At 61.8% G+C, this 57671-nt stretch carries 50 protein-coding genes (1 of these 50 running past the window's edge); 18 read left to right on the top strand and 32 right to left on the bottom strand.

Going from position 1 to position 57671, the window contains the following annotated elements:
- The 5 genes from pnp to BTW07_RS15505 all read right to left on the bottom strand — a co-directional run.
- Positions 1-1910, bottom strand: the 5' portion of a protein-coding gene (gene pnp, locus BTW07_RS15525; protein ID WP_075571087.1) for a polyribonucleotide nucleotidyltransferase. Its footprint begins 220 nt before the window's first position; only the first 1910 of its 2130 coding nucleotides appear in the window; the start codon lies at positions 1908-1910; the stop codon falls past the left edge of the window.
- A gap of 273 nt (positions 1911-2183) precedes the next feature.
- Entirely contained in the window at positions 2184-3761 is a 1578-nt protein-coding gene (locus tag BTW07_RS15520) for an aldehyde dehydrogenase (NADP(+)) (protein WP_075571086.1), read from the bottom strand.
- 160 nt (positions 3762-3921) lie between these two features.
- On the bottom strand, positions 3922-5196 hold the full coding sequence (locus BTW07_RS15515) for an enolase C-terminal domain-like protein (RefSeq protein ID WP_244158400.1): 1275 nt from the start codon (positions 5194-5196) through the stop codon (positions 3922-3924).
- Positions 5197-5421: 225 nt separating this feature from the next.
- Positions 5422-6339 (bottom strand): 5-dehydro-4-deoxyglucarate dehydratase, encoded by a 918-nt coding sequence (gene kdgD / locus BTW07_RS15510; RefSeq protein ID WP_075571110.1) that lies wholly within the window; start codon positions 6337-6339, stop codon positions 5422-5424.
- A 174-nt stretch (positions 6340-6513) separates the two neighbouring features.
- The gene (locus BTW07_RS15505) at positions 6514-7005 is read right to left on the bottom strand and encodes an Lrp/AsnC family transcriptional regulator (protein ID WP_075571084.1); all 492 of its coding nucleotides are present in this window, start codon (positions 7003-7005) and stop codon (positions 6514-6516) included.
- Positions 7006-7186: 181 nt separating this feature from the next.
- Between BTW07_RS15505 and BTW07_RS15500 the strand changes: the two genes are divergently transcribed.
- Together BTW07_RS15500 and BTW07_RS15495 are read left to right on the top strand one after the other, a co-directional pair.
- Positions 7187-8203, top strand: a complete 1017-nt coding sequence (locus tag BTW07_RS15500; RefSeq protein WP_075571083.1) for a 1-aminocyclopropane-1-carboxylate deaminase — start codon at positions 7187-7189, stop codon at positions 8201-8203.
- Positions 8204-8309: 106 nt separating this feature from the next.
- On the top strand, positions 8310-9794 hold the full coding sequence (locus tag BTW07_RS15495) for an amidase (protein ID WP_075571082.1): 1485 nt from the start codon (positions 8310-8312) through the stop codon (positions 9792-9794).
- Positions 9795-9811: 17 nt separating this feature from the next.
- Here BTW07_RS15495 and BTW07_RS15490 read toward each other — a convergent pair whose 3' ends face one another.
- The 3 genes from BTW07_RS15490 to BTW07_RS15480 form a co-directional block, all read right to left on the bottom strand.
- Entirely contained in the window at positions 9812-11569 is a 1758-nt protein-coding gene (locus BTW07_RS15490) for a M14 family metallopeptidase (protein WP_075571081.1), read from the bottom strand.
- 131 nt (positions 11570-11700) lie between these two features.
- Entirely contained in the window at positions 11701-13002 is a 1302-nt protein-coding gene (locus tag BTW07_RS15485) for an SLC13 family permease (RefSeq protein ID WP_075571080.1), read from the bottom strand.
- Between the two features lie 67 nt (positions 13003-13069).
- On the bottom strand, positions 13070-13903 hold the full coding sequence (locus BTW07_RS15480; RefSeq protein WP_075571079.1) for an amidohydrolase family protein: 834 nt from the start codon (positions 13901-13903) through the stop codon (positions 13070-13072).
- A 208-nt stretch (positions 13904-14111) separates the two neighbouring features.
- On the opposite strand from BTW07_RS15480, the gene BTW07_RS15475 reads away from it, so the two are divergent.
- Positions 14112-14831 carry a GntR family transcriptional regulator gene (locus BTW07_RS15475; protein WP_110642990.1) on the top strand — a complete coding sequence of 240 codons (720 nt, stop codon included), beginning with the start codon at positions 14112-14114 and terminating at the stop codon, positions 14829-14831.
- 204 nt (positions 14832-15035) lie between these two features.
- Positions 15036-16289, top strand: coding sequence for a peptide antibiotic transporter SbmA (gene sbmA, locus BTW07_RS15470; protein WP_075571077.1), 1254 nt, complete (start codon positions 15036-15038; stop codon positions 16287-16289).
- Positions 16290-16352: 63 nt separating this feature from the next.
- Here sbmA and BTW07_RS15465 read toward each other — a convergent pair whose 3' ends face one another.
- Positions 16353-16799, bottom strand: a complete 447-nt coding sequence (locus BTW07_RS15465; protein ID WP_075571076.1) for a universal stress protein — start codon at positions 16797-16799, stop codon at positions 16353-16355.
- A 295-nt stretch (positions 16800-17094) separates the two neighbouring features.
- Between BTW07_RS15465 and ugpB the strand changes: the two genes are divergently transcribed.
- The 4 genes from ugpB to BTW07_RS15445 all read left to right on the top strand — a co-directional run bounded on the left by ugpB (position 17095) and on the right by BTW07_RS15445 (position 21334).
- Positions 17095-18417: a sn-glycerol-3-phosphate ABC transporter substrate-binding protein UgpB gene (ugpB, locus tag BTW07_RS15460; protein WP_244158393.1), complete on the top strand. Its 1323-nt coding sequence runs from the start codon at positions 17095-17097 to the stop codon at positions 18415-18417.
- 67 nt (positions 18418-18484) lie between these two features.
- Positions 18485-19360 (top strand): sn-glycerol-3-phosphate ABC transporter permease UgpA, encoded by an 876-nt coding sequence (gene ugpA, locus BTW07_RS15455; RefSeq protein ID WP_075571075.1) that lies wholly within the window; start codon positions 18485-18487, stop codon positions 19358-19360.
- Positions 19360-20205, top strand: a complete 846-nt coding sequence (gene ugpE, locus BTW07_RS15450; protein ID WP_075571074.1) for a sn-glycerol-3-phosphate ABC transporter permease UgpE — start codon at positions 19360-19362, stop codon at positions 20203-20205. The genes ugpA and ugpE overlap by 1 nt, the downstream gene beginning before the upstream one ends.
- Before the next feature lie 22 nt (positions 20206-20227).
- Positions 20228-21334, top strand: coding sequence for an ABC transporter ATP-binding protein (locus tag BTW07_RS15445; protein WP_075571073.1), 1107 nt, complete (start codon positions 20228-20230; stop codon positions 21332-21334).
- A gap of 52 nt (positions 21335-21386) precedes the next feature.
- Here the strand turns inward: BTW07_RS15445 and BTW07_RS15440 are convergent, their stop codons facing one another.
- From BTW07_RS15440 to BTW07_RS15415, 6 genes are all read right to left on the bottom strand, one after another.
- The gene (locus BTW07_RS15440; RefSeq protein WP_075571072.1) at positions 21387-22391 is read right to left on the bottom strand and encodes a dipeptide ABC transporter ATP-binding protein; all 1005 of its coding nucleotides are present in this window, start codon (positions 22389-22391) and stop codon (positions 21387-21389) included.
- Entirely contained in the window at positions 22388-23443 is a 1056-nt protein-coding gene (locus BTW07_RS15435; RefSeq protein ID WP_083941942.1) for an ABC transporter ATP-binding protein, read from the bottom strand. Before BTW07_RS15435 ends, BTW07_RS15440 begins: the two co-directional genes overlap by 4 nt.
- 18 nt (positions 23444-23461) lie before the next feature.
- Complete coding sequence (locus BTW07_RS15430; protein ID WP_075571071.1) at positions 23462-24376, bottom strand: ABC transporter permease subunit; 915 nt, start codon at positions 24374-24376, stop codon at positions 23462-23464.
- Between the two features lie 147 nt (positions 24377-24523).
- Complete coding sequence (locus BTW07_RS15425) at positions 24524-25528, bottom strand: ABC transporter permease subunit (protein ID WP_075571070.1); 1005 nt, start codon at positions 25526-25528, stop codon at positions 24524-24526.
- A 76-nt stretch (positions 25529-25604) separates the two neighbouring features.
- Complete coding sequence (locus tag BTW07_RS15420; RefSeq protein WP_075571069.1) at positions 25605-27191, bottom strand: ABC transporter substrate-binding protein; 1587 nt, start codon at positions 27189-27191, stop codon at positions 25605-25607.
- A 226-nt stretch (positions 27192-27417) separates the two neighbouring features.
- Positions 27418-28308: a glycine betaine ABC transporter substrate-binding protein gene (locus BTW07_RS15415; protein WP_075571068.1), complete on the bottom strand. Its 891-nt coding sequence runs from the start codon at positions 28306-28308 to the stop codon at positions 27418-27420.
- Positions 28309-28552: 244 nt separating this feature from the next.
- Between BTW07_RS15415 and BTW07_RS15410 the strand changes: the two genes are divergently transcribed.
- Positions 28553-29563: an Ldh family oxidoreductase gene (locus BTW07_RS15410; RefSeq protein WP_075571067.1), complete on the top strand. Its 1011-nt coding sequence runs from the start codon at positions 28553-28555 to the stop codon at positions 29561-29563.
- 115 nt (positions 29564-29678) lie between these two features.
- Here BTW07_RS15410 and BTW07_RS15405 read toward each other — a convergent pair whose 3' ends face one another.
- Together BTW07_RS15405 and BTW07_RS15400 are read right to left on the bottom strand one after the other, a co-directional pair.
- Positions 29679-29969 carry a HigA family addiction module antitoxin gene (locus tag BTW07_RS15405; protein WP_075571066.1) on the bottom strand — a complete coding sequence of 97 codons (291 nt, stop codon included), beginning with the start codon at positions 29967-29969 and terminating at the stop codon, positions 29679-29681.
- Between the two features lie 12 nt (positions 29970-29981).
- On the bottom strand, positions 29982-30263 hold the full coding sequence (locus tag BTW07_RS15400) for a type II toxin-antitoxin system RelE/ParE family toxin (RefSeq protein ID WP_075571065.1): 282 nt from the start codon (positions 30261-30263) through the stop codon (positions 29982-29984).
- Between the two features lie 587 nt (positions 30264-30850).
- On the opposite strand from BTW07_RS15400, the gene glpD reads away from it, so the two are divergent.
- The 3 genes from glpD (at position 30851) to glpK (ending at position 34817) form a co-directional block, all read left to right on the top strand.
- On the top strand, positions 30851-32374 hold the full coding sequence (gene glpD, locus BTW07_RS15395; RefSeq protein ID WP_075571064.1) for a glycerol-3-phosphate dehydrogenase: 1524 nt from the start codon (positions 30851-30853) through the stop codon (positions 32372-32374).
- Between the two features lie 134 nt (positions 32375-32508).
- Positions 32509-33237, top strand: coding sequence for an MIP/aquaporin family protein (locus tag BTW07_RS15390; RefSeq protein ID WP_198651256.1), 729 nt, complete (start codon positions 32509-32511; stop codon positions 33235-33237).
- A 71-nt stretch (positions 33238-33308) separates the two neighbouring features.
- Entirely contained in the window at positions 33309-34817 is a 1509-nt protein-coding gene (glpK, locus tag BTW07_RS15385) for a glycerol kinase GlpK (protein ID WP_075571063.1), read from the top strand.
- 97 nt (positions 34818-34914) lie between these two features.
- Here glpK and BTW07_RS19875 read toward each other — a convergent pair whose 3' ends face one another.
- Complete coding sequence (locus BTW07_RS19875; protein WP_158025888.1) at positions 34915-35082, bottom strand: hypothetical protein; 168 nt, start codon at positions 35080-35082, stop codon at positions 34915-34917.
- Between BTW07_RS19875 and BTW07_RS15380 the strand changes: the two genes are divergently transcribed.
- Entirely contained in the window at positions 35081-37276 is a 2196-nt protein-coding gene (locus tag BTW07_RS15380; RefSeq protein ID WP_075571062.1) for an OsmC domain/YcaO domain-containing protein, read from the top strand. The two genes, BTW07_RS19875 and BTW07_RS15380, sit on opposite strands and share 2 nt — an antisense overlap.
- A 78-nt stretch (positions 37277-37354) precedes the next feature.
- On the opposite strand, the gene BTW07_RS15375 is transcribed toward BTW07_RS15380, so the two are convergent.
- Positions 37355-37750, bottom strand: a complete 396-nt coding sequence (locus tag BTW07_RS15375; protein WP_075571061.1) for a GFA family protein — start codon at positions 37748-37750, stop codon at positions 37355-37357.
- A 154-nt stretch (positions 37751-37904) separates the two neighbouring features.
- On the opposite strand from BTW07_RS15375, the gene BTW07_RS15370 reads away from it, so the two are divergent.
- A complete protein-coding gene (locus tag BTW07_RS15370; RefSeq protein ID WP_075571060.1) occupies positions 37905-39494 on the top strand; it encodes an alkaline phosphatase D family protein in 1590 nt (529 codons plus the stop codon).
- A gap of 25 nt (positions 39495-39519) precedes the next feature.
- Here the strand turns inward: BTW07_RS15370 and BTW07_RS20050 are convergent, their stop codons facing one another.
- Positions 39520-39675 carry an FAD-linked oxidase C-terminal domain-containing protein gene (locus tag BTW07_RS20050; protein ID WP_232823791.1) on the bottom strand — a complete coding sequence of 52 codons (156 nt, stop codon included), beginning with the start codon at positions 39673-39675 and terminating at the stop codon, positions 39520-39522.
- Between the two features lie 11 nt (positions 39676-39686).
- Positions 39687-40271 carry an FAD-binding oxidoreductase gene (locus tag BTW07_RS15360; protein ID WP_075571059.1) on the bottom strand — a complete coding sequence of 195 codons (585 nt, stop codon included), beginning with the start codon at positions 40269-40271 and terminating at the stop codon, positions 39687-39689.
- A gap of 120 nt (positions 40272-40391) precedes the next feature.
- Here BTW07_RS15360 and parS point away from each other — a divergent pair, with 120 nt between their 5' ends.
- The gene (gene parS / locus BTW07_RS15355) at positions 40392-40841 is read left to right on the top strand and encodes a type II RES/Xre toxin-antitoxin system antitoxin (RefSeq protein WP_075571058.1); all 450 of its coding nucleotides are present in this window, start codon (positions 40392-40394) and stop codon (positions 40839-40841) included.
- Positions 40838-41302: an RES family NAD+ phosphorylase gene (locus BTW07_RS15350; protein WP_075571057.1), complete on the top strand. Its 465-nt coding sequence runs from the start codon at positions 40838-40840 to the stop codon at positions 41300-41302. The genes parS and BTW07_RS15350 overlap by 4 nt, the downstream gene beginning before the upstream one ends.
- 46 nt (positions 41303-41348) lie before the next feature.
- Here the strand turns inward: BTW07_RS15350 and BTW07_RS15345 are convergent, their stop codons facing one another.
- Positions 41349-41972 (bottom strand): NAD(P)H-dependent oxidoreductase, encoded by a 624-nt coding sequence (locus tag BTW07_RS15345; protein WP_075571056.1) that lies wholly within the window; start codon positions 41970-41972, stop codon positions 41349-41351.
- Between the two features lie 162 nt (positions 41973-42134).
- On the opposite strand from BTW07_RS15345, the gene BTW07_RS15340 reads away from it, so the two are divergent.
- Complete coding sequence (locus tag BTW07_RS15340; RefSeq protein ID WP_075571055.1) at positions 42135-43037, top strand: LysR family transcriptional regulator; 903 nt, start codon at positions 42135-42137, stop codon at positions 43035-43037.
- Between the two features lie 30 nt (positions 43038-43067).
- On the opposite strand, the gene BTW07_RS15335 is transcribed toward BTW07_RS15340, so the two are convergent.
- From BTW07_RS15335 to BTW07_RS15315, 5 genes are read right to left on the bottom strand one after another with little or no spacing between them, the layout of a single operon-like run.
- Positions 43068-44864, bottom strand: coding sequence for an alkaline phosphatase family protein (locus tag BTW07_RS15335; RefSeq protein ID WP_075571054.1), 1797 nt, complete (start codon positions 44862-44864; stop codon positions 43068-43070).
- 29 nt (positions 44865-44893) lie between these two features.
- Complete coding sequence (locus tag BTW07_RS15330) at positions 44894-46042, bottom strand: mandelate racemase/muconate lactonizing enzyme family protein (protein ID WP_075571053.1); 1149 nt, start codon at positions 46040-46042, stop codon at positions 44894-44896.
- Positions 46029-47582 (bottom strand): tripartite tricarboxylate transporter permease, encoded by a 1554-nt coding sequence (locus BTW07_RS15325; RefSeq protein WP_075571052.1) that lies wholly within the window; start codon positions 47580-47582, stop codon positions 46029-46031. The genes BTW07_RS15330 and BTW07_RS15325 overlap by 14 nt, the downstream gene beginning before the upstream one ends.
- A 1-nt stretch (position 47583) precedes the next feature.
- Positions 47584-48021 (bottom strand): tripartite tricarboxylate transporter TctB family protein, encoded by a 438-nt coding sequence (locus tag BTW07_RS15320; protein WP_075571051.1) that lies wholly within the window; start codon positions 48019-48021, stop codon positions 47584-47586.
- Positions 48022-48071: 50 nt separating this feature from the next.
- Entirely contained in the window at positions 48072-49001 is a 930-nt protein-coding gene (locus BTW07_RS15315) for a Bug family tripartite tricarboxylate transporter substrate binding protein (RefSeq protein ID WP_075571050.1), read from the bottom strand.
- Positions 49002-49467: 466 nt separating this feature from the next.
- On the opposite strand from BTW07_RS15315, the gene BTW07_RS15310 reads away from it, so the two are divergent.
- On the top strand, positions 49468-50490 hold the full coding sequence (locus tag BTW07_RS15310) for a LacI family DNA-binding transcriptional regulator (protein ID WP_158025887.1): 1023 nt from the start codon (positions 49468-49470) through the stop codon (positions 50488-50490).
- Between the two features lie 366 nt (positions 50491-50856).
- Here the strand turns inward: BTW07_RS15310 and BTW07_RS19675 are convergent, their stop codons facing one another.
- The 5 genes from BTW07_RS19675 to BTW07_RS15290 all read right to left on the bottom strand — a co-directional run.
- Positions 50857-51912 carry a DUF6708 domain-containing protein gene (locus BTW07_RS19675; RefSeq protein ID WP_144076929.1) on the bottom strand — a complete coding sequence of 352 codons (1056 nt, stop codon included), beginning with the start codon at positions 51910-51912 and terminating at the stop codon, positions 50857-50859.
- Positions 51913-52215: 303 nt separating this feature from the next.
- Positions 52216-53265, bottom strand: a complete 1050-nt coding sequence (locus BTW07_RS19670; protein ID WP_139313664.1) for a DUF6708 domain-containing protein — start codon at positions 53263-53265, stop codon at positions 52216-52218.
- Positions 53266-53268: 3 nt separating this feature from the next.
- Positions 53269-55986 (bottom strand): T6SS effector BTH_I2691 family protein, encoded by a 2718-nt coding sequence (locus tag BTW07_RS15300; protein ID WP_075571048.1) that lies wholly within the window; start codon positions 55984-55986, stop codon positions 53269-53271.
- On the bottom strand, positions 55983-56897 hold the full coding sequence (locus BTW07_RS15295; protein WP_075571047.1) for a DUF4123 domain-containing protein: 915 nt from the start codon (positions 56895-56897) through the stop codon (positions 55983-55985). The genes BTW07_RS15300 and BTW07_RS15295 overlap by 4 nt, the downstream gene beginning before the upstream one ends.
- Before the next feature lie 17 nt (positions 56898-56914).
- Positions 56915-57671 (bottom strand): DUF2345 domain-containing protein (locus tag BTW07_RS15290; protein WP_144076926.1); only part of this gene is annotated, 757 nt, incomplete at its 5' end.

Below are 57671 nucleotides of genomic sequence, written 5' to 3'. Positions count from 1 at the left end.
CCGAAGTCGGCCAGACGCACGACCTTGCCGCGGTAGAGCTTGCCGATTTCGGCTTCGGCAGTGATCCCGAGCACGGTATCGATGGCCCGCTTGGCGGCGGAGCGATCCTCGGCGTAGATCCGCACGGTGCCGTCGTCGTCGATGTCGATCGAGGCGCCGGTCTCTTCGCAGATGCTGCGAATGGTCGCGCCGCCCTTGCCGATGACATCACGAATCTTGTCCGGAGAGATCTTGATCGTCTGCATCGCCGGGGCGTGGTCGGAGACCTCGGTGCGGCTCTGGCCGATCACGGCATTCATCTGGTCGAGAATCTCGATGCGAGCCTGATGCGCCTGCTGCAGCGCGGTCTCCATGATCTCTTCGTTGATGCCTTCGATCTTGATGTCCATCTGCAGCGCGGTCACGCCGTTGGCGGAACCGGCCACCTTGAAGTCCATGTCGCCGAGATGATCCTCGTCGCCCAGGATGTCGGTCAGCACGGCGTAGCCATCGTCATTCTTGACCAGCCCCATGGCGATACCCGCCACCGGCGCCTTGATCGGCACGCCGGCATCCATCAGCGCCAGCGAGGAGCCGCACACGGAGGCCATCGAGCTGGAACCGTTGGATTCGGTGATCTCGGAGACGACGCGAATGGTGTAGGGGAAATCCGCTTCGCTCGGCAGCATCGCCTGGATACCGCGGCGGGCCAGACGACCATGACCGATCTCGCGACGCTTGGGGCCACCCATGAAGCCGGCTTCGCCCACGCTGTACGGAGGGAAGTTGTAGTGCATCAGGAAGCGATCCTTGCGCTCGCCTTCCAGTGATTCGATCAGCTGAGCGTCGCGCAGCGTGCCCAGGGTGGCGATGACCACCGCCTGAGTCTCGCCACGGGTGAACAGGGCCGAACCGTGGGTGCGCGGCAGCACGCCGACACTGATGTCCAGCGGGCGCACGGTCTTGTGGTCACGGCCATCGATGCGCGGCTCACCGGCGACGACACGACGACGCACGGTGTGCTTCTCGAGGCTGGCCAGCGCGCCGCTGACCTCATCGACGCTGTACTGCGGCGCATCACCGCTGGCCAGCTGCTCGATCGCCTTGTCCTTGATCTCGGCCAGCGCATCCTGACGCGCCATCTTGTCGGTGATGCGATAGGCCTCGCCCACGGCGGACTCGAAGCTGGCGGCAATGGCTTCCTTGAGCTCGCCATTGACGGCGGCCGGCTGCCAATCCCACTTCGGTTTGCCCGCTTCGCCGACCAGAGACTTGATCGCGTCGACCGCAACCTGCATTTCCTGGTGGGCGTAGAGCACCCCGCCCAGCATCTCGTCTTCGGTCAGTTCCTGCGCTTCCGACTCGACCATCAGCACGGCCTTGTCGGTTCCGGCCACGACCATGTTGAGCTCGGAGGTAGCGAGCTCTTCGACCGTCGGGTTGAGGAAGTAGCCACGTGACTCGGTAAAGCCGACGCGCGCCGCACCGATGGGGCCGCTGAACGGCAGGCCGGAGATCGCCAGCGCCGCGGAAGTCCCGATCATCGCGGCGATGTCAGGATCCTGGTTGCGATTGGCGGAGAGCACGGTGCAGATGACCTGCACTTCGTTCATGAACCCTTTCGGGAACAGCGGACGAATCGGACGGTCGATCAGGCGCGAGGTCAGCGTCTCTTTCTCGGTGGGACGCCCTTCGCGCTTGAAGAAGCCACCGGGGATCTTGCCCACGGCGTAGGTCTTCTCCTGGTAGTGCACGGAGAGCGGGAAGAAATCCTGGCCGGGCTTGAGGTTCTTGCGACCGACGACGGTACACAGCACCACGGTGTCGTCCATGGTGACCAGCACAGCGCCGGTGGCTTGGCGCGCGACGCGCCCGGTTTCTAGGGTGACGGTACTCGAACCGTACTGGAACGTGGTCTGAACCGGATTCACGGGCTTTCCTTTACTTGTCGAATTCATATTGGGTCTTTTGACTCGGCGCTTATTCTAGGCGTTCGTGGAAGAGAGAGCTACCGATGGGCGACCTTGGTCCCATACCGGTCAATACGAAAAAACGCCGCCTGAAAACGCAAAGACCTCCACCCTGAGGGTGGAGGTCTCGGCTCTGGACGATCGAGAATCTTCGGACGCTAGAAAATCTTCGAACGGTCGAGAATCTCTACGCCATCCGCCCGGTCGCCGATCGGCAGCCCGGGCGGCAGAGACTCACGCTTCGCGTTTGCCGTCGACCAGACGACGCAGCTTCAGCGGGTTGTCCTGCTTGATCGCTTCCGGTCGCAGCGCGTCCGGCAGATCCTGGTAGCAGACCGGACGCAGGAAACGGAAGATCGCCGCGGTGCCCACGGAGGTGGTGCGCGAGTCGGAGGTCGCCGGGAACGGGCCACCGTGAACCATGGCATCGCACACTTCCACCCCGGTCGGCCAGCCGTTGACCATCACGCGACCCGCCTTGCGCTCGAGGATCGGCAGCAGTGCCTTGGCGGCCTCCAGATCGGCGTCGTCCATCTGCAGCGTAGCGGTCAACTGACCTTCCAGGTGCTCGGCCACCTGCTTGAGCTCGGCGGCATCGGCACATTCGACCACCAGCGACGTGGAGCCGAACACCTCTTCCTGCAGCGCGTCGCTGCCCAGGAAATCCTGAGCCGTGGCCACGAACAGACCGGTCTGGCACTGGTTGGGGCCTTCGCCTTTCTGGCCGCGCGCGACTTCCTTCGCCTTGCCGCTACCGGCCAGCGTACTGACGCCATTCTCGTAGGCATCGAAGATGCCCGGCGTGAGCATGGTCTGGGCGGCACTGCCCTTGACTGCCTCGCTGGCGGCGTTGACGAAGGCGTCCAGTTCCGGCCCCTTGATCGCGATCACCAGACCAGGATTGGTGCAGAACTGCCCGGCGCCCATGTTGAGCGAACCCACGAACGCCTTGCCCATCTCTTCACCACGCGCCTTCAGCGCCGCCGGCAGCGGGAAGACCGGGTTGATGGAGCTCATTTCGGCATAGAACGGGATCGGCTCGGGACGCGACTGCGCCGCCTTCCACAATGCCAGACCACCGCTGCGCGAACCGGTGAAGCCGGCCGCCTTGATGCGCGGATCGGTGACCAGCGCCGTGCCGACTTCGCGACCGGAGCCGTACATCAGCGAGAACACGCCTTCCGGCAGGCCGCACTTCTTGACCGCGGCCTGGATGGCACGACCCACCAGCTCGCTGGTACCGGGATGCGCACCATGTGCCTTGACGATCACCGGACAGCCCGCCGCCAGTGCAGAAGCGGTGTCGCCACCGGCGACGGAGAACGCCAGCGGGAAGTTGCTGGCACCGAACACCACCACCGGGCCCAGCGCGATATGGCGCTGGCGCAGGTCGACCCGCGGCATCGGCTGACGGTCCGGCAGCGCCGGATCGATACGCACGTCCAGCCACTCGCCGGCACGCACGGTCTTGGCGAACAGTCGCAGCTGGCCACATGTGCGGCCACGCTCGCCCTGGATACGACCCTGGGGCAGGCCGGATTCGGCCACGGCGCGCTCGATCAGCGGATCACCGATCGCTTCGATCTCATCGGCAACGGTTTCCAGAAACTTGGCGCGATCCTCGAGCGAGGTTTCGCGATAGCTGTCGAACGCGTTCCACGCCAGTTCACAAGCGCGATCGACCTCAGTCTGAGTGCCACCGGGGTAGCTCGGATCGAGGCGTTCGTTGGTTGCCGGATTGATCCCCTGGATCGGATCGCGACTTCCCTTGACGGCCTGCTGACCGATTAGCATTTCACCTGTCAGATTCATGTTGCCTCCTGCAGTGATGGTGGATACTCGTTCATCTACCGGCATTGAGCCGGATGCAACTTATCTTGTACCTGCCACAGCATAGTGTCTTGAAACCGTTACCGAGCGGATTCGTCTCCGCCGGGCGATCCTGACTACATGGGTCCACGGCACGGTCGTTTCAACGCACGAGGGCCGGACGCTTGGGATCGAATTGCCAGCCGTCGATCAGATACTGCATCGCCATGGCATCGTTACGCCCCCCGGCGGGCAGGCTGCGATAGAGCGCATTGGCCTGCTCGATGCGCTCCATGTCGATCTCGATCCCCAGTCCCGGGGCGTCTGTCACTGCGACCTTGCCATCGACGATCTGCGGCGGATTGCGGGTCAGGCGGGCATCGCCCTCCTGCCAGATCCAGTGCGTGTCCAGCGCAGTAGTGCGACCGACGGCGGCGGCACCGACCTGGGCAAACATCGAAAGCGAGATATCGAAATGATTGTTGGAGTGTGACCCCCAGGTCATGCCGTGATCCTGACACAGCTGTGACACTCGCACCGCGCCGGACAGCGTCCAGAAGTGCGGATCGGCCAGCGGAATGTCGACCGAGCGCAGCATCAGCGCATGGGCCATTTCGCGCCAGTTGGTCGCCACCATATTAGTGGCTACCGGCAGCCCGGTGGCATGGCGAAACTCGGCCAGAATCTCGCGACCCGAGAACCCCTGCTCGGCGCCGCAGGGATCCTCGGCGTAGGCGATGACGTCGTGCAGATTCCGGCATAGCCGAATCGCCTCGTCGAGCGACCAGGCGCCGTTGGGATCGATGGTCGTACGTGCCTCGGGGAAAGCCTTGTGCAGCGCAGTAACGGCTTCGATCTCCTGCTCGCCCGGCAGGGCGCCGCCCTTGAGCTTGAAATCCCTGAACCCGTAGCGATCGTGTACCGCTTCGGCCAGCTCGACGATTCGCTGTGGCGTCATCGCCGCCTCGTCGCGCAGACGGTACCAGTCGTGACTGGCACCCTCGGTTTGGCGGCGATAGCCAAGCGGCGTGGCGTGACCATCGCCGATGAAGAACAGATAGCCCAGCACCTCGACACTGTCGCGCTGCTTGCCGTCGCCCAGCAGTTCGGCAACGGGCACGTCGAGGAACTTGCCGAACAGATCGAGCAGTGCCGCCTCGAGCGCCGCGACCGCATTGACCCGCAGCTCGAAGGTCCAGGAGCCCTTGCCGAAGTCCTCGAAATCGGCACCGCGACCGGCGGAATGCAACGATGCCACCATCGACCTCAGCTTACCGATGGGCTGACCCACGACCAGCGGGCGCGCCTGTTCCAGCGACTGCTGGATCGTCTCGCCGCCCGGCGCCTCGCCAACACCCACATGACCAGCGCTATCCTCGAGAATGACCAGGTTGCGAGTGAAATAGGGAGAGTGCGCCCCACCGATGTTAAGCAGCATACTGTCCCGGCCGGCAACCGGAATGACCTTCATATCCCTGATAGTGGGCGTAGCGTGGCTCGACATAAGGGGGGTTCTCCAGCTATCGGACGGCACGGCGTGGGCTCACTGCCAGTGAAGCACCACCGAACCATTGATCCACATTGAAAGTCGTTCGCAGCGAAAGCGGTTCACAATAAAAATCGCGGGGCGACATCGTGTCGCCCCGATGATCCCGAATCTCGATCAGAGCGCGCGGGCTTTTTCGATCAACTGCTTGAGCGTGGCCCGCTCTTTCTCGTTAGGCATGGTCAGCGGCGCACGCACGTCGCCACCCGGATAACCGACCAGATCGGCACCGGCCTTGATCAGGCTGACGGCATAGCCTTTCTGGGTATCGCGCATGGTGACGAACGGGATGAAGAACTCGCGTGTCGCCTGACGAACGAACTCGCGGTTGCCCTTGCGCAGTTCCTGATAGAACTTCACCGCCATCTCCGGCACGAAATTGAAAACCGCGGAAGAGTAGGTGCTGACGCCGATGGCCAGATAGGCTTCGGCGATGATTTCGGCCGTGGGCACGCCACCCACGTACGCGAGGCGATCGCCCAGCGTCTTGATGATGATGTTGAGCGCCTGCATGTCGCCCTTGCCATCCTTCAGGCCGACCAGGTTCGGACAACGATCCGCCAGCGCCTGAACGCCATCGACGGTGAGATAGCCATTGGCGCGGTTGTAGTAGATCACGCTGAGATCGGTGGAATCGCAGACGCTGGCGGCGTACTCGACGATGCCGGACTGCGGGCATTCTGTCAGGTACGGCGGCATCAGCAGAATGCCGTCGGCGCCCGCTTCCTGCGCGGCCTTGGCATGGGCCTTGGCAAGTTCGGCGCTCTGACCGGCGCTGGCGATGATCGGCACATGCCCGCCGATGGTCTCCACGGCGACTTTGACGATCTCGCGATACTCTTCGATCGTCATGTTGAAGAATTCACCGGTACCGCCTGACACGAAAAGGGCGGAAACCTCATACTCCTTGAGCCACAGCAGACGGCGGCGATAGCTCTCGACGTCGAACTTGCCGTCGGCATCGAAATCGGTCACCGGGAAAGACAGCAGACCGTCGGTGATCGAGGCAACAACCGCTTCTTTGGAAAAATTCACCTTGATTCCCCTCATCGTGGGTTAACGTAAACCAGCATTCCATCACTTGGCCGCTGCGCCCCGCCAAGGGCAGAAAACGAAAGAGTGATATTCTGTGGGCATGTTGTCATACATCATACTAGATTGCCGTTAGACCTTAGATGAATTCCCCGATCCGGCACGCTCACCGACGCTTCAGCGACCGAAAGGTAACTGCGTTGTCGATAGCACTTCGCGCAACCCCATGAACGAGCGGATCTGGCGCACCCCGGGCAAATAGATCAGCTGCTCGGCATGCAGCCGGTTGAAGCTCTGGTTGTCGCGGGTACGGATCAGCAGGAAATAGTCGAACTCGCCGGTGACCACATGGCACTCCATGCAGCCGGAGATATGCTGGGCGGCCGCTTCGAAATCGGCAAACGACTGCGGCGTCGAGCGATCCAGCACGACACCGATCAACACTACCATTCCGACATTGAGCCGCTCGGCGTCCAGCAGCGCAACCACGCCCTTGATCACCCCTGTCTGCTTGAGCCGTTCCACACGGCGCAGGCACGCCGGCGGGCTCAGGCTGACGCGCTCGGCCAGGGCGACATTGGAGATCGAGGCATCGCGCTGAAGCTGCTCGAGAATCTGACGATCGATGCGATCCAGCGACGAGCCCGTGTGGTAACCGACTTCCGACATGATCTTGCACCTGCTTCGCTTAATTTAATTGCCTTGTATCGATAAATCATAAAATAAAAAGTCTATAAAATAGAAAAATCCGATTTTAATTTCCGAATATGATCCTGATTTTGCAACCCCAACTTTACCGTTTCGCTCTAGGATAGACCGGGTCCACTTCACAACAACAACCGGTCCCGCCATGAAACTCGACAAGTTTTCTCGTTACCCGTTGACCTTCGGTCCCTCCCCCATTACGCCGCTGAAGCGTCTGAGCCAGCATCTCGGTGGCGACGTCGAACTCTATGCCAAGCGTGAAGACTGCAACAGCGGGCTTGCCTTCGGGGGCAACAAGACGCGCAAGCTCGAGTATCTGATCCCCGAGGTGCTCGAAGGCGGCTACGACACGCTGGTTTCGATCGGCGGTATTCAATCCAATCAGACCCGCCAGGTCGCCGCGGTCGCCGCACATCTGGGTCTCGAGTGCGTGCTGGTGCAGGAGAACTGGGTCAACTATCACGATGCCAGTTACGACAAGGTCGGCAATATCGAGCTGTCACGCATCATGGGTGCCGATGTCCGTCTCGATCCCGCCGGCTTCGATATCGGCATCCGCGAGAGCTGGGAACGCGCCATGGAAAGCGTACGCGCGAAAGGCGGCAAACCGTATCCGATTCCTGCCGGATGCTCCGAGCACCCCTACGGAGGGCTGGGTTTCGTCGGCTTCGCCGAGGAAGTCCGTCAGCAGGAGCGCGAGCTGGGTTTCCGCTTCGATTACATCGTCGTCTGTTCGGTCACCGGCAGCACCCAGGCCGGAATGGTGGTGGGCTTTGCCGCAGACGGCCGCGCCCGTCAGGTGATCGGTATCGACGCCTCGGCCAAGCCGGAGCAGACCCACGCCCAGATACTGCGCATCGCCCAGAACACCGCCGAGCTGGTCGAGCTCGGCCAGCCGATCACCGCCGACGACGTGATGCTCGATACCCGCTTCGGCTATCCGGAATACGGCCTGCCCAATGACGGCACGATGGCAGCGATTCGGCTCTGCGGTCGGCTCGAAGGCGTGCTCACCGACCCGGTCTACGAGGGGAAATCGATGCACGGCATGATCGAGAAGGTACGCCTGGGCGAGTTCCCGGCGGGTTCGAAGGTGCTCTACGCCCACCTCGGCGGCGCACCGGCGCTCAGCGCCTACGCCGAGCTGTTTCATCAGGGCTGAATCGGACCAGATGAGTCGAACGGGCACGAGCCAGAAAGCTGCAGTGGCGTGCCGGCCACGCCACTGCGGTATGCTGCCGATACCCACTTTTGCCGGAATCCTGCCGATGTCCAACGCTTCCGACCGCACGCCAGTCCGACCGCCACTGAACGAGATCGTTAGCTGGGAGGCGACCACGCTATCGCAGCGCATTCACGACCGATCGGTCTCGTGCCGCGAGGTCATGACCGCCTACCTCGAGCATATCGACGTCGTGAACCCTGTGGTCAACGCCATCGTCTCCCGTCGCGAACGCGCTCCGCTGCTCGCCGAGGCCGAGATCGCCGATCGCGAACTCGCCGTCAGGCAGTCTCGCGGTTGGATGCACGGCTTCCCCCAGGCCATCAAGGATCTCTCCGACGCCAAAGGCCTGCCGACCACCCAAGGCTCACCGTTGCTCGTCGGTCAGATTACCGGCCAGGACAGCCTGATGGCCGAGCGCATGCGTGCGGCCGGCGCCATCATCATCGGCAAGACCAACACACCGGAATTCGGCCTCGGCTCGCAGTCCTACAACCCGGTATTCGGCGCCACCCGTAACGCCTTCGATCCTTCGCGCACCGCCGGCGGGTCCAGCGGTGGCGCGGCGGCGGCACTCGCGATGCGGATGCTGCCGGTCGCCGATGGCAGCGACATGATGGGCTCGTTGCGAAACCCTGCCGCCTTCAATCACGTGATCGGCTTTCGTCCTTCGTTCGGGCGCGTGCCCGGTCTCGCCGCCGACCCGTTCGGTCAGCAGCTTGCCACCAACGGTCCGATGGGGCGAACCGTCGAAGACGTGGCGCGACTCCTCGAGACGCAGTCCGGTTTCGATTCGCGCGTTCCGCTTTCGCTGGGAGAGCCGCTGGTCCCCGCAGGCGGCGATATTGCGACTGCTCTTGAACGCGACGTTGGTGGATTGAAGATTGGCTGGATGGGCGACTGGCGCGGCTACCTGGCGATGGAGACGGGCATTCTTCCGCTGTGCGAAACGGCGCTGGCGCGCTTTACCGAGCTCGGTTGCGAAGTGGAAACCGTCGATCTGCCCTTCGATCCCGAGACGCTGTGGGACAGCTGGACGACGCTGCGCCACTGGGCCGTCGCCGGCAACCTCGGCGCGCACTACGCCGACCCCGCCAGCCGCGCCCTGTTGAAACCGGAAGCCAGGTGGGAGATCGAACGCGGTCTGCGACTCTCGGCGCAGGCCATCCACGTTGCCAACGTACAGCGTGGCGACGCCTACCGCGCCTGGAGCGCCCTGTTCGAACGCTTCGACTATCTGGCCATGCCCAGCGCCCAGGTCTTCCCCTTCGATGTGGAGACACATTGGCCTCACGAGATCGCCGGGCGAACGATGGATAGCTACCACCGCTGGATGGAAGTGGTGATTCCCGCCTCGATGCTCGGCGCCCCGGCGATCAGCCTGCCAACCAGATCGAGTGATGCCGGCCTGCCCATGGGTTTCCAGCTGATCGGCAAGCCCCGCGACGACTGGGGCGTACTACAACTGGCGCGCGCCTTCGAAACGGTCGGTGGCGATCTGGCGATCCTGCCGCCGGCGCTTGGCGTGTGACCACGACCGACCGCCGGTCAGGAAGCCAGGCGCTCATCGGGTAGCGCCTGCAGCGCGTCGTAGGCCGCCAGCACCGTGGCCCGCTGTGCCGCGACGCCAGCCTGGAAGTCGGCAGCGTAGACCATCTCGTCCGGGTATTCGGTGATCAATGTCATCGGCACGCGATGGCGGTCGTCCTCCATTATCAGACACGGGAAACCGTTGATCATCTCGAAGCCGGTTTCGCCGGCATATCTTTCGAACAGGGCGATCTGGCGATCATTGAACGCGCGCAAGCCAGACACCTCATCAAGGCTCAGCGTTACCCGCTCGATCAGCCAGCGTGACGCCTCGGCCCAGCCAGGCGCATGGCGCAGGATCAGAAAGAATCCCTTGGGCAACGTCCACATTTCGAACCCACGTGGAATGTACCCCGACAGCGGCCGCGTCCATTCATGCGCCGGATAGCCATGCAGGTTGAGATGCAGCCTTGCCTCGCTGAGCCGTTCCGCCTCGAGCCGAATGGCCGTCTCATGGCGATCGTCTTCACGGTATTCCAGATCATCACCGAGCGCCGTGTAGCGCGCGGCATGATGCATATGCCGGGGGTTATCGGCGATCAGACGCTGATGCAGCGCATAGCCGTCCGGGTTCTCCAGCGGGCATAACGTGAAGTGAGCCCCGTCGCGGGATGCCAGCAGCTGCGCCGCCTGCAGCGTGCCGGCCGGCGAGCTGGTCTCGTTGGCGTGCTGGCCCGCCGAGATGATCATGGCCCGATCCGGGCCCGCGAAGTAACGCCCCTCGAGGCGACGCCCCGCCACGGAGATCGCGTGAAACGCGATACCGCCGAGCCTGGCCAGCTCCTCGCCTATCTGACGTGTCGACAACGGCCGGGTGACGGCATCCAGCGGCTCGTGGTGAGTCGTGATCGACTCACGGTCATAGCCCCGCGTTTCCACCTTGACCGAATACTCCGTACCGAATCGGATCTCCGGCACGATCTGGCCCGGCCGCAGATGACGATCGCCCAACGGCCGTCCGGAACGACGCTGGAATAGTTCCAGCAGCGAGAAATAGAAATCCTCGTGCAGCGCCTCCCGCAGCGACATCACCTCGTCGGCGTAGCCGAGAGGCTCATCGGCGATCGGTAGCGTCGCGGTGATGTTGAGTTCTTCGAAATAGGGCTCTTCGAAATAGGGCGCTTCGAAACAGGGCGCTTCGAAACAGGGCTCGTCGCCCCACTCGCCGTCCCTGATCGCACTTGTCGCCTCCATGAACAGCTGCTCGTAAACGGTCGTCAGCTTGCTCGCGGCACCCTCGACGATCTGCCAGCCGCAGGGTGACAGCGCCTCCTCGTCGGCGAAATCGCGGTGGGATCGGTTGGGTGCCAGCACGTCCAGCGTTTCATCGCGACCGTCGGCGTAGCGTAGTCGCAGGCGGTAAGTCGGGACTGCTTCGCTGATCTCGCCGGCCTCGAACCGAAAATCGACCGCCGGATAGAGTGCCGACAGCGGGTAGCTCTCGAGCAGAAAGCGTGCCGGTTGGGCGGCCGGATGAATCGGATAGACGATCTCGACGCTGACCAGACCTTGGGTCGCGATCTCCTCGCGAAAAGCGCAGACCAAAGGCTTGTAGGCCGAACGACAGCGCGCCGTGATGCCTCGACGCGCCAGCGTGGCCTCGGCCGCCCGCCGCGTGGACTGATCATCGAACGTCCAGGTTTCCAGTCTTCGCCCGGTGGATTCGGCGACGAGCAGATCGAGCGTCGCGGGGTAGTGTTTCTCGAACAGGATCACGACGACACTCCTCGCAGGACGGTTTCGAAAGCACAACGAAGAAGCGGCGCCCTTTCCGATAAAGGCGCCGCTCCGGGTCATGCGGTGAGGGTCACGCTACGACGACGATGACCATTTGTCACCCACCCCGTTCAGAACACGAACGTCAGCAGCAGGTTGAACACCAGCGCGGCAATGAAACCCAGCGGCGCGGCGCGGAACAGCAGCTTGGGCAGAAGCCCCGAACGCGCTTCGTCCGTCGGGCAGGAGCCGAGAATCAGGCTGCCACCGGAGGAGAACGGCGAGATCGAGGTGGCCTGCGCGCCGACCACGATGGCGATGAAGATGATCATCGGATCGATCGACAGCGTGCCGGCCAGCGACGGCACCAGCGGGAACAGTGCCGGCGTGACCACGCCCAGGGTACTGGCGAACAGCGACATGAACGCGGCAACGACGCCGAACGCGACGGGGATCAGCACCGGCGGGATGTTGGTACCGATCCAGGAGCCGAGCAGATCGATGGTGCCCGCCTTGATCGCCACCGAGATCAGCATGCCGACGCCGCAGATCATGATGATCGTGCCCCACGGCAGCGAAGCGATCGCCTTGCGCTCGTCGCCCAGTTTCATCAGTAGCGCGATGACCGAGAACACGCTGGCGATCAGGCCGATATCCACCTTGGAATTGACGAACGCTACAGCGGTATTGTCGGGCAGAATCAGACTGGCGATCGGCGGCAGCAGCACGGTCGCCATCATCACCAGGGTCAGAATCAGGGTGGAACGCTGGTCAGCACTCAGCGGGCTCGGGCGATCGACATGCGCCATCGATACCATCGCCGTGCCTCGCTTGCGGCTGAACAGAATCAGACCGGCCAGCACCACGATCGGTACGATCATGGTGCTGGCGAAGATGCCGAAACTGTTGATGAAAGCCTGATTGTCGGAGATGCCCGAATTGGTCATCAGCGTGCGGAAGATGATGCCGCTCTGACTGGAAACGAAGTTGGCGCCTGCCAATGCACCATAGTTGACCGCCATGGCGCCGACGATCAGGTTCAGCCCGGTGCGGCTGCACAGCAGCAGCGTGATCGGCGCCATGAAGGCCAGCACCGTGTAATAGCCGGCACCGAGTGCGGAGATCACCACCGCCGCCAGGAAGATGGCGAACGGCAGCAGATGTGGAAAATGGCGGCAGCGGTACATCAGATGCTCGGCCAGCTTCTCCAGCGTGCCGTTGACGATGGCGAAACTGTAGAAGAGACAGACCGAGAAGATGATGAAAAATATCTTCAGCGGCCACATGGCGATCACTTCCTTGGGGCTCAAACCCAGCCCGAAGCAACCGATCAGATACGCGAAGGCGATCGCGAACAGCCCGATATTGATTTTGGTGCGATAACCCAAAACGATGGAAACGACGATCGCTCCCACCACCAGAAGACTCATCATAATTCTGTTCCCCTTGCGTACTTGTCATGCACTCTTCATGCGTGCTTGTCGTGTCGTCCGTCGGCCTTCAGTTCGCAGGTCCGATCTTGAACAGCGTGGCCGGGTTATCGGCCAGAATCCGCTGACGTTCAGCCGCATTCGGCAGCAGTGTCTGCATCAGGGCGAACTGCGCCTCGTAATCGGTCTGGGACTCGAACCTCGTGTGAGGCCAGTCGCTGCCCCACAGCAATCGCTCGCTATGACCGTAGGCATCACGCAAGCGATCGATGGAGCATCGCGCCTGATCCAGATTCGAGCGGCTACGATAGGTCGCTGACAGTTTGACCCAGATGTTTTCGCTTGAAAGCAGCGACAACAGCGCCTGATGGTGCGAATTGACCGGATCGATCTCGCCATTGGGCAAACCGAAATGATCGATCACCACCGCGACACCCGACTTCAGGATCTGCGGTACGACCACGTCGAGATCTTCCATGCCGCGCTGAATCTCCACCGACCAGCCTCGCTGCGCCACTTTGGCGAATAGCGTTCGCCACGGCGCACTACGATAATCTTCCAACGGCTGGCCGATCAGATTGAGTCGAATGCCGACGACGCCGGCCTCGGCCAGTTCGTCGAGCGATTCGTCGGCCGCGTCCCGTTCCACCACCGCTGTGCCGCGCAGGCGATGCGGGAAACGGCGTAGCGCCGCGACCATGTGACTGTTATCGGTGCCCAGAAAGCTCGGCTGCACCAGCACGCCATGGGAAAGACCACAATCGTCGAGATGGCCGAGATACTGCTCGACGGTCGCGTCGTAGTCCGGGCTGTAGCGGCGGCTGTCGGTCAGTCTCAGGCCCTGATGGAAGATATGCGCATGGGAATCGACCCCGGTCAGCGTGACGGTAGCGAGTTGCGTCATGAATGGCCCTTGATGGATGGCATAAGCACGTGACGGCGAACGAAATGTTCGGCCCAGGTATAGATCTATTCATATAGTTGAATGTATCTAGCCCAAGCATACCTCTATTTAGTCGTATTTTTATGGGCTTACGACTAAAGGTGACAACAAAGATGATACATTTGTTTGAAACAACACGAGGGGTACATTCATGAAGGGGACAAGCTCCATGACAGACGAACGTCTGCCGCTCTATCAGCGGCTACGTGACGATATGCTGTCCAAGATCTCCGCTGGAGAATGGACACCTGGTGGCGCGATACCGACGGAAGCCGAGCTGACCAAGCACTACGGGGTCGCCGTCGGAACGCTGAGAAAGGCAGTGGACACGCTGGTGCAGGACGGGCTGATGAAGCGCAGTCAGGGGCGCGGCACTTTTATCCTGCGGCCCAATTTCGAAGGGTCGCTGTTTCGCTTCTTCCGCCAGGTGGATGCCCGCGGCGATCGCCGGATCCCCATTAGCCGTATCCTCGACCGTCAGCTGGAATCCCCCGCTCGATACGTCGCGGATGCGCTGGAACTCGCCCCCTTGGAAAAGGTCATTCGGCTGGAAAGGATTCGCCAGATCGACGGGGTGACCCTCCTGCATGAAGACATCTGGCTACCGGCTTCCTGTTTCGAGGCCTTGATGCAGATCGATACCGACGATTTCGGCAATCTGCTCTATCCGTTCTACGAGGCACAGTGTGGACAGTTGATCGGCTCGGCTCGGGAGACGCTCACCGTCGAGACCGCCGATCAGAAGCTGGCCGACATTCTGGAGATCGACACCGAGCAGCCGGTGGTCATGATCGAACGACTCGCGTTCGGCTACGATCGCACGCCGCTGGAATATCGGCGCTCACGCGGCCCTGCCGATACCTTCCGCTATCAGGTCGATATCACCTGAGCCGGGGCTCGTCCCGAAAGGCTGGCTGGGTCACAACAACGATTGCGAGCGCTCGGCGCCAACGTAAGGGAACGTAACGGTCGTTCCGAGGTCGATGAATGGCCAGGGCGGCGCCGTGATAAGCATGCTAGTCATGTCTGTCGTCATGCAAACCGTCATCAACGCCAGCGCCCCGGCACCCATCTCAGCTTCAGGGGCGCCACCGTGTTCCGATCGTTCTTTCCCAGACCACCACTCTTTTTTTCCAGCGCCCTGATCTGGGCGCTTCTCGCCATCACCCTATGGGAAACCACTGCCAGCACCTGGGGCGAATTCATCGGCTTGCCGCCGCTGGCCGGGGATGTCGCCCTGCCGGTCAGTGTCTCTCGCTTCTGGTCGCCATCGTTTCTGTGGTTCTACCTCTATTACATCTCTTGCACCGGGCTGTTCGCCGCCGTGTGGGGGCGTGTCGAACCCCACCGCTGGCAGCGCTGGTCCATTCTGGGCGGCGCGCTGATCATCTTCCTGACCTATTTTTCCGTGCAGACCAGCGTCGCGGTCAACGCCTGGTATGGCCCGTTCTGGGACATGGTGCAGCAAGCGCTCGCCGGTGGCAGCGACGTGACCGCCCTGGATCTCTACCGGGAGATGCTCACTTTCGCCGGTATCGCCTTCGTCGCGGTGACGGTCGGTGTGTTCAATCTATTCTTCGTCAGCCACTACATCTTTCGCTGGCGCACAGCGATGAACGACTACTACATGAGCCATTGGTCACGGCTGCGGTCAGTGGAAGGCGCGGCTCAGCGCGTGCAGGAAGACACCATGCGCTTTTCCACCACGCTGGAAGGCCTCGGCGTCAATCTGCTCAAGGCCGTGCTGACGCTGATCGCTTTCCTGCCATTGCTGGTGACGATGTCGAAGAACATCACCGAGTTGCCCTTCATCGGCCATGTGTCCGACGCGCTGGTGTGGGCAGCGATCGTGTGGTCGGTGTTCGGCACTCTGCTTCTCGCCCTGGTAGGGATCAAGCTGCCGGGGCTCGAATTCAACAACCAGCGTGTGGAGGCGGCCTATCGCAAGGAGCTGGTCTACGGCGAGGACGACGCATCGCGCGCCGGGCCGGTCGCCGTGAGCACGCTTTTCTCGCGCGTGCGCCACAACTACTTCCGGCTCTACTGGCATTACGCCTACTTCAATATCGCGCGGATCTTCTATCTGCAGGCGGACACGATCTTCGCGTTCGCGGTGCTGACGCCATCGATCGTCGCCGGCAAGCTGACACTGGGGTTGCTGCAGCAAATCCTCAATGTCTTCGGTCAGGTCCGAGAATCGTTCCAGTACCTGGTCAATTCATGGTCGACGATCATCGAGCTTCTCTCGATCGCCAAACGCCTGCGCACCTTCGAAGCCGTGATCGACGAAAGCCGGACGGTGTTCGAACCGCCGGCGTCGTCCGACCTCGTCACCAGAGAGCGGTAGCTCGTGCAAGCCCCTTAGGTGCTGTCTGAAAAGTGGACGAGCGCAGTACTTTTCAGACAGTGCCTAGTCAGGAACATGCAGCGTGATCACCGGACAAGGGGCAACGTGCGATACCTTGTGCGACACGCTGCCCACCACCAGGCTCTTGAGATTGCTCTGGCCGCGACTGCCCATGACGATCATGTCGACGCCAAGATCGGTCGCCAGCTGCACGATGACGTGCGCCGGTCGCCCTTCCTCGACGTGATAGGTCACTTCGTCGGAGCCGCCACCGACGGCCAGCCAGGCTTCCGCGAGCAGGCGCTCGCCTGTCAGACGCCCCTTCTCCGGCGTGTAGTCGGCCGGCGACGCACCGACCATGGCGCCCAACGCATCCTTGGCGACCGGTACCTCGGGAACATGCAGCAGGTGAATCCGGGCCTGGGTCGCGCGCTGGATGAGACATGCGTGCTCCAGCGCCTTGCGCGCACTGGTGGAACCGTCGATCGGTACCAGAATCCGTTGAGACATGGTCGCTCCCCCTGGTTGGCGATCGATTCGCGGGTCACTCGAAGACCGCGCAACGTCGGTCGCGGTAGACGCCGGTGTTTCGCCAGACGGGCAAGACACCGGGCTCTCGCTCAGCGTAGCCAATTCAGCGCCGTGGGAAAGGGCGCAAAAGGTCGCAGGGGCAGGTGGATGCCCGCCTCGGCCCTGCGCAGGGATGCAGCACCGTCACAGCACGGCCATCGGACTGACATCTTTCTCTTTTAAGGTACACCACCAGTACCCCGCTCCCCCGCTCGACTTGCCCGGAGACATTGCCGTGCGATTTCATCACCTGTTCTGCTGCGCCGCTCTGGCGACCCTGTCATTCTCCTCCTCGGCCCAGGCGGCGACCACCATCACCTGGTGGCATGCCATGGAGGGCGTGCTCGGCGAGAAGGTCAACGAGATCGCCGACGAGTTCAACGCCTCGCAGGACGAGTATGTGGTCAAGCCCGTTTATAAAGGCAGCTACAGCGACAATCTCACCGCGACCATCGCTGCATTCCGCGCCAATCAGGCCCCGGCCATCACGCAGGTCTTCGAGGTGGGCACCGCGACGATGATGAACGCGGCGGGCGCTATCTATCCGATCCATCAATTGATGGAGGAAACCGACACGCCGTTCGACCCCGACGCCTTCCTGCCGGCGGTGAAGAGCTACTACACCTCGAGCGACGGGCAAATGCTGTCGATGCCGTTCAACTCCTCCACCCCGGTGCTCTACTACAACAAGGATGCGTTCCGGGAGGCCGGGATCGAGACGCCACCGGCGACCTGGAAAGCGGTGGGCGAGGCGGCCCACAAGCTGGTCGAAAGCGGCGCCTCAGAATGCGGGCTGACCACCGCCTGGCCAAGCTGGACGCAACTCGAGAACTTCAGCGCCATCGATGACCTGCCCTTCGCCACCCATGCCAACGGCTTCGATGGCACCGACGCTCGCCTGGTGTTCGACAAGCAGGAGGCGACCGTGGCCCACATTCAGGACCTGGCCGAGTGGCAAAAGAGCCACGCCTTCGAATATGGCGGCCGCGCCGACAGCGGCACCAAGCGCTTCCAGTCGGGCCGCTGCGCCATGCTGACCACCTCCTCCGCCTCGCGGGCCGGCATCCAGGAGGCCGCCGAGGGCAAGTTCACCTTCGGCATCGCCCCGCTGCCCTATGACGCCAAGGCGGTAAACCAGCCCAGGAACTCGATCATCGGCGGCGCCTCGCTGTGGGTCATGCGGGGCCAGTCGGAGGCGGTCTACCGCGGCGTGGCCAGGTTCCTGAACTTCCTCTCGTCTCCCGCCATTCAGGCCGACTGGGCAAGCTTCACGGGCTACGTGCCGATCACCACCGCCGCCTACCAGCGCCTGAAATCCCAGGGCTTTTACGCGGACAACCCGGGGGCCAGCGTGGCGATCGACCAGCTGACCCGCGGGACGCCGAATGACAACGGCCGTGGCGTGCGCCTGGGCAACATGCCGCAGATCCGCAACATCATCGCCGAGCAGCTGGAGAAAGCCTTCAACGGTGACGAGCCGGCCGCCGCAGCGCTGCAAGAGGCCGCCCGGCGTGGCAACCAGGAGCTGGCGCAGTTCCAGCAGAGCGTGGCGCGCTGACGTTGGCGCCGATTCTCGTTTTCTCTCCGCTAGCGGCGGATGGCGCAAGCCGCCCGCCGAATCACCGATGACCACCTTCGAGCGCTATCGTTTCACACCCTGGCTGCTGCTGGCGCCCCAGCTCGCCATCGTGGCCGTCTTCTTTTTCTGGCCGGCCGCGGACTCTCTGCGCCAGGCATTCTATGTCCAGGATGCCTTCGGGCTCGGCGAACGATTCGTGGGCCTGGCGAACTTCCAGCGGGTCATGGCCTCGTCGGGATACTGGCAAGCCATGAGCGTGACGGTGCTTTTCAGCGTACTGGTGGCCGGCGGCGCCATGCTGCTGGCGCTGCTGCTGGCGGTACTCGCCGATCGCGTGCTCCATGGGGCCAGGCTCTACCGGGTGCTACTGACCTGGCCATATGCCATAGCACCGGCGGTCGCGGGGATACTGTGGATGTTCATGTTCGACCCGGTGCTCGGCGTGCTGACCCACGTCCTGGCCGGCTTCGGCGTGCACTGGGACGCGCAATTGCATCCCGGACAGGCGCTGGCGCTGGTGGTGATCGCCTCGATCTGGCAGCAGATGAGTTACAACTTCGTGTTCTTTCTCGCCGGCCTGCAGATGATCCCGACCTCGTTGCTGGAAGCCGCGGCCATCGACGGCGCCGGTCCCTTCCGCCGCTTCATCGGCATCACGCTGCCGCTGCTCTCGCCGACCGCCTTCTTCCTGCTGGTCATGAACAGCGTCTACGTGCTGTTCGAGACCTTCGCCACCATCGACAACACCACCCTCGGTGGCCCGGGCGGCGCCACCCGCACGCTGGTCTACAAACTCTACGAGGATGGATTCGTGGCGCGCGACCTCGGCAGCTCGAGTGCACAGTCGGTGCTGTTGATGGTGCTGGTCGGCGCACTCACCTTCGTCCAGTTCCGTTACCTCGAACGCCGGGTGCAGTATTGATGCGCTACGATCGCCCCCTCCTCGACCGGCTGACCCATCTGCTGCTGATCCTTGGCGTGATCGTGTTCGGATTGCCGCTGTGGCTGGCGCTCACCGCCTCCACCCACAGCGCCGGAGCGCTGCAGAGCGGCATCGCCCCGCTGTGGTTCGGCGGCGAGGGGCTGGCCAACTACTGGCAATTGCTGTCACAGCCGATCGCGGGGCTCGGTGTCAGCGCCCTGCGGCTGCTCGCCAACTCACTGGTGATGGCGCTCGGCATTGCGATCGGCAAGATCGCCATCTCGCTACTGGCCGCCTATGCCATCGTGTTCTTCCGTTTTCCCTGCCGCACGCTCTGCTTCTGGCTGATTTTCGTCACCCTGATGCTGCCGGTGGAGGTGCGTATCGTGCCGACCTATGGCGTGGTGGCGCGCTTCGGATTGATCGATACCTATGCCGGCATGATCCTGCCGCTGATCGCCTCCGCCACCGCCACCTTTCTGCTCCGCCAGAGCTTCATGAGCCTGCCCCAGGAGCTGTTCGAGGCCGCCCGGCTCGACGGCGCCGGGCCGCTGCGCTTCCTGAAGGACTTCGTGCTGCCGCTGTCGAAGACCAACCTGGCGGCGCTGTTCGTGATCATGTTCCTCTACGGCTGGAACCAGTACCTGTGGCCGCTGCTGGCGGCCAACTCGCCGGAACACGCCACCGCCGTGATCAGTCTGAAGAATCTCGTCCAGTCCACCGACACCCTGCCGCCCTGGCAACTGGCCACCGCCATGGCAGTGATGACCGTGCTGCCGCCGGTGGCGGTCATCATTGCCATGCAGCGCTTCTTCGTGCGCGGCCTGACCGATACCGAGAAATGATTTCCAACCGTGGAGAGCCACCATGGCCACACTGACCTGCCGCCAGTTGTCCAAGACCTACCCGGGCGACCATCGAGCCGTCGAGGCGCTGGACCTGACCCTGGAGGCGGGCGAGCTGATGGTCGTGGTGGGCCCGTCGGGCTGCGGGAAGTCCACGCTACTGCGCATGGTGGCGGGTCTCGAAGCCATCAGTGGTGGCCAGTTGATCATCGACGGGACCGTCGCCAATGCCCTGGAGCCGGCCCGGCGCGGGGTCGCGATGGTGTTCCAGAACTACGCGCTCTATCCGCACATGAGCGTGTTCGACAACATGGCCTACGCGCTCAAGCTGCAGCGGCGCCCCCGCGCGGAGATCGAACGTCGGGTGCACGAGGCAGCGACACTGCTGGGTATCGATGCCCTGCTCGAGCGTCGTCCCCGCCACCTCTCCGGTGGACAGCGCCAGCGCGTCGCGATGGGGCGCGCCATCGTGCGCGAGCCAGCCCTGTTTTTGTTCGACGAGCCGCTCTCCAACCTCGACGCCGCGCTGCGGGTGCAGATGCGTCAGGAGATCCGACGCCTGCAGCAGCGGCTGGGCGCGAGCATGCTCTATGTCACTCACGACCAGGTGGAGGCGATGACGCTGGCCGATCGCCTGGTGGTGATGCGCGAAGGCCGCATCGAGCAGATCGGTACACCGATGAGCCTGTTCGAGGCCCCCGCCAGCTGCTTCGTGGCCCGCTTCATCGGCTCGCCGGCGATGAACCTGATACCCGTCAAACGGGCTCGCGACGGTGCCCACCTGTGTGCAAGGCTCCAGCTCTCCGGCGACCCTGAGGCGACCGCGCGGGCGGCCACGCTCGGCCTGCGCCCGGAGCACTTGAGACTCGACCCCCAGGGAGAGCTGGCAGGCACGGTGGAGATGATCGAACCGCTGGGCGTGGATGCCCTGGTTCACTGTCGGCTGCCGGAACATCACGAGCCGCTGACAGCCCGGCTGCCGATGACGGCGCTCGCCGCATCCGGCATTCGACAGCAGGGCGCGATCCGACTGGCCGTCGACGGCCCGCTGCACCTGTTCGACGACCAGGATCGCCGCCTCGACCATGCGGCAAGGCTGACGCCGCTGCCATCCCTCTTCGCCATTTGATCTTTTCGCTCACCGACCGGCGCAGATCCACGCTCTCGCATCCCGCGTCGCGTCAGCCCGCCACGGCGTATCTGGCGGCGGCCTGATCGACATGGATACAGGCTACCGCGACCCGCTCGTTGACGTGCTCCAGCGGCGGATCGAGCCGGGTACACTCCTTGGTCGCCAGATGGCAGCGTGGTGCGAACGGGCATCCCGGCGGCGGCGCCAGCGGCGATGGCGGCTCGCCCTTGAGATGAACGCGCTCGCGGCGGCGGTTGGGGTCCGCCACCGGCGTGGCCGAGAACAACGCCTGGGTATAGGGATGGCGCGGGGTGGTGAAGACCTCCTCCGCTGGCCCGGTCTCCACCGGCTGGCCGAAGTACATCACGATCACGTCATCGGCGATGCGTCGCACCACCGACAGATCATGCGAGATGAACACGTAGGCCAGGCCGAACTCCTCCTGCAGATCTGCCAGCAGGTTGAGCACCTGGGCCTGGATCGACAGGTCCAGCGCCGAGACCGGCTCGTCCAGCACCAGGATCTTGGGGTTGAGCATCAGCGCCCGCGCAATGGCGATGCGCTGGCGCTGGCCGCCGGAGAACATGTGCGGATAGCGATCGGCATGTTCGGGGCGCAGCCCGACCTTGGCGATCATCTCCAGCGCCGCCTGGCGGCGCTCGGCCGCGCTCATCTCCTTGCGATTGAGCTTGAGCGGCTCTTCCAGCATGGTCGCCACGGTCTTGCGCGGATTGAGCGAACCATACGGGTTCTGGAAGATGATCTGCACCTCGCGACGCAGCGCGGCCGGCGGGCGCTGCCCCTCCTTGAGCGACACCTGGTGCCCGCTGATGGTCAGCTGGCCGCTGGTAGGCGGCTCGATCATCGTCAATACACGAGCCAGCGTCGACTTGCCGCAACCGGACTCGCCGACCACCGCCAGCGTCTGGCCGGGATAGAGCTCGAAGGTGGCCTCGTTCAGCGCCTTGACCGTCGCCGGCTTGGAGAACGGGCTACCCTTGATCTGATAGTGACGGGTGAGATTGACGGCGCTCAATACGGCATCGCGGCTCATGGGCGCACCTCCGGTCGCGACGGATTGTGGGAAGACGGATTCGAGGCCAGCGGATCCTGCGGCGTCGCCGAGGGCGGCGTGCCGACTGCCGGGTGATCGAGCGGATAATGGCACAGCGTACTGGCCGGATCGTCCGGCGCGGCGACCGGCTCGACCTCGCGGCAGTGTTCGGTCGCATACTGGCAGCGCGGATTGAACAGACAACCGCTGGGGCGATCGTGCTGCCCGGGAACGACACCGGGAATGGTCGGCAGTCGGTCCTGATCGCCGGCACGCTCCGGCAGCGCCGACAGCAGCGCCTCGGTATACGGATGACGCGGATGGGCGAACAGCGACTTCACGTCCTGCTTCTCGACCTGGCGGCCGGCGTACTGCACCACTACGTGCTTGGCGGTCTCCGCGACCACACCCATGTCGTGGGTGATCAGGATCAGCGCCATGCCGGTATCTTCCTGCAGCTTGAGCAGCAGCTCGAGAATCTGCGCCTGGATGGTGACGTCGAGTGCCGTGGTTGGCTCGTCGGCGATCAGCAGCCGGGGGTTGCAGGAGATCGCCATGGCGATCATCACGCGCTGGCTCATCCCGCCGGAGAGCTGATGCGGGTAAGCCTTGATCCGACGCGCCGGATCGGGGATACCGACCTGCGCCAGCAGATCCAGCGCCCGTTCGTGGCGCTCCTTGCGTGAGCCGCCCAGGTGCTGCTTGATCATCTCGTCGATCTGGGTGCCGACGGTGAAGCAGGGGTTGAGACTGCTCATCGGCTCCTGAAAGATCATCGACATCTCGCCGCCGACGATGCGGCGACGCTGGCGCGAGCTCAGCTGCTGCAGATCCTGGCCGTCGAAGGCCATCTTGTCGGCGGTGACCTGCGCCGTCCACGGCAACAGGCCCATGGTGGCGAGCATCGAAACGGACTTGCCGGACCCGGACTCGCCCACGATCGACCACACTTCGCCGCGATCGACGTTGATGTCGACGTTTTCCACGGCGGCAAACAGGCCGCTACTGGTCTTGAAGCGAACGCTGAGGCCTTCAATATCGAGTAATGCCATAAGTCAGAACCTCCGGCGTTAAGAGCGTTTCATCTTGGGATCCAGCGCGTCGCGCAGGCCGTCACCCATCAGATTGATCATCAACACCGTGAGCAGAATGATCAGCCCCGGGAACGTGACCGCCCAGTAGGCGCTGCCCATGAACTCGCGCGCATTGGCCAGCATCGCGCCCCACTCCGGCGTCGGCGGCTGTACGCCCATGCCGAGAAAGCCCAGTGCCGCGATATCGAGAATCGCGGTGGAGAACGAGAGCGTCGCCTGCACGATCAGCGGCGCCATGCAGTTGGGCAGCAGCGTGTTGAACATCAACCGCAGGTGCCCGGCACCGGAGAGCCGGCTGGCGATGACATATTCGCGATTCTTCTCGCCGATCACCGCGGCTCGCGTCAGACGTACGAAATAGGGCAGCTGGACCATCGCGATGGCGATCATCGCGCTGGTCAGACCCGGGCTCAGGATGGCGACCAGACCCAACGCCAGCAGCAGGCTGGGGAACGCCAGCACCACATCCATCACGCGGGTGATGACGGTCTCGACCCAGCCCCGGAAGTACCCGGCCAACAGGCCGAGGAAGATACCCACGCCCATCGAGATCACGACCACCATGGCGCTGATCGAGAGCGAATAACGCGCGCCGTAGATCAGTCGCGAAAGCACGTCGCGGCCCACGGCGTCGGTGCCGAGCAGGTAGTTCCAGCTGCCCTCGGCATGCCACACCGGCGGCACCAGCAGCGCCGAGCGATCCTGCATCGCCGGATCGTGTGGCGCGACCCATGGCGCGAACAGCGCGACCAGCAGAATGAAGACGATGAAGATCAGGCCGACCAGCGCGCCGCGGCTGGCACTGAAGTCGCTCCAGAAAGACGCCAGCTGGTAGCGAAAGGTACCCGGCGCGGGCTGAGAGCTTTTTTTCGAAAGTATCAGTTGGGACATGTCTTGGCTCCCGAAATGACTCCAGAATGCGCGAACGAAGACAAGACAAGGCGGGCTCGGTCGAAGACGCGGAGTTTACGAGTTGTAAATGAGCATTCTGAGACTGAGGCCAACGCCGTATTGTCGAGTGCAGCCATTTTGGACCCCTCAGTGGCGAATGCGTGGGTTGATGACGCCATAGGCGAGATCAACCAGCAGATTGACGATCATCACGATGAACGCGATCAGCACCAGACCACCCTGCACCGAGGGATAGTCGCGTCGCGAGATCGCATCGATCATCCATTTGCCGATACCCGGCCACGAGAAGATCGTCTCGGTCGGAATGGCCCCTGCCAGCAGCAGGCCGACCTGAAGACCGATCACCGTCACCACGGAAATCAGCGCATTGCGCAAGGTGTGCACCATGATCACGCGGAAGTTCGACAACCCCTTGGCTCGCGCGGTACGCACGTAGTCCTCGCCCAGCACCTCGAGCATCGAAGAGCGGGTCTGGCGAGCGATGACCGCCAGCGGGATCGTCCCCAGCACGATCGACGGCAGGATCAGATAGTGGAGCGAGGAGAGAAACGCGCCCCAGTCGCCGGCGATCAGGCTGTCGATGGTCATGAAGCCGGTCACCGGCTCGATGAAGTACATGTAAGAGATGCGCCCGGAGACCGGGGTCCAGCCCAGCGTGCTGGAGAACAGCATGATCAGCAGCAGGCCCCACCAGAAGATCGGCATCGAATAGCCCGTCAGGCTGATGCCCATGACGGTGTGATCGAGCGTCTTGCCGCGTTTGACCGCGGCCAGTACACCGGCCGGCAGGCCGATGATCACGGCGAACGCCAGCGCAAAGAGCGAGAGTTCGAGCGTCGCCGGAAAGCGGCTCATGAACTCGTCCATCACCGGGGCGTGGGTCACCAGCGAATTGCCGAGGTCGCCATGCAGCAACCCCTTGAGGAAATCGAAATACTGAACGATCAGCGAGCGATCGAAGCCCAGCTGGGATTTGAGCTCGGCGTAGCGCTCGGCGGATATGCCGCGCTCTCCCGCCATCAGCAGAATCGGATCGCCCGGCAGCAGGCGAATGAAAGAGAACGCAACGATGGTGACGCCAATGAACGTCGGCACCAGCTGCGCCAGTTTGACCAGAAAGAATTTGAACATGTTTGGAGTACTGCTAGTCACGCGTCAAGACGCGGGGCGGCTGTCAGGGCCGCCCCGCGTCTCCGCTAGGAGAGAATCACTCGATGTCGACGCCTTCGAAGCTGTGGCCGCCGAGCGGATCGATCTTGTAGCCGGTCACTTCCTTGCGCAGCGGCATGAAGACCGTGGAGTGGGCCAGGGTGTCCCACGGTGCCTGCTCCTTGAAGATCTCCTGCGCCTGCTCGTAAAGCTTGGCGCGATCTTCCTGGCTATCCAGGGTGCGTGCTTTCTGGATCAGATCGTCGAACGGCTTGTAGCACCACTGTGAACGGTTGGCACCACCGACGCCGTCACAACCGAGCAGCACGCCCATGAAGTTGTCCGGATCGCCGTTGTCGCCGGTCCAGCCGAGGATGACCGCACCGTCACGCTTGGTATCCGAAGAGCGCTTCAGGTACTCGCCCCACTCGTAGGTGACGATCTCTGCATCGACGCCAACCTTGGACAGATCCGACTGCATCAGCTCGGCGGTACGCCGCGCGTTGGGCATGTACGGACGCTGTACCGGCATTGCCCAGATGTTCATCTTCAGGTTCTCGACGCCAGCATCCTCCAACATCTGCTTGGCCTTCTCGGGATCGTACCGATCGTCCTGGATGGCGTCGTTGTAGCCCCACATGGACGGCGGAATCGGGTTCTTGGCCACCTGGCCGGCACCCTGGAACACCGCATCGATGATCGCCTGCTTGTTGATCGCCATGTTGAGTGCCTTGCGCACTTCGGGCTTGTCGAACGGCGCCTGCTGGGTGTTGTAGGCCAGATAGGCCACGTTCAGACCGGCTTCCTCGAGCACGTTGATGTCGTCGTTCTGCTGCATCGCTTCGACATCGGACGGATTCGGGAACGGCATCACCTGACACTCGCCCGCCATCAGCTTCTGATAGCGCACCTGAGCATCGGAGGTGATCGCAAAGACCAGATTGTCGATCGGCTGCTTGCCGCGGAAATAGTCCGGGTTCGCCTGATAGCGAATGGCCGCATCTTCACGATAGTTGACGAACTGGAACGGACCGGTGCCGACCGGCTGCTGGTTGGCCAGTTCCGGCTTGCCCTCGTCGAGCAGCTGCTGCTCGTATTCCTTGGAGTGGATCGACGCGAAATCCATCGCCAGGTTGGCCACGAACGGCGCATTGGGCTGGGTGAGCACGAACTTCACGGTGTGGTCGTCGACCTTGTCGATCGACTTGATCAACTCGCCCATCGACATCGAGTTGAAATATTCGAAGCTGCCGTTGGCCAGCTTGTAGTACGGGTTTTCCTTGTCCATCTGACGCTCGAACGTCCAGATGACGTCGTCGGCGTTGAGCAGTCGGCTCGGCGTGAAGAAGTCGGTGGTCTGGAACTTGACGTCATCGCGCAGGTGGAATGTCACTTCCAGGCCGTCATCCGAGACTTCCCAGCTCTTGGCGAGGGCCGGCTCGACTTCGGTGGTGCCCGGCTTGAACTGAACCAGACGGTTGTAGATCGTCTTGCTGGACGCGTCGAAGGTCGTGCCCGCCGTGTAGAGCGAGGGATCGAAGCCTTCCGGAGAACCTTCGGAGCAGTAGACCAGCGTCTTGGCCATGACCGGGGTCGCGCCCAGCATCATGGCGGCGATGCCAGCCGCAAGCAGCGTCTTCTTCATTATCAATCTCCTGCACAGCAGCACGCTGTTATTGTGGTGTCGGCTCGGGGCCGATTGTCATTGTATTACCGGCCGGTCAGGCGGCCAGCAGTCGGCACAGACTAGAGCGTGAAGTAGCGTTTAATCAATTGGCCGATAGCGTGAGAACGGGTAGTTGCACTGAATGATCGTTCAGTCTAGAAGACCGCCAAGAGGCCCGGCCCGCCATGCAAGGCCGCCGATATCGCTACTGTTGAATCCGCTCGCCTGCAGCCAGCCAGCCATCGACCTGATCCCGATTTTCCCCGAGCCAGGCCCGCGCACCCGCCACCGGATCGCCCTGGGACTCGATCTCCGACATCAGTTTGCCAAGGCTTTCATCGCTCATGTGCCAGGCGTCGAGCACCGCCGTCAGCCACGGATCGTCCTTGGAAAAGCCCTGACGAGAGAACCAGTAGATGGTATCGCCATCGCCGTAGACCTTGTCCGGATCCTCGAGATATTTCAGATCATAGTCGGCAAATGCCCAGTGCGGATTCCATAGCGTCACCACGATCGGCTTTCCATTCTTGTACGCTCTATCGAGCGCGGACATCATCGCCGGCTCGGAGCTGTTCACCTGGTCGAGCGGCAGATCGTAAGTCTCGATGGCGTCGTCGGTCATTCCGGCGATAGCGGAGCCCGGATCGATGCCCAGGATCGTTGGACTGCCCTGATACGCGAACTCGTTGGCGCGCTTCGCCAGCTCCGGGATGTTATCGATATCGACGTAGCTCGGTACCACCAGGCCCAGTCCGGTCTTGTCGTACCAGGCTTCGTGGACCTCGAGCTTGTCCTTGTAGGGCGCGAGGAACGCCTTGTCGGTGTAGGGCAGCCACAACTCCAGCGAGAGGTCGATATCATTGGCGGCCATCCCTGCGAACAGCGCGCTCTTGCCGATATCCGATAGCTCGACGTCGTAGCCATGGTCGTCCAGCACCAGCTTCCACAGATTGGCGACGGCGACGTTTTCCGCCCAGTTGTTGGTGCCGATGACCAGCGACTTTTCCTGCGCGTGGGCCGGGGCGGCGTAGGCCTGTGCGGTAACCGCCAGCGTGAAGAGCGCCATCACGGCGAACGGGGAGAAGATTTTTCTCATAATTCTGCATTCCTGTTTATTATTCAAAACCAAAACTCAGCGTTATGAGTATACGGATATCGGGAGAGATTACCACCATGGCGGCAGACGCATGATGCCGTGCGAAAACTCCAACTTTCGTCTAACAGGCGACGGCCAGCTAGACGTTTATGCTGGATCTTACTTTGTATGACAAAGATCATTCGGGGCCGATCTCCTGGTGTCTTTGCATGCCCTTGCCATACGTACCCGCCAGAGCCCGATCATGGAAAAAGACCGCATCCTCCCCCTTCAAGACGCCGAAGCCTTGAGTCTACGCATTCTGAAAAAGGCAGGGTTCAGTCTCGCCCATGCCGAGGCCATCACCCGAAGTGTCGTCGCCGCCCAGCGTGACGAATGCCATTCCCACGGCCTGTATCGCCTCATCGGCTGCGTGGAGACGGCCATGAAGGGTGGCGTCGATACCCACGCCGAGCCTGAGGTCATCGATCAGGCGCCCGGCATCGTGAGGATCGATGCCCATCGGGGTAACTCGCTGCTCTCTTTCGAGCGGGGCAAGTCGCAGCTCAAGGAAAAAGCCGAACGCAACGGTATCGCCGCGCTTGCGATCAACAACTGCTTCCACTTTTCCGCACTCTGGCCCGAGGTCGAAGCGCTCGCTGAGATGGGCCTGGTCGGCCTGGCGATGAACCCGACCCACGCCTTCGTCGCCCCCGCGGGCGGCAATCGCCCGCTGCTGGGGACCAACCCCATCGCGTTTTCCTGGCCGAGACCGGGCAGGCACCCGTATACCTTCGACTTCGCCACCAGTGTCGTCGCCCGTGGCGAGATCGAACTGCACAGGCGCGCCGGCGACTCGATCCCCGAAAACTGGGCGCTGGATGACAATGGCCACGCGACCACCGATCCGGCAGCCGCGCTCGGTGGCGCCATGCTCGCCTTCGGTGGTCACAAGGGCTCGGCACTGTCGACCATGATCGAACTGCTCGCCGGCCCGTTGATCGGTGACGTGCTCAGCCACGAAACCCAACCCGCCAACGATGCCGGGACCGGCAAGCCCTACCACGGCGAGATCATTCTCGCCCTCTCCCCTGCCACCTTCCTGGGCGAGCGTGCCGACGCGCATCTCGCCCACGCGGAAGTGCTGTTCGAACGCATCCTCGGCCAGGGCGCCAGGCTACCGTCACAGCGCCGTTATGAAGCACGGGAGCGCAGTCTCGCCAATGGCGTGACGATTCCGGCGTCGTTGTATGCGGAGTTGCAGAAGCTGACGTAAGCCGACATACATCAAGGCGAACGCTAATAATCATTGCAGTAGGTGGGGTAAAAAGCGGATACAACGCTTTAGTCCGGGACGGCATCAATGCCGCCTTCTTGATACCTTGGCTTGATCACGCCACGCGAGGGCGAATTTCGTCGTAGTGACCGTGGCGTCTAGCCTCTTCCAGATCATAGGCATTCTGCAGCCGCAGCCAATAACCTTGGCTAGTACCGAAGTAGATCGACAGACGCAGATCCGTATCCGCCGTGATTGATCGCGTGCCTCGCGTGATTTCACCGATACGCGTGGCCGGCACGCCAATAGAGGTCGCCAAGGCATTCTTGGTGAGGCCCATGGCCTCGATAAATTCTTCCAGCAGAATCTCGCCGGGATGAATATTGGGAAGTCGTTCTTCAGTCATGATTTGCCTCCCTCAGTGGTAATCGACGATCTCGACATCGTGGGCGTTACCGCCCTCGAACCGAAAGCAGATCCGCCAATGGTCATTGATGCGAATACTGTACTGCCCTTCTCGGTCGCCATGTAATGCTTCCAGCCGGTTTCCCGGAGGAATGCGCAGGTCATCGAGGTCGGCGGCAGCATCCAATTGGCGCAATTTCTTCAAGGCAGAGCGTTGCATATCCTGCGGTAGCTTCCGAGAGACTTTACCTGCAGCGATGGTCTCGGCCTGTTTCTCCTTGAAGCTTGTGATCACGCCCGACCCTCTTTTAGCTTCAAGAGAGAATAACGCCGCTCAGCATATAACGCAATGCGTTATATGCTGAGCGGAAGCGACCCGCTGATAGCGGCTGCTGGGCCGAGGAAAACAGAAGCAATCCCTGCCGGCAGGAGAGCCAGGCAGATGGCAAAGCCGAAGGCGTCGCCTGAATAACTAACGCTTGTCGGATATCGAAATGAAAATCGAGCCCGACGACAAGCAAACCCAAATGTTCACTAGCGAAAATAACTTCAGCACTCTCCACTGGCTCGTCACTGCGACGAAATAGGCGCAAAAAAAGTTGCGATGGTGCCGTATACCGGCGGCTTCAGACCGCCGGTCACTCTCCTTCCGGATGCAACACCATGATACAAATCGTAAATATTGTTGCATTTTCCACAAGTGAAAAGTTCGTCGGGGACTCGGTAGAAATCTCCCCGGTGGCTTTTCAGGAGATTTTCTCGCCATGTAGCAGACCGGCCCGGCCTTAAAATACGAAGGCTTCTAATACTTTTTGCTTACTTCAAAATGTTCGATTTCGCGCCACAATGATCTCAATCGAACATTGGCGAGCAAATCCGAACATGGTTAACGAAAGCTACGATCTGATTGTCATCGGTGGCGGCATCAACGGTGCGGGTATCGCTCGTGATGCCGCAGGCCGCGGCCTGTCGGTACTACTCGTCGAAGCGGATGACCTTGCCAGCCATACCTCGTCGGCCTCGACCAAGCTGATTCACGGTGGCCTGCGTTACCTGGAGCAGTACGAATTCAAACTCGTGGCCAAGGCCCTTTCAGAGCGTGAAGTACTCCTCAAGGCGGCGCCGCACATTATCTGGCCGATGCGTTTCATCCTGCCTCACCAGAAGCATCTGCGTCCGGCATGGATGATCCGAACCGGCCTTTTCCTGTATGACCACCTCGGTGGACGACAGACGCTCGCGGGTTCGCATGGCGTCACGTTCGCCGATCATCCAGCCGGGATGCCACTGAAGTCAGAGTTCCAGAAGGGGTTCGCCTACTCGGATGCCTGGGTTCAGGATGCCCGACTGGTGGTGTTGAACTGCATGGATGCGGCCAGCCGTGGCGCGCGCATCATGACGCGTACCCGCGCGGAAACGGCGGTGCGCAACGCCGACGGTTGGCAGGTCACCCTCAAGACGATGGACGGCGAGACGAGCGAGGTTCGCGCGCGCGGGCTGGCCAATGCGGCCGGGCCCTGGGCAGTGCGTTTCCTCGACGAGGTCGCTTCGCAGAAGCATCCGTATTCGCTGCGCCTGATCAAGGGCAGCCATATCGTGGTGAACCAGCTGTTCGACCACGACCATGCCTATATCTTCCAACAGCCCGATGGCCGCATCGTGTTCGCCATTCCCTACGAGCGCGATTTCACGCTGATCGGGACGACCGACGTCGAGCATGAGGGCGCACCGGGCAAGGTGACCATCGAGGAAGACGAGGTCCGCTATCTGTGCGAATCCGCCAATCGCTATTTCGAGCGTTCGATCAATCCTGATGACGTCGTCTGGAGCTATTCCGGCGTGCGGCCCCTGCTCGATGACCGCGAGGATAACGCCAGTGAAATCACCCGCGATTATCGCATTCAGCTCGACACCGCCGGCGGCGCCCCGCTGCTCAACGTCTTCGGCGGCAAGCTGACGACCTATCGGCGCCTGGCCGAGGACGCCGTCGACAAGCTGGCCCCCGAACTGGGTAATCGACAGAAAGCCTGGACCGGCAACGACCATCCGCTGCCCGGCGGTGAGAACCCCAACCCCGATGATCTGGTGGCATCGTTGCGGGCCAGCCACGCCTTCATTCCACCCAGCCTGGCAACCCGATGGGTCTTCAATTACGGCACGCGGGCGATGACGATCGTCGGCGACGCACGGAGCCTTACCGATCTCGGCGAGCACTTCGGCGCCGACCTTTATGCCGCAGAAGTCGATTATCTGCGCGAGCACGAATGGGCACGTACCGCAGACGACATCCTCTGGCGACGATCGAAGCTCGGTCTGCGCCTCGACGACAGCGAAAAGCGTCGGCTCGGCGATCATCTGGCGCAATCGTTTGCAACGCCAATGGAAATGTCAGCGTCCCTCCGGTGATTTCGGCAACCCACGTTTCAGGTGGCACCACAGGGCAGAAGGAAGCCCGGGACTCGGCAGTTAGCCGCATCGCCATTGTGGCGCATGCACACCAGGCCTCACCCGGCCATCACGTCAACTAAGGCAAGGTTTTAATGGGTGTTATAGAAACGATACTGGTTCATGAAATCGCCGGCACGGCCTGCATGACGCTTCTTGGCTGCGGCGTGGTGGCCAACGTGCTGCTCAAGAAGACCGGCGGTCACAATGGCGGCCCGTTGCTGATCTTCTTCGGTTGGGGGCTCGCGGTCTATTGCGGCGTATGGATTGCATTCGATACCGGTGCTCATCTCAATCCGACCATTACGCTCGCGCTATGGCTGGGCCCGGCGACAGAGTACGCAAAGGGTATTCCTATTACCCTGGACAATACGCTGGCCTACTTCGCTGGCGAATTCAGCGGTGCGTGGCTGGGCGCGGTGCTCTGCTACCTTGCCTACAAGAAGCAATACGACGACACAGAGGATGCCACTACGATATTGGCGACATTCTCGACCATACCGACGATCCGGTCGCGTTTCTGGAACTGCGTCACCGAGGCGATCGGGACATTCGTGCTGGTGTTCGTCATCATCATGTTCGGTCATACACCCAACGGGCTCGGTCCGCTGGCCGTCGCATTGCTGGTGGTGGCGATCGGCGCATCGCTTGGCGGGCCTACTGGCTATGCGATCAACCCGGCGCGCGACATGGGGCCACGGCTTGCCCATGCGATGCTGCCGATCAGGAACAAGGGCTCCAACGACTGGGGCTACGCATGGGTTCCCTTCGTTGGCCCGATCATTGGCAGCAGCCTCGCCGCGCTTGCGGCAACGATCTACTGAGCCGTAACGGACTATTCAGAGACACGTCGACTCCTCATTCACGACTCCACATTCAGAAGGATAGATTTCTCATGAGTGACAAGAAAAAGTACGTTCTGGCCATCGACCAAGGCACCACCAGCTCGCGCGCCATGCTGTTCGATCACGACGGTAAGATCGCTGGCGTGGCCCAGCGAGAGTTCGAGCAGATTTTCCCGCGGCCGGGCTGGGTCGAGCACAACCCCCGCGACATCATGACCAGCGTGCTGACCACGTTGACCGAAGTGATCAACAACACCCAGGTGGATGTCGAGGAGATCGCCGGCATCGGTATCACCAATCAGCGTGAAACGACCGTCATCTGGGACAAGCACACCGGCCAGCCGGTCTACAACGCGATCGTCTGGCAGTCGCGGCACTCCGCCGAGATCTGTGACGAGCTGCGCGAAGCGGGTCACGCCGACATGGTCCGCGACAAGACCGGCCTGGTGATCGACGCCTATTTCTCGGGCACCAAGATCAAGTGGATCTTCGACAACGTCGATGGCGTCAAGGAGAAGGCCGAAAAAGGCGATCTGCTGTTCGGCACCATGGACTCCTGGCTGATCTGGAACCTCACCGGCGGCGCCGAGCACGTCACCGACGTGACCAACGCCTCGCGCACACTGATGTTCAACATCCGCGATCGCAAATGGGATCCGGAACTGCTCGAGATGCTCGGCGTGCCGGAGTCGATGCTGCCGGCGGTCAAGTCTTCCAGCGAAATCTACGGGCACGTGCTGCCGAAGTTCTTCTTCGGCACAAAGCTGCCGATCGCGGGTATCGCCGGCGATCAGCAGGCCGCCCTGTTCGGTCAGGCCTGCTTCAAGCCCGGTATGGCCAAGAACACCTACGGCACCGGCTGCTTCACGCTGATGAACACCGGCACCGAGGCCACGAAGTCGGACAACGGCCTGTTGACGACCATCGCCTGGGAGATCGACGGCGAGGTCGAATACGCCCTGGAGGGGGCGATCTTCGTCGCCGGCTCCGTGGTGCAGTGGCTGCGCGATGGGCTGCGCATGCTGGGCAAGGCCTCTGACTCCGAAGCCTATGCCGAACGCGCCGGAAGCAACGACGGCGTCTATCTGGTACCGGCCTTCACCGGCCTCGGGGCGCCCTACTGGAATTCGAACGTGCGTGGTGCGATGTTCGGCTTGTCGCGGGGTACCAGCAAGGAGCAGTTCATTCGCGCCGCCATCGAGTCCATGGCCTATCAGACCGCGGACGTCCTCGAGGCGATGCAGTCCGATTCGGGAATTGACCTGACCGAATTGCGTGCCGACGGTGGCGCCATCGCCAACAACTTCCTGGCCCAGTTCCAGGCGGACATTCTCAACGTCGACGTGTTGCGTAGCGAAATCAACGAAACGACGGCGCTGGGCGCCGCTTACCTGGCCGGTCTCGCGCTCGGTTTCTGGGAGTCACGCGAGCAGATCGCCGAGCAATGGGCGGTCGAGCGTCGCTTCGAGCCTGTGATGGGCAACGATCGACGCAACGAGCTGTACGGCGGTTGGAAGCGCGCCATTCAGGCCACCATGGCGTTTCAGGTCGCCTCCTAGCGACCGTCGCGCCCTGCGAGATGGCAGGGCGGCTGTTCCGCGCCTCGTCAGCAAGCGCGCAGGCCCGATCTCCATTTGATGGGGGTCGGGTCTTTTGTCATCCGGTCGGCACGGTCATCCGGTCGAAACGGCACGCCTTCGAGCCGAAACGCCACTCCGACAAAACACCCCCAAGACGCAGCGCGTTCAAATCCGGATAATGGCCGCTATCCGTCGCGGCCCAGACGTCGAGGCGCAGCCACTTACCAACGCGGTCCTTCTCCATGGAAATCAAGGTCAACTATCTCGACAACCTGCGTCAGGAAGCGCTGTTCGATGACTTCACCGTCATCACCGACCAGCCGATCCGCTACAAGGGTGATGGCTCCGCACCGGGGCCGTTCGACTACTTCCTGGCGTCCTCGGCGCTATGCGCGGCCTATTTCGTGCGGGTCTACTGCAACGCGCGCGAGATCCCGACCGAGAACATCCGGCTTTCGCAGAACAACATCGTCGACCCGGAAAACCGCTACAACCAGATCTTCAAGATCCAGGTCGAGCTGCCGGACGATATCTCCGAGAAGGATCGCATCGGCATCCTGCGCTCCGTCGAGCGCTGCTCGGTCAAGCGGGTGATCCAGAACAACCCGGAATTCCAGATCGAGACGGTCAAGAGCATCGACGAAGACGCCCAGGCGCTGCTGATGTCGGGGACTCATGTCAAAGACGGCGAAGGCGAATCGACCTGGATCGAGGGCAAGGACCTGCCGCTGGAGCAGACCATCGCCAACATGACGAAGATCCTCTCGGATCTCGGCATGAAGATCGAGATCGCCTCCTGGCGCAACATCGTGCCCAACGTCTGGTCGCTGCACATTCGCGACGCCGCCTCGCCAATGTGCTTTACCAACGGCAAGGGCGCGACCAAGGAAGCCGCGCTCTGCTCCGCGCTGGGCGAGTTCATCGAGCGCCTTTCCTGCAACTTCTTCTACAACGATCAGTTCTTCGGCCCGGAGATCGCGGACAGCGCTTTTGTCCATTATCCCTCTGAGCGCTGGTTCCAGCCGGGGCCGAACGACGAACTGCCGGCAGAAATTCTCGACGACCACTGTCGGGCGATCTTCGACCCCGAGGGCGAACTGCGCGGCTCGCATCTTTTCGATACCAACTCCGGTCGGACGGATCGCGGCATCGTCTCGCTGCCGTTCAAGCGCCACTCGGATGGCAAGACGGTGTGGTTTCCCTCCAACCTGATCGAGAACCTGTACCTGAGCAACGGCATGAGCGCGGGCAACACCATCGCCGAAGCGCAGGTGCAGTGCCTGTCGGAGATCTTCGAGCGCGCGGTGAAGAAGCAGATCATCGAGCAGGAGCTCGTGCTGCCGGACGTGCCCAAAGCCGTGCTGGCGAAATATCCTGGTATCGTCGAGGGCATCGAAGCGCTGGAGGCACAGGGCTTTCCGGTGCTGGTGAAGGACGCTTCCCTCGGCGGCCGCTATCCGGTCGCCTGCGTCACGCTGATGAACCCGCGCACCGGCGGCGTCTTCGCCTCCTTCGGCGCGCATCCCAGCCTGCAGGTCGCTATCGAACGCAGTCTCACCGAGCTGCTGCAGGGCCGCAGCTTCGAGGGCATGAACGACCTGCCGCCGCCCACGTTCAATTCGCAGGCGGTGTCCGAGCCGAACAACTTCGTCGAGCACTTCATCGACTCTTCCGGCGTGGTCTCCTGGCGCTTCTTCAGCGCCCGGGCGGATGTGGAGTTCGTTGAGTGGGACTTCTCGGGTTCGAATGATGAAGAGACCGCCAGCCTGTTCGGCATCCTCGAAGAAGAAGGTCTGGAGACTTATGTCGCGATCCATGAGGATCTGGGCGCGCCGGTCTGCCGCATTCTGGTACCCGGCTACTCCGAGGTCTACCCGGTGGAAGATCTGGTGTGGGACAACACCAACATGGCGCTGGCCTTCCGCGAGGACATCCTCGACCTGCACGCGCTGAATGAGCCGCAACTAACCGATCTGCTCGAGCGGCTGGACGAAAGCGAGCTCGACGAGCAAATGAAGATCATCACCCTGATCGGCATCGAGTTCGACGAAAATACGGTCTGGGGCCAGCTCACGATCCTCGAGCTGAAACTGCTGATCAACCTGGCGCTCGGCCGACTCGAGGACGCACTGGATCAGGTCGAGATGTTCCTGCAATTCAACGACAACACCGTCGAACGTGGGTTGTTCTACCAGGCCATTGTCGCAGTGCTGCAGATCGCGCTCGACGAGGAACTCGAGCTCGACGACTATCTCTACAACTTCAAGCGCATGTTCGGCGAGGAAACGATGGCGGCCGTCGTCGGTTCCGTAGAGGGCTCGGTTCGCTTCGCCGGTCTGACACCGACCAACGTGCAACTGGAAGGCCTGGATCGCCACCAGCGCCTGCTCGAGAGCTACAAGAAACTGCATGCGGCGCGGACGGCTCGGCAAGCCTGAGCCGACCCGATGCCGCTAACGTGACTGCCACCGGAGGCCGCCCGCTGCATGATCCAGCGGGCGGCTTCGCGCTTGGCGTCACCGATCGGCCGGGTGATTCACGCCGTCGGTGGCCTCGACCTCACCCAGATCGTAAGGATTGACGCCTTCCAGACAGCCGATGTTGTAGCCGTACTGGTCGGGATTCGAACGGCGCTGATGATGCGTGTAGATCCCGCAGTTGCCACAGAAATAGTGTTTCGCGGTCATCGTATTGAACTGATAGCAGCGCAGCACGTCTTCACCGGCGATCACGTGCAGCGCGTTCAGTGGAACGCCCGAAGTGATCGCCCCTTTGCGTCGGCACATCGAGCAGTTGCAGCGATGCGGGTCGACCACACCATCGGGTAATTCGAGCGCCAGTACCACTGCCCCACAGTGGCAGCTCAACCGATGACGGGGCTGGATGTCGGTATCGCCAATGCGTTTGATCATGGCCGGTTCTCCTCGTTACTGGCAGATTCAGCATAGCGCGATTCCCTTCCTCGGCCGGCCCACATACGCTCGTTGGATCTTCACATCTTCGTCATTAGCGCCCCCTAATCTATCGTCACTGGCACTATCGACAGCGAACGAACGGGGACCGACCATGACGACGGATCGAAAGCATTTTTCCAGGCGTGACTTTCTGACGACCAGCGGCCGTCTCGGCATCGGCCTCGGATTGGCCGGCGCCGGGCTGCTGGGTGCACCGGCGATCATCATGGCGGAAGGTCGACGGCCGACCGTCGAAGGTGGCGTGATGAGCGGCGACGTGATGCCCGACCGCGCCATGCTGTGGGGAAGAGCGAGTATGCCATCGCGGATGCTGGTCGAAGTGGCGGACAATCCGGAGTTTCGCGGCGCCCGCCAGCTGCCCTGGTTAGATGTGCTACCCGGCACCGACCTGATCGGCAAGATCGATGCGACCGGCCTGCAGGGGATGGGTACCGTTCACTATCGGGTGCGTTTCGCCGCACTGGGCGACCCGCGGGCAGTGAGCGAGGCGGTGGTCGGGCAACTGCGCTTGCCACCATCCACCCCCCGCAATCTGCGTTTCGTGTGGTCGGGGGACGTCGTCGGCCAAGGCTGGGGCATCGACGAATCCCGTGGCGGCATGCGCACCTGGGAAACCATGCGCCAGCTCCGGCCGGATTTCTTCATCCACTCCGGCGACACGGTCTACGCGGACGGACCATTGGAAGCGGAAGTGGCGCTACCCGATGGCGGCATCTGGCGCAATATCGTCACGCCCGCCAAGCAGAAGGTCGCCGAAACGCTCGCAGAGTATCGTGGTCAGCATTCTTACAACCATCTCGACGCCAACTTCCGCCGCTTCGCCGCCGAAGTGCCGATGCTGGCGCAATGGGACGACCACGAAACAACCAATAACTGGTATCCACAGGAGATCCTCGACAACGATCTCTATACGGAAAAGAACGTCGCGCTGCTCTCCGCTCGGGGGCGTCAGGCTTTTCTGGAATACATGCCGATTCGCCTGCCCGCTTCTGCCCCGCAGCGGATCTATCGGCGTTTCTCCTACGGGCCGGGGATGGAAGTGTTCATGCTCGACATGCGCAGCTATCGCGGTTCCAACAGCGCCAATCTGCAAGACGAGGAATCATCGGCCACCGCATTCCTGGGCGAAAACCAGTTCCACTGGCTGCGCCAAGCGCTGAACGACTCCACCGCAACCTGGAAGATCATTGCCGCGGACATGCCGATCGGCATGGTGGTGCCGGATGGCGATCGGTTCGAGGCGATCGCCAACGCCGACGACGGTCAGCCCCTCGGTCGCGAGCTCGAGATCGCCAGGCTGCTACAGGCGATCCGCGATGACGATATCAGCAACGTGGTCTGGTTCACCGCAGACGTGCACTACACGGCCGCGCATCACTACGCGCCGGAGCGCGCCAGTTTCAAGGCATTCAAGCCATTCTGGGAGTTCGTCAGCGGGCCGCTCCACGCCGGCACCTTCGGCCCCAGCGAGATGGACGCGACCTTCGGCCCGGAAGTGACGTTCTTCAAGGCGCCACCCGAGGGCCAGTCGAACCTGCCGCCCTCGGCGGGCTATCAGTTCTTCGGTCAGGCCGATCTGGACGCCGAGAGCGAGACGTTGACGGTCACGCTCAAGGACAGCGACGGCAAGACGCTGCATACGCAAGTGCTGGAGCCCGAGGCCCGTTCCACCAACGCCTGACAGAAACGGGCGGTGAGCGGCCATGTCACACCAGCTTGCCCGGATTCATGATGCCGAGCGGGTCGAGGGCGGTCTTGATAGCGCGCATCACCGCCCAGCCTCCGCCGTGCTCGGCTTCCATGTAGGCGCGCTTGCCGGTGCCGATGCCGTGTTCGCCGGTACAGGTGCCGCCGGCGGCCAGCGCGCGCTCGATCAGGCGCTGGTTGAACGCCGCCAGCGCGCCCGTGTGCCGGTCTTGACGATGCTGCCGTCGGCCATCACCACCGTCATCGACAGCACGTTCTCGCGGATGGTGCCGTAGCGCACGGTGTTGGTGCCACTGGCGCGAGTCGATGCCATGCCGCCCATGCTGGCGTCCGCGCCGGGGTCGACTGAGAAGAACAGCCCCGTCGCGCGCAGATGGGTATTCAACTGCGTGCGCGTCACGCCGGGCTGAACCGTGGCATCCATGTCTTCCGGTCGGACGTCGAGAATCGTATTCATGGCGGAAAGATCGACGCTGATGCCACCATGTTCTGCGATGATCTGGCCTTCGATGGAGGTGCCGACGCCATAGGGGATCACCGGCACCCGATGCGCCGCGCAAGCGCGGACCACGGCGACGACTTCCTCGGTGGAGTGCGGAAAGCAGACCGCGTCCGGCGCGGCCGGATGGTGCCAGGACTCGTCGTGGCCGTGCTGCTCGCGAATCCCCGCCGCTGTGGTAATGCGATCACCCAGGATCGGTTCGAGCTCGGCGATCAGCCCCCGGAGCGTTTCCGCTTCGGGGCGATTCAAGGGCTCAAGGCAGTGCCAATTCGATAGATGCTTTTTCATGCCCTGTGCGTCACTTGACGGTTGCGACAACACCGAGTATACCAATTGATATACTCGAAAATAACCAAATGAGAATTCATCATGAACAGCCACTTCACCCAATACCGGCCATCGAAAGCGTCAGCAGCTGGTTTCTGGCAGCAGATCGGCCTGCCCGCTCGCGGGCGCCGTCTGCATGAGCTCCTTCACGAGGGAGTGGAGTATCGGGTCTACCCCAAGCTGGCCAAGATGTCGGGCATAGAGCAGAAGAGCCTGGCACGCTACGTCGATATCCCTTCCGCCACGCTGAGCCGCCGTGCAAAATCGGGCCGGTTCAAGATGGCGGAAAGCGACCGGCTGTATCGCTTTGCCGAGCTCTTCAAGGCGGCATTGGATCTTTTTGAAGGCGATGCCGATGGCGCACGCGCCTGGCTGCTCGCCCCTAATATCGGGCTGGGCGGACGCAGACCCGTCGAGATGAGCGCGACATCGGCCGAATACCAAACGGTACTGAACCTGATCGGCCGACTGGAGCACGGGGTCTCTGCGTGAACGAGATCACTGCCTATCGGTTGGTCAAACGGAAGTATCAGGACAGTGCATTCGATGGCGAAGGCGCACGACTCTTCGGGGGGCGCTGGAACAGTCCGGGCAGAGCCTGTGTGTATGTTGCGGGTTCCGAGTCACTGGCGCTGCTCGAGATCATGGTGCATCTGGAAAATTACCGACTGCTTAATGCCTATACGCTGGTACGCCTGACGCTGCCTGCCGACAGCATTCTGCGCGTCGGTATGGACGATCTACCGGAAAACTGGAGAGAGACGCCGGCGCCGGCGGAGACGGCCGAGCTGGGCGACGGCTGGCTGACCTCCGGTCAAAGCCTGGCGCTGGCGCTGCCCAGCATCGTGGTACCACGAGAGCTCAACTACATGCTCAATCCTAAACATCCGCTGTTTGAGCAGGTTGTCGCGATGGCCGAGACACTGCCATTCGATCCCGATCCGAGACTCTAAACAGATAAAGGCAGCCAGCGCTGCCTTTGTGTCACGAACAATGTTTTTAGACGGTCAGCGAACCCCGTGCTTCGGCAACCGGCGTTTCCGCCTGGCCGAACACCCGGTCCAGATGCTCACGGTATTCTGCGGTATGGCGCTCGACGTCCGGCATCTTCATCACATCGTTGGCGATGAAGGTCGGCAAGCCCTCCAGACCGACGAACTGTTGGGATTTGTGGAACGGAAAATAGACGCCGTCGACACCACGACCTTCGAAGAAATTGTCTGCCTCGTCGAACGCTTCTCGCGGGGCGTTCCAGGTCAGCGACAGCATGTAGCGTCGCCCCTGCAGCAAGCCGCCGCCGCCATACTGCTTGCTCGGATCGTGGCGCGAACGGCCATCGTTGGCGTATAGCGAACCGTGACCGGCGGTGAAGACTTCATCGATATAGCGCTTCACGCTCCACGGGGTGCCCATCCACCAGCCGGGCATCTGATAGACGATCACATCCGCCCAGAGAAATTTCTGAACCTCGGCGTCGACGTCGTAACCTTGCTCGATCACGGTCTCGTGGATCCGGTGATCCCGCTCGGTCAACGCCTCGACGGCCACCGCATGAAACGTATTGTTGAGTTCGCCGCCTGAATGGGCAAATGGCTTGCCGCCATTGATCAATAGAATCTTCATCGTTGAAGGGTTCCCGTCACGATAGTGAATGCTGCGCCAGAACTGCCAGGCGCAGTGCGATGGCAGCCATTGTGAAGACAAATGACGGTGGATAAACCACGCTAACGACAAGTCACTTTTGATTTAAAATCAACAAAACAGTCTGTTCACGGAGCAACCCTCATGAAAAGCACGCTCGAGGAGCAGCTGGCGTTCGTCGCCGTGGTCGACTGCGGCTCCATCACCGCCGCCGCCGAACGGCTCGAGATGACGGTGTCAGGGGTCAGCCGCGCGCTCAACCGGCTCGAGCGCAAACTGGGCACGACGCTTCTGCGCCGGACGACCCGCCGACTGGAGTTGACCGAGGAAGGCGAGACGTTTCTCGGCCACGTGCGCTCGATCCTTGCCGCCGTCGACAGCGCCGAAGAGGCCATTGCCCGGCATCAGGATCAACCTCAGGGACGGCTGCGCGTCAACGCCGCGCCGAGCTTCATGCAACTCGTGATCGTGCCGGTGATTGGCGAATTCCGCCGTCGCTACCCCGGCATCACGCTGGAACTCGATACCCACGACCGCTTCATCGATCTGCTCGAGCAGCGCGTCGACCTCGCCATCCGTATCGGCGAACTGGAGGACTCCTCGCTGCATGCTCGCCCGCTGGGCAGCAGCCCCTTGCGGTTACTGGCAAGTCCGGAATACCTGACACGCCATGGCGCACCGCAAAGCGTCAGCGATCTCGACCAGCATAGCCTGCTCGGCTTCAGCCAGCTGGATCACCTCAACCGCTGGCCGCTGCTCGACGGATACGGCCAGCCGTTTCACGTCAAACCGGCACTCTCCGCCTCCAGCGGCCCGACCCTGCTGGAGCTGGTCCTCGCAGGCGAGGGGATCGCCTGCCTCACCGACTACATGACGATCGCGCCGCGTCGGCAAGGCCGGCTCGTCGATGTGCTACCGAATCAGACGCAGCTCCAGACCCAACGGCTCAGCGTCGTCTACTACCGCCAGACCGCCCTCTCGCAACGTGCGCGGCTGTTCATGGATTTCCTGGCAGAACGGCTACCAGGAGATTACTTGACGGCATGAACCGCTGGGGATCGGTAGGGAGGGCAGTGCCTATCGGCATGCCTTCTCCAGCAACCCCTCCAGCACCTTCCCGTCCAACGAATCGGTGGAGAGCCCGAGCAACCGCGCAACAGTGGCGCCGGCACTGTCCATGCGCTGGATTCCGCGGGCGGTATCGAACGCCAGCTCGATGCCGGGACGAACCCCGCCACCGAGGAAGAACGCCACGCCGTGGTTGGAGGCGAACCCGGTGCTGGCGGTAGGCACCTGCGGGCCGTGGTTGGCGCCCGGCGTGTGGAGTTCGGCGACGGTATCGCCGCGCTGGTTGGTGCCCCAGACGAAGCCGGGGGCGTAGGCGAACAGCACGTCGCCCATGCGCTCGCCCCAGTAACCGAGCGGACTGGCGTCCTGCTTCTTCAGTGCCAGCGCGACCACGTTGCGCTCACCGGTGTCGGTATCGACGTACCAGGTGGTCAGCGCCTTGAGGATTCGCGTCTGTACGCGCTCGATCTCGGCAGCGGCTACCCGGTCGCGATTGACGAAGATCTCCAGCCCGCCGCGCTCGTCCTTGAGGAAGGCCTGGCTCGCGGCGACGTCGGGCTTGCCCTCGCCGTCGATCGTGCACAGGTGGAATTCGGCCAACCGCCTGTGGATATCACAGAGATGGCTATTGGGCACGTCGCCATGATCGGAGGCGAGCACCAGCGTGGTGTCGTCGTCGCAGCCGGCCAGCGCCCGGCCCACGGCGTCGTCGAGAATGCGGTACGAGCGCCGAATCACCTCGAGATAACGCTGGTGATCGCTGGCTGTGTAGAACTTGGATTCGGGATCGCACTGGGCGAGGCAGGTGTGATGGGTCTCGTCGTTGAGCCGGAAGACGGTGGCAAAGAGCGAGAAGCCTTCGTCGTTGAGCAGGGTCAGCGCGGTGTTGACCAGCCAGTCGAGCTGATAGCGCCCCTCTTCGAAACTGGTCTCGAAGTAGCGGGTGTCCGGGTCGGCGGAGACCGCCCACTTGGAGACGAACGGGCCGTGACGTTCGATCAGGCGGCGTGCCAGGCCCGGCCGGCCGCTGCTGCCTTCCGGTGCGGTGATCTGGGACTGCAGCAGGTCGATCCTGCCGCTGGCAACGTCGAGATCGAGCAGCTTGAAACGGACCGCCGCCGGCTTGCCCTCAATGGCGTTCTCGTCCGCCAGCGGCAGCCAATCGCTCCATTCGCCCTCGCTCAGGCTGGCCTCGCCCTGCGCTACCTGAAGGTGGAGGCGTTCGCCATCGGCGCGCAGCGTTACCGGCACCGGCTCGCCCCGATGGGCCGGAATCAGCGCGATGAAATCCTCACCCGTGCGCTCGATGGCGAAGCGATTGTGCTTCTGGTGATGGGCCAGCGTGCCGGTCGGCGGCCAGCCCAGGGCTTCGGTTGACGGTGTCGGGGTCCACCGGTCTAGATGGGTGCTGTGCAGGCAAGCCGGCGCCAGCTCCATCGGCGCGGGGCCGCTGCCGCTGTAGAACGGCGCAAAGCAGAGATCGCGCTCGCCAGCGGGCACCAGACTCTCGGGGAAGTGAACCAGCGCGGCGCGCTTGCCGGCGTCGCGCATCAGTTCCAGCAGGTGTCCGGTGCCGCTGGGCGGCATGCGCTGGCCGACCCAGCTGGTACCGGGCGCCTGACCGGTGAGGAAGGTGACGAAATTGGTGTCGCCCCAGGTCGAGATATAGGGCAGCAGCCGCGTCGAGCCGCCCTCGTCGCGCAGGCGCTGGATGTTCGGCAATACGCCCTCGGCGCAGAAACGCTCGACCAGCTCGGGGATCAATCCATCCACGCCCAGCAGCAGAATTTTCTTGGCATCGCTCATGTCAGGCTCCAATGGCTGCGGGTCGATGTTCAGGCAATCCGGTATCGATCGATGATTCCCCGATCGATCTCGATCCCCAGCCCCGGCTTGTCGAGCACCTCCACGCAGCCGTTGGGGTTGAGCTGGAACTCGCCGCCAATCAACTCCTGACGGAACGGATGCGCCGACTGGTCGTACTCGAGCATGGGCTCGTCAGGCGTGAGTGAAAGCGGCTGCGGCGGCAAGGTGGCGATCAGTTGAACCGCGGCCGCCAGGCCGACGCCGGTGCCCCAGACATGGGGGATCATCGGCACATGAAAGGCCTGGGCCAGCGCGGCGATCTTGCGGCACTCGGTCAACCCGCCGGCGGCGCCGATATCCGGCTGGATTATGTCCAGCGCGCCTTCGCTGATCCAGTCGCGATAGCCGATCTTGGAATACTCGTTTTCGCCGGCCGCGATCCAGGTGCGCGAAACGCCCTTGAGCTCGCGATAGCCGTGGCGGTTTTCCGGGCTCAACGGCTCCTCGAACAGATGCACCCGCGTCTCTTCGAGCTCCATCAGGATCCGCCGCGCCGCCGGCACGCTGTAGGCGCAGTTGGCATCCATCATCAGCGCGATGTCGTCGCCCACCGCCTCGCGCACCGCGCGCATGTCGCGGATGTCCGCCTCGATCCCGAAGCCGGTCTTGATCTTCATCGCGCGGTAGCCGTTGGCCTGATGGCGCAGCGCCTCGTCGACCACTTCCTCGGGATAGTTCCCGCCCTCGCGGCGATAGAAGCCGGTGGCGTAGGGGCGAATCTCGTTGCGGAATGCGCCGCCCATCAGCCGGTGAATGGGCTGGTTCAGCGCCTTGCCGGCCAGATCCCACAGCGCGATATCGATCGCCGCGATGCCGAACAGCGCCACGCCCTTCTGACCGTAGGGGCGGGTATGGTTATACATCGTCTCCCACAGTACTTCGCGCTCGAAGACCGAACGCCCGATCACCAGCGGCTTGAGCGCATGTTCGACCATCGCCTGGGCGACCTGCGGCGGCTGCAGGCCGTGGTTGACGCACTCGCCCCAACCCACCAGCCCCTCTTCGGTATGAATTTCGACCAGCATGGCGGTGCGCTGATGCACCCAGCCCTGGGAGAAGGAAAACGGCTGCTCCAGCGGTGCGGCCAGCACATGGGTCTTGAGTTCAGTGATGATCATGCATGATCCCTTGTTCGGAAGCGGGTTGAGCGGAAGAGGCCTCGCGGCGAGTACGGATGACTTTCGCTCGCCACTCGATCACGCCACCCACGATCGTCCAGATCAGGAACAGGCCGATCAGAACGAACAGCGTGGTGGCGATACCGCTGTGAGTGAAGAACGAGAGGAAATCACCGCGCGAGATCAGCAGGCCTCGGCGTAGCGAACTCTCCAGCGCCGGCCCCAGCACCATGCCGATGACCAGCGGCGCCAGCGGGTAGCCACTGCGACGCAGCACGTAGGCGAGAATCCCGGTCAATGCCGCGACCACCAGATCGAGCGGGTTGCCACGTACCGACACCGCCCCGATGAAGCTGAACATCACGATCCCACCCATCACGAAGCCCAGCGGCAACTTGAACAGGTAGCGGAACAGACCGATGGAGGGCTTGCTGAGAATCAGCATGGCGACATTGACGATGATCAGCACCACGAACAGCGTGTAAACCGTCTGCGCCTGATCGGCCATCAGCCGTACACCCGGCGTGATGCCGTGAATCACCATGGCGCCCATCATCATCGCCGTGACCACGTCGCCGGGGATGCCCAGTGCCAGAGTGGGGATGAAGGCGCTGCCGGTCACCGCGTTGTTGGAGGATTCCGAGGCGATGATGCCGTCCGGCTCGCCCTTGCCCAGATTGGCCCGGCGCGGTGACAGTTTCTGCGCCGCCGCATAGCTGATGAAGGCCGCCGCGGCCGCACCGGTGCCCGGCAAGGCACCGACGAAACTGCCGATAAAGGAACCGCGCAGCAGTTCGACCAGACGTCGGCCGATCTCGCGCAAACTGGGGAAGCGCAGCCGTGCCTCGGGGATGGTGGTCGCCTCCTCGTCACGCGCCGAGAAGCGAACGAAGACTTCGGATAGCGCGAACGCCCCCACCACTACAGGAATCAGGTCCAGCCCCGAACTGAGCGCATAGGTACCGAAGGTGAAACGGTCGGCGCCGGTGATCGGGTCACTGCCGACCATCGAGAAGAAGAAACCCATCATCCCGCACACCAGGCCCTTGAGCAGGCTGCCGCGGGAGATCCCGACGATGCACAGCATCGCCAGGCAGACCAGCGCGAAGACCTCGATCGAACCGAAGTTGACGGCGAACTTGGCCAACTGCGGGGCGCAGAAGATCAGCAACACGCAGGAGAGCACGCCGCCGAAGAACGAGGCGAAGGTCGCCCAGCCCAGCGCTTCGTCGACCCGCCCCTGCTGGGTCATCGGATAGCCGTCGAAGACCGTGGCAGCCGACTGCGGCGTGCCCGGCGTGTTGATCAGAATCGCGGTGATCGAGCCGCCGTAGACCGAGCCGCAATAGACACCGATCAGTAGCGCCATGCTGGTGATGACATCCATGCCGAAGGTAAACGGCAGGAAGATCGTCAAGCCCACCACCGAGCCCAACCCGGGCAGCCCGCCGATGATGATGCCCGCCCAGGTGCCGATCACGATGGCGAGCAGCGCCTGCCAGGTGAAGGCGTCGCCGACCGCCGCCAGAATCACGTCCATCTCAGATCACTCCATTCGTGAGCAGTGCCGGCAACCGGATCATCAGCACGTGATGGAACAGGAACCACAGCCCGCCGCCGATCACGATCGTTCCCAGCACCAACGGTAGCGGCCGTCGGATACGAAATAGCCATAGTGTCAACGCCACCAGCGGCAGCGCCGGAAGCAGAAAACCGAGACTCGCCGTGGCAATCGCGGCGATCAGTACCACCGCCATCAGCAACGGTAGCGGCGTCAGCGTCACGTTTTTCACCGGCACGCGGCGAATCAGCTCGCCGATCAATACCGCCAAGGCCATTGCACACCAGATCGTCAGCACGATACGGGGCACCAGCATGGCGCTCGCCGGCCCCTGCCAGGCGGTGACCGAAAGACCGCTACCGGCCAGCAACAGCGCCAGCGCGGTCAATACCCGAGGGTGGATCAAGGAAGCGAACATGAATCGCGGCTCCTGAGAGATCGAGAAAACAAAGAGAGTGAAAGAGCGGATTACGGCGCCAGGCCCGCATCCTTCAACACCTGCTTGTTGGCCTCGAAGCGCTTCTGGACGAACGCCTTGAAGTCATCCGGCCCGAGGTAGGCGATCCCCGCCTTGGCCTTGTCGGCGAAGCTCTGGAACTTGTCCGATTCGACCGTCGCCTTGCACGCTTCGGCGTACTGCCGGGCACGCTCGTCAGAGATCCCCTTGGGCGCGACGACGCCCTGCCAGACCGCGAAATCCAGCGCCGGCAAGCCGAGCTCCTCGACCGTCGGCACGTCGTCGTAGCCCTCGACGCGATGATCGGCGAACACCGCCAGCGGGCGCAGGTCATAGTTCTCGAGAATGGTTTCGGTATCCGCCATGATCTGGATCTCGTTGCCGGCCAACGCGTTCATCGCCGGCCCCGAGCCACTGTAGGGAATGTGCTCGGCTTTCAGGTCGCTATTGACCACGGTCGCCGCCATGGCGAGATGCGGCAGCGTTCCCGGACCGGAGGAGCCGTAGAGAAACGGCTGATCCCGGGACTCCTCGACCAGTTGCTTGAACGAGGTGATGTCGGAAGCCTTCGAGACCATCAGGAACATCGGATTGGACACGGTGCGGCAGATATAGGTGAAGCTGTCCGGACCATAGGGCAATTTCTTCAGCGACGGCTGAATCGTCAGCGCGCCGGCCGGTTCATAGCCGATGATATTCGGATTGCCTTCACTGTTGGCGACTTCCGCCGTGCCCACGGTGGCACTGGCTCCGGCGACGTTTCTCACCACCGAAGTGACGCCGAGCTGTTGCGAGAAAGTCGGCTCGAAGCTGCGGGCGACGATGTCGGTCGCACCACCTGCCGCGAAGGGCACGATGATCTCCAGGTTGTCGGCAGCCACGGCCGCGTGGGTGGTGCCGATCAGGGCCAGGGTGGCCAGGGAATAGCGCAGTGACTTCATGGTTGGCTCCATTTCGTAGCGCTGCGAAAACAAGCGAAACCAGCGCTGCCATCAGATATTTGGCCTCTTTCGAGCCCGTTCAGGAGAATTCTTCCTCGACATGGCCTAAAATCGTAGCGCTACGAATAGACACGAACAACGCGTCGTTATCGTCCATTCGTCGTAGACCCCGACCCAGGTCGCGGTCCGAGCGCGGTGCTTCTCCCCTCACGAAGCGCCGCGCCAGACCCGTTACACTAGGCGCTGTCTGAAAAGTCGACGAGCGAAGGCTAGACAAGGCAAAAATCGATGAAAGAGCGGAGTTTACGCGGTGTAAATGAGCATCTTGAGCCGATTTTTAACGCCGTATGGGCGAGCGCAGGCAGTTTTCCGACAGTGCCTAGCGCGCGGGACCCAAAGGGGAACGAAAAAAACTTCATCTGCTTATCTGACCCGAGCGCGGGGTCAGGAACGAGGTAACGGAATCTTGGCCAAACGACGACGACGCGGTTCGCAGCGCGTCACCATGGGAGAAGTCGCCAGACTGGCAAACGTGTCGCCGAGCACGGTGTCACTCTATCTGCGTCGTCCGGACGAGGTCTCCCCTGGGCGCGCCGAGAAGATCCAGGCGGCCATCGACCGGCTGGGCTATCTGCCCAACACCATGGCCGGCGGGCTGGCGTCGTCGCGCTCCAACGTGATCGGCGTGCTGGTGCCCACCATCACCAACTCGTTCTTCTCGGAGACGCTGGAAACCCTCGAGCGCCATCTGCGAAGCGCCGGTTATCAACTGCTGATCGGCAACACCGAATTCGACGATGCGCGGGAGGAGGAGCTGATTCGCTCGATTCTGAGCTGGAACCCCGTCGGCCTGGTGCTGACCGGCTTCCTGCACACCCGCAAGTCGCTATCGGTGCTGGCCAACAACGATACGCCCATCGTCGAGATGTGGGACTACGGCCAGCCGGGGCTGGACATGGTGGTGGGCTTCTCTCACCACGCCTGCGGCCGCCTGGTGGCCGAGCACATGCTGCGGCAGGGGCGCCGCCGGATGGCGTTCGTCAGCACCAACTTCCAGCGCGACGTGCGTGCGCGGGATCGCTACCACGGCTTTCGGGACACGGTGGAGGCCACCGGCGGGACGGTCGAACTGCGGGAGCTGAGCGGACGCAGCCACGCCGAGGAGACCGGACGGCTGACTCACGCGCTGATGCAGGATCATCCGGAGATCGAGGCCATTGCCTGTTCCAACGACATGGTGGCGCTCGGCGTGCTGTGCGAATGCCAGCGACAGGCGTGGGACGTTCCCGGCCGCATCGCCCTTGCCGGCTTCGGCAACCTGGACTTCACCACCAGCACCGTACCCCCGCTCACCACCATCGAACCGCCACGCCGGGAGATCGGCCAGCACACCGCCCGGCTGCTGCTGGCCAGTCTCGCCAGCGAACTCCCGGAGGCGGAGAAGCGCCTGGATCTGGGGGTGAGGCTGGTGGAGCGGGAGAGCGTTTGAGGACACCGCTAGCGCTCAGGATACGACTCGCGCCAGAGGTGGAGTGGCGTCGCCGACGATCCCTTCGCGGTACTCGAAAAGCAGGCCATGGCGGTGCCAGTTGGGGCTGCTCGCCGTTGTAGATCCGGCCGGTGAACGCAGCTTCGTTGCGATAGACCGTCCACGAATAATCAGCAATCATTCTTCCCAGGATAAGATAGCGGGGATCTTGCCCCGCCCGCTGAAGCTGCCATCACTGGCCACCATACCGCTCTGCTCGATATATCAAAGATAGCCCCTGAGGCAGAACCCTCTAACAAGGGCGCCCTAGACCCTACAAACCACGACCAATCAATGAGTGATTCTGCTAGCAGAGAAGTCTGGCCACTAGCGCCATAAACCGGAGACGATCCAACCAAGAGCACCGACGAAAGCCCCCACGCCAATCACAGTACACAGCAGGGGCCAGTAAAGCTCCCACCAGCCCAGCGGGCCATTATCGCGCCAGGTCAATCGGTAAGGATCGTCCGGTTCCACCGGATTGGCTCGTTCCACCTCTTCCGGCCATTGCGGTATTTTGCTGGTGCGCATTGCCAACATACGGCCTAGTGCATTCAGTCCAAGGAAGGGCGAAAACAGAAGCTGAAGGTAAGGCCAGTGGGCTCCCAGCATAAAGCTACGGGCAATGCTCCAGCGCCAGCCTTCCCTGCGATTATCGACTGGCACCAAATATCCCGTATTTTCCTTGAGGTGGTGCCAGGTTCTCTCCACACCATCTTCCGCTTCCATATAGGGTTGCAGAAAGGCCCAAAATTTATCAATCGACTGCGCATTACCTAGTGGGGAAGGGTAACCAAGCGAAAAAGACTCGCGAACCGTTTCGCCATCATCGTCGAGCACGTGAGCACGCAGGTCATAAGTCGTTCCAGCCAAGGGGCTTTTCGATTCACCCAATGTCAGAAACAATGACTCCCATGGCGCTGTCAACACCGTACCATTTTGGCGGAAAAAATAGACTTGACGGCTTTTGCGATTCAGGCGAATCGGGTAATGAGTGTATCGCCCACATTCGGTGCGGATTAGCCACCAACCAGCCCATGCCAAGCACAGAAAAAGTGGCGTCAGCCCAACAATACCAATCCAGTCCACCACTTCCACTGGGGCAGTACGACCAGAAAAGAAAACACCTCCATATATTGCAAATAGCATGCCTATGGAAATTAATAAGACGCACCCCCCCAACCACACATTAAAACCCTTTATTGGGTACCATCTGTCAACAAGATCTATATATTCTGAATTAACCTTCGCAACCGATAGAAAATCCATCGGTGTAGCCCTTCCCCGCTGCCCTTGATTGTAACGCGAAGCGCGTTCAGCCTCTGTCAAGGCTCGGTCAACAGGGAAGCGAACATTCCGATAATCCAGCCCAGCATAATCCATCTTAATTCACCTAGTTCACCTGACCATTCCAAGTCACGCTCTCACATCTCGGACTTCGGATAATAATGATCATACACCCTTATGCGATCAGTATTGGGCAAATCTGAACACGCAGAAAGTGGGGGCACTGACAGTGAAGCAACCTGCCACTCAGCTGAGCCGCATTTAGTAAATACAAGACGAATTTTCGTGACACTGGACAGCAGTTAGAATGCATCAGCAAAGCTCATAGCAGGTTGCTATGAGCTTCCACACTGCCAGCTCGTCACTGGTCGACGGCTGTTGACGAATAATGTTCAATCATTATCGCCATAGGCCGGAAATCACCCAGCCTAAAATCCCGATAAAAGAACCCACGCCAATAACGGTACATAGAAGGGGCCAGTAAAGCTCCCACCAGCCCAGCGGGCCATTATCGCGCCAGGTCAGTCGGTAAGGGTCGTCCGGCTCCTCTGGATTGGCTCGCTCCACCTCTTCCGGCCATTGCGGTATTTTGCAAGTACTCATTGCAAGCATACGGCCCACAGCATTCAAACCTAATGGGATGCATAGCAGAAGCATTGTCCATGGGTAATGTAGCCCTGGAGCAAAAGTCCGAAAAATACTCCATCGCCATCCTTCTCGACGACCATCGACTGGCATCAAAAGGCTCTTTCTTAACTCTCGACACGTGCGTTCCACACCATCTTCGGCTTCCATATAAGGCTGCAAGAAAGCCCAAAATTTATCCATTGACTCAGGTTTACCTGGAAATGTATAGCCTAAAGAGAACGATTCGCGAACCGTCTCACCGTCTTCCTCCAGAACACGAGCACGCAGATCATAAGTCTTTCCAACTAGAGGATTCTTGGATTCACCCAGCGTCAAAGAAAGAGATTCCCAAGGCACGGTTAACACTGTTCCGTCTTGGCGGAAAAAATAAACTTCTCGAGTCTTCCTGTTCAAGCGGATGGGATAATGGGTATATCCTAAACACTCAACTTTGAAAGCGTACCATGCCCCAAAACAAGCAACTAAAAAGAACATCAAGGAGAGAAATAAAAAAAATATTTTTGCTCCCACCCCCGGAATCATCGGTTCACCTATTGGAAAAAAAACCGCATATAGCAACGCGCCAGACACCAATAGCGAACCGCATCCCAGCATCACTGAAAGCCATGCCCAAAACCCGCGAATTGGATACCAGCGGTCTACCAGCTCAATATAACTACTATTGACTTTTATGACCGAAAAAAAATCCATCGGCATGCTTTTTACAGATTCACCTTGAATATAGCGAGCAGAAGATTTCTCATCGCTTAGACGATAACCAACGGAGAACCGATTCCTCTTACCGAGACCAGAATAATCCATAACTTAACCTCCTACACTATTCAGCGCAGTCTTCAGCTCGCCAATTTCTCGCTTTGAATCACCATAGCGCTCAGAGACATCAAATTTTCCAAAGTAACAACGCTCCATCCAATCCTGTATCTTATCGTCTTTAAAAATCTCAATCACAACTGCAATAACTACAATTAAAACAACTAAAACAATTCCAATACCTGTAGCAGAAACCCCAAAAATCGTCGCTCCAAACCAGCCAGCAAACACCCCGGTTGCAAAGACACTAAACCCAGCAGAGGTGAACAATAGCCCACCGACAAGCGCATTACCTTCCTGCACTTCCTGCCAACCACGAATACTGTCCCACGCAGCCATTACCACACCTGCGCCTACTCCTAGCACTCGCCCACCTGTCCTTAGCCAGAGGCCGATTGTCTTCTCCATACGTAAGGCGTATCGACTACCCGTCTTCACAGCACTCTCGGACCATTTACCTACGGTTTCCGCGACTGTACCTACCAGCCCAGCCGTCCCCGTCCAGAAGCGCCGCCGGTTCTCGCCTCGCTCGTAGGCCATGCTGCTGTCCAGATCATCGGACAGTTTGAACAGCGCCATAACCTGTAGAATACCTGTGACCACGCCAAGCCCAGCCTCGGTAGGCAGCAGTTGCCGCCACCTGAGCTGCGTCATCGCGCGCCGATCTGCCTGGGTCAGGACTGCCGATTCCGCCAGTTGCCTTGCACCACCTTGAGCGTTCAGGCCGGGAAAATCCTCGATGACTTTGGGATTGGCCAGGATCAGGTAGCGAAATCTTCCGGTCCCTTCGACCGGCACACCATAGATGCGTGCCTTGCGCATCTGGATGTCGATGGCACGATTCAGGTCTTCCAGATTGCCGATCTCAGGGTTGATGGCCGCCATTCTAGAGACCAGTTCCGCAATCGCGGCTTTCTTGCTCATCGTCACGTCAGCCAGGATGACAGGCGAACGTGCAATGACGCCCATACCGACTAGCGCAGGGCCGACGACACCATCGACTGCCTTGGCCGCTACCTTAGCGAAAGGCCCGCCCAAAGCGGCCGTCAGCCGGACTACGGCATTCTGGCTACCATCCTGAAGTGACTGCAGTGCGTTTTCATAGCCACCGATCAAGCCATCCCATGGTAAACCGCGCAGGGAGTCAGGCTGTAAGCCGCCGCTGACGTGCCCTTCCCACCGCTCCAGTATGATTTTCTGGTTGTAGCCCAGCGCCCGCAACGCCAGGTTACGTTGATCGAGATTCGATGCAGATAGCCAGCGGTGATATAGCTCCGCGCAGGGCGAGTACTCCTGCGTGTCTTGAATACAGATCAACATGGCATCCACGAATGCGGCGCCAGATTCGATATCTTGGTCGTCATGCACCGCATTCATCTGATGATAGAGTGGATCGCTCTGCATCCAACTGACATGAGCACGCGCCAGGGGCGCAATGCGATTCTTGTCGAAGTCGCGCATCTCACTCTGCCACGCCGCTTCCCAGGACTGAAGCCGAGACATATCCAGCTTGTCGGTATAATCGCTCCAGGCATCCTCCTTGGCGGCGACCAGTTGTGCTGGTGTGGGGTTGCGCCAACGCTCCAGCATCTCCTCCTGGCGCTCCTGAAAGCCATCGATCAGCAGGCCAGCCAACGCCCGGCCACCAGCGCCGGGGCCACCGTAGACCGTCTGATAAGCGTCACGCTCGGTACGGTAGATCTGGCGATTTTCAGCATCCTCGCGAATGCTTTGGCGGATGTTATTGATGGCCGAGGAGACCGCCAGAGGGCGGGCCTGTTCAGGGTCGGCCATCTTCTCCTTCAACCTTACGCCCGTCAGGCTGGCGAGATCTGCCGAAATCCCCACCGGGTCTTCCAGCGCGACCAGCATGGGTGTCATATCCAGCGGTTCGGCCTGCTCGTCTGCCCACCGCTTGAGTCCCTCGACCTGCTCTTTCATGCCATGGAACGGAAATGGGCTGAACTCGAAAGCGTGTCCGTCCTGACGCCCCCAGGTTCCCGAGGCACCAGGACGCCATGTACTTGAAGCACCATGCCGATCTGGTGGTGTCCAGACACGCCCAGCCTCAGCGACGATGTCCCCCAATTTTTCCAGCGACTCTGCGTAGGCCTCGCTACCACCACGCCATGCCCCGAGCGAGACACGACGCATGTTGTCACGCCGCTGGTTCGCGTTCGTTGCGTGCTCTTTCCACACCCGCTTGGTCCAGGCCACATCGGAAAAGGAGAGATAGACGTTATCGGCCTTGTCGGCATCGGGAACCATTACGCAACGCCCCGGATAGGCGTGCGAGGGGTTGGCGGCGCAGGCAAACTCCTGCTCGTCGGCAGGCGGCTGCAAGCGGCCATCGATGGGCTGCGGACTATCGGGATCGATCGCCACCACTTCGTCGTGGGAAACGTCGACATATTCGATCAGGTAGCCCTTGTCGGTGACGACATGGCCGATCCAGCGGCCACGCGTCTCGTTGAACACGTAGAGAAACCCCGCGCGCAGCAGCCTGAGCGTATAGCGTTGCCCTTCAGGTAATGGCGTTGCCGTGAGGCTCTCATCGAGCAAAGCGCCACTAATCTCGGGGCCAGGAGGATGCCCGGACTGATCTCCCCCATCCGTTCGCGTGACGGCATAGCGCAGCGGCAGAATCGGCAACCCGCTGCGCTGGCACACGCGACAGTTGGCGATCGACTGTACGTCCTCGGATTCACTCATGTAATGGTCTCCAGTTCCCGTGCCATGGCGAGTAACGACTGAGCTGAAAGGTCTTCACAGCGGCGCATGTAGCTACCCTGCGTCTCGACCGACTGATCGAGTCGCCGTCGCATCTCGGGGTGATCGTGAATATGGGGGTGAAAACGTGCAGCTTGCTCGGCGTAGAGCGCGCAATCCTCGGCAGCGGCAAGGCCGATTTGCTGCGCTTGGACGAGCAGGACGTCCAACGCCCGATAAGCATCGAATGAGGCCACGGCCTCCGGCTTCAGCATGGCCAGCCGGTCGATGACGGCGTTGAGAGAGGCCATGCGGTCGATACACGACCACTGCGAGGCAGACAGCAGCGGTACACGAATTGCCAGATCGGGCACCTCGTTGCGCTCGAGCGCATGCCACTGGCCGTATTGATCCGGCCAACGCCAGCAGGTGATGGGGCCCAGCAAGCGATCCATGCTCGCGGTCTCGAGCAGCCAGCAGAGATGGCGAAAGACTCGAGGATCATAGCAGCGCAGCCACCAGCGTCTTCGGCTGCCGGGGCGGGCCTGTTCGAGCGTGAACCGGAAGTGCCTGATCACCTCTTCGGTGTCCGCCTCACTTTGCAGCAAGGCAGACAGGAAAGCGCGACCGCGCTTGGCATACTGCTCGATCCGCTTGGCCAGATGCTCACGCTGCGTCGGCGAGAGCGCCTCCAGGCAGATCAACTGGGGCAGCAGCGGATCGCGAACCTTGACGCTCGGCGTTCGCAACGTCCGGCTATCCAGATCGTCGCGATCGCTGGACGCGACATGTAGCGGGTTCAATAGTGCATAGCGATGCCTGCCCGGCTGTAGCCAGTCGAGATCGAACGGCTTGGGCGCACCCACCCGGGCGGCTGGATGACACTGCGTTGGGGACGTTGTCTGACGCTCCATGATGTCGGTTTCTCCCGCTATAGCGCACTGGCACCGGCAGACGCCGAGTCATCCCCGGCGAACTGGGTCTCACAGGCCCCCTCCGGCAACTCGGGCATGGCGGCATCCATGCTCGCCGGCCCGCCAAAGCTGTGCTGGGCACCCTTGATATCGATCTTGCCGGGGCCGTGGACGTCGATATTGCCCCCTTCGATGCGGATATAGCCGCCACCGCTGTTCAGCAGGATGCCGTTGGCGGCGTTGATTTCGATCCGCCCTTCGGTGGAGGTAATCTTGACGTCCTTCTGCGCGGTCAACTCCATCGCATCGCTCTGGGCCTGTACTTCGACCTTGCCCCGCGCCGCGAACAACTTGATCCCGGCTTTCTGCACGAATAGCGAGAGCTTCTCGGAGATCGAGGCGACCAGGCTCTTGCCGGTGGCGATATTGACGTCCTCGCCGCTGGAGATACTCAGCGAGCGGCCCTGGGCCAGGTGGGTCGACTCCGGCGTGCTCAGGGTGATGCCGGCCGGCGAGGCCATGTGCAGCCAGGGGGCTTTCATCCGCGCCGCTTCGCCCCGGCCGCCGCTGTCGGTGGCATCGCTAGCACTGGTTTGATCGGTGCTGGTCAGTTGCTCGCTGTTGCCGTAGCGGTCGTCGGCGTCATCCCCGGCCTGCTTGAGGTTCTCGCGGCTGTCGAGGGCGTCGGCGTTGTGGTCCGCCGCACTCTGGCTGAGGCTGTCGGAGAGGTGATAGGCGCTGTCGAGCTGCTGCCTGGCCGGGGTGAGGTCGAGC

This window comes from Salinicola socius, assembly GCF_001937195.1.
Classification (GTDB): Bacteria; Pseudomonadota; Gammaproteobacteria; order Pseudomonadales; family Halomonadaceae; genus Salinicola; species Salinicola socius.
This window is presented reverse-complemented; position numbering and strand designations above follow the sequence as displayed.

Coding starts and splice junctions, on each gene's coding strand:
- BTW07_RS15315 (WP_075571050.1), bottom strand. CDS start 49,001: ATGAAGTCACTGCGCTATTCCCTGGCCACCCTGGCCCTGATCGGCACC.
- BTW07_RS15515 (WP_244158400.1), bottom strand. CDS start 5,196: ATGCTGCTTAACATCGGTGGGGCGCACTCTCCCTATTTCACTCGCAAC.
- BTW07_RS15500 (WP_075571083.1), top strand. CDS start 7,187: ATGAAACTCGACAAGTTTTCTCGTTACCCGTTGACCTTCGGTCCCTCC.
- BTW07_RS15420 (WP_075571069.1), bottom strand. CDS start 27,191: ATGAAGAAGACGCTGCTTGCGGCTGGCATCGCCGCCATGATGCTGGGC.
- BTW07_RS15415 (WP_075571068.1), bottom strand. CDS start 28,308: ATGAGAAAAATCTTCTCCCCGTTCGCCGTGATGGCGCTCTTCACGCTG.
- BTW07_RS15485 (WP_075571080.1), bottom strand. CDS start 13,002: ATGATGAGTCTTCTGGTGGTGGGAGCGATCGTCGTTTCCATCGTTTTG.
- BTW07_RS15340 (WP_075571055.1), top strand. CDS start 42,135: ATGAAAAGCACGCTCGAGGAGCAGCTGGCGTTCGTCGCCGTGGTCGAC.
- BTW07_RS15370 (WP_075571060.1), top strand. CDS start 37,905: ATGACGACGGATCGAAAGCATTTTTCCAGGCGTGACTTTCTGACGACC.
- BTW07_RS15435 (WP_083941942.1), bottom strand. CDS start 23,443: ATGGCATTACTCGATATTGAAGGCCTCAGCGTTCGCTTCAAGACCAGT.
- BTW07_RS19675 (WP_144076929.1), bottom strand. CDS start 51,912: ATGGATTATGCTGGGCTGGATTATCGGAATGTTCGCTTCCCTGTTGAC.
- BTW07_RS15325 (WP_075571052.1), bottom strand. CDS start 47,582: ATGGACGTGATTCTGGCGGCGGTCGGCGACGCCTTCACCTGGCAGGCG.
- BTW07_RS15495 (WP_075571082.1), top strand. CDS start 8,310: ATGTCCAACGCTTCCGACCGCACGCCAGTCCGACCGCCACTGAACGAG.
- BTW07_RS15505 (WP_075571084.1), bottom strand. CDS start 7,005: ATGTCGGAAGTCGGTTACCACACGGGCTCGTCGCTGGATCGCATCGAT.
- BTW07_RS15295 (WP_075571047.1), bottom strand. CDS start 56,897: ATGGAGCGTCAGACAACGTCCCCAACGCAGTGTCATCCAGCCGCCCGG.
- BTW07_RS15380 (WP_075571062.1), top strand. CDS start 35,081: ATGGAAATCAAGGTCAACTATCTCGACAACCTGCGTCAGGAAGCGCTG.
- glpK (WP_075571063.1), top strand. CDS start 33,309: ATGAGTGACAAGAAAAAGTACGTTCTGGCCATCGACCAAGGCACCACC.
- ugpE (WP_075571074.1), top strand. CDS start 19,360: ATGCGCTACGATCGCCCCCTCCTCGACCGGCTGACCCATCTGCTGCTG.
- BTW07_RS19670 (WP_139313664.1), bottom strand. CDS start 53,265: ATGGATTATTCTGGTCTCGGTAAGAGGAATCGGTTCTCCGTTGGTTAT.
- BTW07_RS15465 (WP_075571076.1), bottom strand. CDS start 16,799: ATGTCTCAACGGATTCTGGTACCGATCGACGGTTCCACCAGTGCGCGC.
- BTW07_RS15330 (WP_075571053.1), bottom strand. CDS start 46,042: ATGATCATCACTGAACTCAAGACCCATGTGCTGGCCGCACCGCTGGAG.
- BTW07_RS15405 (WP_075571066.1), bottom strand. CDS start 29,969: ATGACTGAAGAACGACTTCCCAATATTCATCCCGGCGAGATTCTGCTG.
- BTW07_RS15320 (WP_075571051.1), bottom strand. CDS start 48,021: ATGTTCGCTTCCTTGATCCACCCTCGGGTATTGACCGCGCTGGCGCTG.
- BTW07_RS15390 (WP_198651256.1), top strand. CDS start 32,509: ATGGGTGTTATAGAAACGATACTGGTTCATGAAATCGCCGGCACGGCC.
- BTW07_RS15375 (WP_075571061.1), bottom strand. CDS start 37,750: ATGATCAAACGCATTGGCGATACCGACATCCAGCCCCGTCATCGGTTG.
- BTW07_RS15345 (WP_075571056.1), bottom strand. CDS start 41,972: ATGAAGATTCTATTGATCAATGGCGGCAAGCCATTTGCCCATTCAGGC.
- glpD (WP_075571064.1), top strand. CDS start 30,851: ATGGTTAACGAAAGCTACGATCTGATTGTCATCGGTGGCGGCATCAAC.
- BTW07_RS15335 (WP_075571054.1), bottom strand. CDS start 44,864: ATGAGCGATGCCAAGAAAATTCTGCTGCTGGGCGTGGATGGATTGATC.
- BTW07_RS19875 (WP_158025888.1), bottom strand. CDS start 35,082: ATGGAGAAGGACCGCGTTGGTAAGTGGCTGCGCCTCGACGTCTGGGCC.
- BTW07_RS15520 (WP_075571086.1), bottom strand. CDS start 3,761: ATGAATCTGACAGGTGAAATGCTAATCGGTCAGCAGGCCGTCAAGGGA.
- BTW07_RS15300 (WP_075571048.1), bottom strand. CDS start 55,986: ATGAGTGAATCCGAGGACGTACAGTCGATCGCCAACTGTCGCGTGTGC.
- BTW07_RS15410 (WP_075571067.1), top strand. CDS start 28,553: ATGGAAAAAGACCGCATCCTCCCCCTTCAAGACGCCGAAGCCTTGAGT.
- BTW07_RS15440 (WP_075571072.1), bottom strand. CDS start 22,391: ATGAGCCGCGATGCCGTATTGAGCGCCGTCAATCTCACCCGTCACTAT.
- BTW07_RS15430 (WP_075571071.1), bottom strand. CDS start 24,376: ATGTCCCAACTGATACTTTCGAAAAAAAGCTCTCAGCCCGCGCCGGGT.
- BTW07_RS15475 (WP_110642990.1), top strand. CDS start 14,112: ATGACAGACGAACGTCTGCCGCTCTATCAGCGGCTACGTGACGATATG.
- BTW07_RS15480 (WP_075571079.1), bottom strand. CDS start 13,903: ATGACGCAACTCGCTACCGTCACGCTGACCGGGGTCGATTCCCATGCG.
- BTW07_RS15445 (WP_075571073.1), top strand. CDS start 20,228: ATGGCCACACTGACCTGCCGCCAGTTGTCCAAGACCTACCCGGGCGAC.
- parS (WP_075571058.1), top strand. CDS start 40,392: ATGAACAGCCACTTCACCCAATACCGGCCATCGAAAGCGTCAGCAGCT.
- BTW07_RS15425 (WP_075571070.1), bottom strand. CDS start 25,528: ATGTTCAAATTCTTTCTGGTCAAACTGGCGCAGCTGGTGCCGACGTTC.
- ugpA (WP_075571075.1), top strand. CDS start 18,485: ATGACCACCTTCGAGCGCTATCGTTTCACACCCTGGCTGCTGCTGGCG.